53 protein-coding genes (2 of these 53 cut by a window edge) are annotated in these 57,671 nt (G+C 62.5%); 33 read left to right on the forward strand and 20 right to left on the reverse strand.

Annotated features, from left to right (window positions below):
- The 22 genes from trmJ to ACFY68_RS06705 all read left to right on the forward strand — a co-directional run.
- Positions 1-63 carry the final stretch of a tRNA (cytosine(32)/uridine(32)-2'-O)-methyltransferase TrmJ gene (trmJ, locus tag ACFY68_RS06600; RefSeq protein WP_387524752.1) on the forward strand. The gene continues 693 nt to the left of window position 1, outside the view, so 63 of the gene's 756 nt are visible here — the last part of the coding sequence; the start codon falls outside the window, past its left edge; the stop codon is at positions 61-63.
- Between the two features lie 3 nt (positions 64-66).
- On the forward strand, positions 67-852 hold the full coding sequence (gene cysE, locus ACFY68_RS06605) for a serine O-acetyltransferase (protein ID WP_387524754.1): 786 nt from the start codon (positions 67-69) through the stop codon (positions 850-852).
- 180 nt (positions 853-1,032) lie between these two features.
- The gene (gene iscR, locus ACFY68_RS06610; protein WP_387524757.1) at positions 1,033-1,524 is read left to right on the forward strand and encodes a Fe-S cluster assembly transcriptional regulator IscR; all 492 of its coding nucleotides are present in this window, start codon (positions 1,033-1,035) and stop codon (positions 1,522-1,524) included.
- Between the two features lie 49 nt (positions 1,525-1,573).
- Entirely contained in the window at positions 1,574-2,788 is a 1,215-nt protein-coding gene (locus tag ACFY68_RS06615; protein ID WP_346612026.1) for an IscS subfamily cysteine desulfurase, read from the forward strand.
- A 46-nt stretch (positions 2,789-2,834) separates the two neighbouring features.
- Positions 2,835-3,221, forward strand: coding sequence for a Fe-S cluster assembly scaffold IscU (iscU, locus tag ACFY68_RS06620; RefSeq protein WP_003248539.1), 387 nt, complete (start codon positions 2,835-2,837; stop codon positions 3,219-3,221).
- 32 nt (positions 3,222-3,253) lie between these two features.
- Complete coding sequence (gene iscA, locus ACFY68_RS06625) at positions 3,254-3,577, forward strand: iron-sulfur cluster assembly protein IscA (protein ID WP_027595543.1); 324 nt, start codon at positions 3,254-3,256, stop codon at positions 3,575-3,577.
- An 8-nt stretch (positions 3,578-3,585) separates the two neighbouring features.
- Entirely contained in the window at positions 3,586-4,107 is a 522-nt protein-coding gene (gene hscB, locus ACFY68_RS06630) for a co-chaperone HscB (RefSeq protein WP_016501398.1), read from the forward strand.
- 42 nt (positions 4,108-4,149) lie between these two features.
- Entirely contained in the window at positions 4,150-6,012 is a 1,863-nt protein-coding gene (hscA, locus tag ACFY68_RS06635; protein WP_387524771.1) for a Fe-S protein assembly chaperone HscA, read from the forward strand.
- A gap of 3 nt (positions 6,013-6,015) precedes the next feature.
- The gene (gene fdx / locus ACFY68_RS06640; protein WP_387524774.1) at positions 6,016-6,357 is read left to right on the forward strand and encodes an ISC system 2Fe-2S type ferredoxin; all 342 of its coding nucleotides are present in this window, start codon (positions 6,016-6,018) and stop codon (positions 6,355-6,357) included.
- Between the two features lie 10 nt (positions 6,358-6,367).
- Positions 6,368-6,568, forward strand: coding sequence for a Fe-S cluster assembly protein IscX (gene iscX, locus ACFY68_RS06645; RefSeq protein ID WP_016713204.1), 201 nt, complete (start codon positions 6,368-6,370; stop codon positions 6,566-6,568).
- 89 nt (positions 6,569-6,657) lie between these two features.
- A complete protein-coding gene (gene ndk / locus ACFY68_RS06650; RefSeq protein WP_033701183.1) occupies positions 6,658-7,083 on the forward strand; it encodes a nucleoside-diphosphate kinase in 426 nt (141 codons plus the stop codon).
- A 28-nt stretch (positions 7,084-7,111) separates the two neighbouring features.
- A complete protein-coding gene (gene rlmN, locus ACFY68_RS06655; RefSeq protein WP_346612022.1) occupies positions 7,112-8,257 on the forward strand; it encodes a 23S rRNA (adenine(2503)-C(2))-methyltransferase RlmN in 1,146 nt (381 codons plus the stop codon).
- A gap of 13 nt (positions 8,258-8,270) precedes the next feature.
- Positions 8,271-9,032 (forward strand): type IV pilus biogenesis/stability protein PilW, encoded by a 762-nt coding sequence (pilW, locus tag ACFY68_RS06660; RefSeq protein ID WP_387524779.1) that lies wholly within the window; start codon positions 8,271-8,273, stop codon positions 9,030-9,032.
- On the forward strand, positions 9,029-10,045 hold the full coding sequence (locus ACFY68_RS06665) for a RodZ domain-containing protein (RefSeq protein WP_387524782.1): 1,017 nt from the start codon (positions 9,029-9,031) through the stop codon (positions 10,043-10,045). Before pilW ends, ACFY68_RS06665 begins: the two co-directional genes overlap by 4 nt.
- 3 nt (positions 10,046-10,048) lie before the next feature.
- Complete coding sequence (ispG, locus tag ACFY68_RS06670) at positions 10,049-11,158, forward strand: flavodoxin-dependent (E)-4-hydroxy-3-methylbut-2-enyl-diphosphate synthase (RefSeq protein ID WP_012316136.1); 1,110 nt, start codon at positions 10,049-10,051, stop codon at positions 11,156-11,158.
- A 24-nt stretch (positions 11,159-11,182) separates the two neighbouring features.
- Positions 11,183-12,472: a histidine--tRNA ligase gene (gene hisS, locus ACFY68_RS06675; RefSeq protein WP_346612017.1), complete on the forward strand. Its 1,290-nt coding sequence runs from the start codon at positions 11,183-11,185 to the stop codon at positions 12,470-12,472.
- Positions 12,473-12,511: 39 nt separating this feature from the next.
- On the forward strand, positions 12,512-13,153 hold the full coding sequence (locus tag ACFY68_RS06680) for a tetratricopeptide repeat protein (RefSeq protein ID WP_387524786.1): 642 nt from the start codon (positions 12,512-12,514) through the stop codon (positions 13,151-13,153).
- Between the two features lies 1 nt (position 13,154).
- A complete protein-coding gene (gene bamB / locus ACFY68_RS06685; protein WP_387524789.1) occupies positions 13,155-14,297 on the forward strand; it encodes an outer membrane protein assembly factor BamB in 1,143 nt (380 codons plus the stop codon).
- 117 nt (positions 14,298-14,414) lie between these two features.
- Entirely contained in the window at positions 14,415-15,878 is a 1,464-nt protein-coding gene (gene der / locus ACFY68_RS06690; protein ID WP_346612014.1) for a ribosome biogenesis GTPase Der, read from the forward strand.
- A 303-nt stretch (positions 15,879-16,181) separates the two neighbouring features.
- On the forward strand, positions 16,182-16,991 hold the full coding sequence (locus ACFY68_RS06695; RefSeq protein WP_387524792.1) for an RHS repeat-associated core domain-containing protein: 810 nt from the start codon (positions 16,182-16,184) through the stop codon (positions 16,989-16,991).
- A 317-nt stretch (positions 16,992-17,308) separates the two neighbouring features.
- Positions 17,309-18,457, forward strand: a complete 1,149-nt coding sequence (locus tag ACFY68_RS06700; protein WP_387524794.1) for a pyridoxal phosphate-dependent aminotransferase — start codon at positions 17,309-17,311, stop codon at positions 18,455-18,457.
- Positions 18,445-19,236: an amidohydrolase gene (locus ACFY68_RS06705; protein WP_387524797.1), complete on the forward strand. Its 792-nt coding sequence runs from the start codon at positions 18,445-18,447 to the stop codon at positions 19,234-19,236. The genes ACFY68_RS06700 and ACFY68_RS06705 overlap by 13 nt, the downstream gene beginning before the upstream one ends.
- Before the next feature lie 128 nt (positions 19,237-19,364).
- On the opposite strand, the gene ACFY68_RS06710 is transcribed toward ACFY68_RS06705, so the two are convergent.
- Both ACFY68_RS06710 and ACFY68_RS06715 read right to left on the reverse strand, forming a co-directional pair.
- Positions 19,365-21,920 (reverse strand): PepSY domain-containing protein, encoded by a 2,556-nt coding sequence (locus ACFY68_RS06710; protein WP_387524800.1) that lies wholly within the window; start codon positions 21,918-21,920, stop codon positions 19,365-19,367.
- Between the two features lie 102 nt (positions 21,921-22,022).
- On the reverse strand, positions 22,023-24,335 hold the full coding sequence (locus tag ACFY68_RS06715; protein ID WP_387524803.1) for a TonB-dependent receptor: 2,313 nt from the start codon (positions 24,333-24,335) through the stop codon (positions 22,023-22,025).
- A gap of 221 nt (positions 24,336-24,556) precedes the next feature.
- Between ACFY68_RS06715 and ACFY68_RS06720 the strand changes: the two genes are divergently transcribed.
- The gene (locus ACFY68_RS06720) at positions 24,557-25,237 is read left to right on the forward strand and encodes a Fe2+-dependent dioxygenase (RefSeq protein WP_387524805.1); all 681 of its coding nucleotides are present in this window, start codon (positions 24,557-24,559) and stop codon (positions 25,235-25,237) included.
- A 3-nt stretch (positions 25,238-25,240) separates the two neighbouring features.
- Positions 25,241-25,990 carry a tetratricopeptide repeat protein gene (locus ACFY68_RS06725; RefSeq protein ID WP_387524808.1) on the forward strand — a complete coding sequence of 250 codons (750 nt, stop codon included), beginning with the start codon at positions 25,241-25,243 and terminating at the stop codon, positions 25,988-25,990.
- Positions 25,991-26,135: 145 nt separating this feature from the next.
- On the opposite strand, the gene ACFY68_RS06730 is transcribed toward ACFY68_RS06725, so the two are convergent.
- Complete coding sequence (locus ACFY68_RS06730; protein WP_346612006.1) at positions 26,136-27,299, reverse strand: type III PLP-dependent enzyme; 1,164 nt, start codon at positions 27,297-27,299, stop codon at positions 26,136-26,138.
- A 505-nt stretch (positions 27,300-27,804) separates the two neighbouring features.
- Here ACFY68_RS06730 and ACFY68_RS06735 point away from each other — a divergent pair.
- From ACFY68_RS06735 to ACFY68_RS06745, 3 genes are all read left to right on the forward strand, one after another.
- Complete coding sequence (locus tag ACFY68_RS06735) at positions 27,805-28,293, forward strand: RNA polymerase sigma factor (RefSeq protein ID WP_387524812.1); 489 nt, start codon at positions 27,805-27,807, stop codon at positions 28,291-28,293.
- A 17-nt stretch (positions 28,294-28,310) separates the two neighbouring features.
- Positions 28,311-29,273: a FecR family protein gene (locus ACFY68_RS06740; protein WP_387524815.1), complete on the forward strand. Its 963-nt coding sequence runs from the start codon at positions 28,311-28,313 to the stop codon at positions 29,271-29,273.
- A gap of 108 nt (positions 29,274-29,381) precedes the next feature.
- Positions 29,382-31,811: a TonB-dependent siderophore receptor gene (locus ACFY68_RS06745; protein WP_387524818.1), complete on the forward strand. Its 2,430-nt coding sequence runs from the start codon at positions 29,382-29,384 to the stop codon at positions 31,809-31,811.
- Between the two features lie 120 nt (positions 31,812-31,931).
- Here ACFY68_RS06745 and ACFY68_RS06750 read toward each other — a convergent pair whose 3' ends face one another.
- From ACFY68_RS06750 to ACFY68_RS06765, 4 genes are read right to left on the reverse strand one after another with little or no spacing between them, the layout of a single operon-like run.
- Positions 31,932-33,089: an ABC transporter ATP-binding protein gene (locus ACFY68_RS06750; RefSeq protein ID WP_346612002.1), complete on the reverse strand. Its 1,158-nt coding sequence runs from the start codon at positions 33,087-33,089 to the stop codon at positions 31,932-31,934.
- Positions 33,086-33,739: an ABC transporter permease gene (locus ACFY68_RS06755; RefSeq protein ID WP_008090677.1), complete on the reverse strand. Its 654-nt coding sequence runs from the start codon at positions 33,737-33,739 to the stop codon at positions 33,086-33,088. The genes ACFY68_RS06750 and ACFY68_RS06755 overlap by 4 nt, the downstream gene beginning before the upstream one ends.
- Positions 33,736-34,647, reverse strand: coding sequence for a glycine betaine ABC transporter substrate-binding protein (locus ACFY68_RS06760; RefSeq protein ID WP_387524822.1), 912 nt, complete (start codon positions 34,645-34,647; stop codon positions 33,736-33,738). The genes ACFY68_RS06755 and ACFY68_RS06760 overlap by 4 nt, the downstream gene beginning before the upstream one ends.
- A gap of 12 nt (positions 34,648-34,659) precedes the next feature.
- Positions 34,660-35,373, reverse strand: a complete 714-nt coding sequence (locus ACFY68_RS06765; protein ID WP_387524825.1) for an ABC transporter permease — start codon at positions 35,371-35,373, stop codon at positions 34,660-34,662.
- Between the two features lie 476 nt (positions 35,374-35,849).
- Here ACFY68_RS06765 and ACFY68_RS06770 point away from each other — a divergent pair, with 476 nt between their 5' ends.
- Positions 35,850-37,433 carry a peptide chain release factor 3 gene (locus ACFY68_RS06770; protein WP_387524828.1) on the forward strand — a complete coding sequence of 528 codons (1,584 nt, stop codon included), beginning with the start codon at positions 35,850-35,852 and terminating at the stop codon, positions 37,431-37,433.
- Positions 37,434-37,585: 152 nt separating this feature from the next.
- On the opposite strand, the gene ACFY68_RS06775 is transcribed toward ACFY68_RS06770, so the two are convergent.
- The 4 genes from ACFY68_RS06775 to ACFY68_RS06790 all read right to left on the reverse strand — a co-directional run bounded on the left by ACFY68_RS06775 (position 37,586) and on the right by ACFY68_RS06790 (position 41,373).
- Positions 37,586-38,665, reverse strand: a complete 1,080-nt coding sequence (locus ACFY68_RS06775) for a polyamine ABC transporter substrate-binding protein (protein WP_387524831.1) — start codon at positions 38,663-38,665, stop codon at positions 37,586-37,588.
- Between the two features lie 52 nt (positions 38,666-38,717).
- Positions 38,718-39,059: a cupin domain-containing protein gene (locus tag ACFY68_RS06780; protein ID WP_346611997.1), complete on the reverse strand. Its 342-nt coding sequence runs from the start codon at positions 39,057-39,059 to the stop codon at positions 38,718-38,720.
- A 32-nt stretch (positions 39,060-39,091) separates the two neighbouring features.
- Entirely contained in the window at positions 39,092-40,498 is a 1,407-nt protein-coding gene (locus ACFY68_RS06785) for an NAD(P)/FAD-dependent oxidoreductase (RefSeq protein WP_387524834.1), read from the reverse strand.
- A gap of 65 nt (positions 40,499-40,563) precedes the next feature.
- Positions 40,564-41,373, reverse strand: coding sequence for a helix-turn-helix domain-containing protein (locus tag ACFY68_RS06790; protein WP_387524837.1), 810 nt, complete (start codon positions 41,371-41,373; stop codon positions 40,564-40,566).
- A gap of 225 nt (positions 41,374-41,598) precedes the next feature.
- Here ACFY68_RS06790 and ACFY68_RS06795 point away from each other — a divergent pair, with 225 nt between their 5' ends.
- Entirely contained in the window at positions 41,599-42,486 is an 888-nt protein-coding gene (locus tag ACFY68_RS06795) for a hypothetical protein (protein ID WP_387524840.1), read from the forward strand.
- A gap of 190 nt (positions 42,487-42,676) precedes the next feature.
- Here the strand turns inward: ACFY68_RS06795 and ACFY68_RS06800 are convergent, their stop codons facing one another.
- The 9 genes from ACFY68_RS06800 to ACFY68_RS06840 all read right to left on the reverse strand — a co-directional run bounded on the left by ACFY68_RS06800 (position 42,677) and on the right by ACFY68_RS06840 (position 54,210).
- Entirely contained in the window at positions 42,677-43,645 is a 969-nt protein-coding gene (locus ACFY68_RS06800; RefSeq protein WP_387524843.1) for a peptide ABC transporter ATP-binding protein, read from the reverse strand.
- Entirely contained in the window at positions 43,645-44,613 is a 969-nt protein-coding gene (locus ACFY68_RS06805; protein WP_387524846.1) for an ABC transporter ATP-binding protein, read from the reverse strand. The genes ACFY68_RS06800 and ACFY68_RS06805 overlap by 1 nt, the downstream gene beginning before the upstream one ends.
- Positions 44,614-44,623: 10 nt before the next feature.
- Positions 44,624-45,550, reverse strand: a complete 927-nt coding sequence (locus ACFY68_RS06810; RefSeq protein WP_346611990.1) for an ABC transporter permease subunit — start codon at positions 45,548-45,550, stop codon at positions 44,624-44,626.
- A 10-nt stretch (positions 45,551-45,560) separates the two neighbouring features.
- Positions 45,561-46,571, reverse strand: coding sequence for an ABC transporter permease subunit (locus tag ACFY68_RS06815; protein WP_016485006.1), 1,011 nt, complete (start codon positions 46,569-46,571; stop codon positions 45,561-45,563).
- Between the two features lie 76 nt (positions 46,572-46,647).
- A complete protein-coding gene (locus tag ACFY68_RS06820; protein ID WP_387524851.1) occupies positions 46,648-48,243 on the reverse strand; it encodes an ABC transporter substrate-binding protein in 1,596 nt (531 codons plus the stop codon).
- Between the two features lie 73 nt (positions 48,244-48,316).
- A complete protein-coding gene (locus ACFY68_RS06825) occupies positions 48,317-49,696 on the reverse strand; it encodes an OprD family porin (RefSeq protein WP_387524854.1) in 1,380 nt (459 codons plus the stop codon).
- Between the two features lie 150 nt (positions 49,697-49,846).
- Entirely contained in the window at positions 49,847-51,439 is a 1,593-nt protein-coding gene (locus tag ACFY68_RS06830; protein WP_387524857.1) for an ABC transporter substrate-binding protein, read from the reverse strand.
- A gap of 125 nt (positions 51,440-51,564) precedes the next feature.
- Positions 51,565-53,190 carry an ABC transporter substrate-binding protein gene (locus ACFY68_RS06835; protein WP_387524860.1) on the reverse strand — a complete coding sequence of 542 codons (1,626 nt, stop codon included), beginning with the start codon at positions 53,188-53,190 and terminating at the stop codon, positions 51,565-51,567.
- Between the two features lie 303 nt (positions 53,191-53,493).
- Positions 53,494-54,210 (reverse strand): SIMPL domain-containing protein, encoded by a 717-nt coding sequence (locus ACFY68_RS06840; protein ID WP_346611985.1) that lies wholly within the window; start codon positions 54,208-54,210, stop codon positions 53,494-53,496.
- A gap of 202 nt (positions 54,211-54,412) precedes the next feature.
- Here ACFY68_RS06840 and ACFY68_RS06845 point away from each other — a divergent pair, with 202 nt between their 5' ends.
- The 4 genes from ACFY68_RS06845 to ACFY68_RS06860 all read left to right on the forward strand — a co-directional run.
- Positions 54,413-55,669 carry an ATP-binding protein gene (locus ACFY68_RS06845; RefSeq protein ID WP_346611984.1) on the forward strand — a complete coding sequence of 419 codons (1,257 nt, stop codon included), beginning with the start codon at positions 54,413-54,415 and terminating at the stop codon, positions 55,667-55,669.
- Entirely contained in the window at positions 55,669-56,229 is a 561-nt protein-coding gene (locus ACFY68_RS06850) for a response regulator transcription factor (protein WP_346611983.1), read from the forward strand. Before ACFY68_RS06845 ends, ACFY68_RS06850 begins: the two co-directional genes overlap by 1 nt.
- A 216-nt stretch (positions 56,230-56,445) precedes the next feature.
- A complete protein-coding gene (locus tag ACFY68_RS06855; RefSeq protein WP_387524865.1) occupies positions 56,446-57,387 on the forward strand; it encodes an AEC family transporter in 942 nt (313 codons plus the stop codon).
- A 55-nt stretch (positions 57,388-57,442) separates the two neighbouring features.
- Positions 57,443-57,671 carry the start of an amino acid permease gene (locus ACFY68_RS06860; protein ID WP_387524867.1) on the forward strand. 1,127 nt of this gene lie beyond the right edge of the window, so the window shows 229 of its 1,356 coding nt (coding positions 1-229); the start codon lies at positions 57,443-57,445; its stop codon lies beyond the right edge, outside the window.

Raw genomic sequence — 57,671 nt, forward strand, 5'->3', positions numbered from 1 at the left:
CGCGGCATCCTCACCGAGACCCAGAAGGTCGCACGGGGCGAGCCGCATAAAAGGAAGGGCTGACAGATGTTCGAACGTCTGCGTGAAGATATCCAGAGTGTTTTTCATCGTGACCCAGCGGCGCGAAACGCCTTCGAGGTATTGACCTGCTACCCGGGCATGCACGCCATCTGGCTGCACCGCCTGGGCAATGCGCTGTGGAAGCGCGACTTCAAGTGGCTGGCCCGGCTGGTGTCGAACTTCGGCCGCTGGATGACCGGGATCGAGATCCACCCCGGCGCAACCATTGGCCGCCGCTTTTTCATCGACCACGGCATGGGCATCGTGATCGGCGAAACCGCCGAGATTGGTGATGACGTCACCCTGTACCAGGGCGTGACCCTGGGTGGTACCAGCTGGAACAAGGGCAAGCGTCACCCGACCCTGGAAAACGGCGTGGTGGTAGGGGCGGGCGCCAAGGTGCTCGGCCCGTTCACCGTCGGTGCCGGGGCCAAGATTGGCTCCAATGCGGTGGTCACCAAGGCAGTGCCGGCGGGTGCGACTGCGGTCGGCATCCCGGGGCGGATTATCGTCAAGAGCGAAGACAGCGAGCTTGAGGCCAGGCGCAAGGCCATGGCCGAGAAGATCGGTTTCGATGCCTACGGCGTCAGTGGCGACATGCCTGACCCGGTGGCGCGCGCCATCGGCCAGATGCTCGACCATCTGCAGGCAGTGGACGAGCGCCTGGAAGGCATGTGCGGCGCGCTGACCAAGATGGGCAGCGACTACTGCGCCAAGGAACTGCCGGCCCTGCCGGACGATGATTTCAGCGAGGCCGCGCAAGCGCCACAGCGCGACGTTCAGTCGCATTGATCGCGCCGCCGTAAAGGCATCCTGACATAAGGGGCGTGTGCTCACGCCCCTTAGCTGCTACAATCGCGCCCGCCTTCCAGCTGCCAAACCCGACTAAAGCAGTAGGTCTAATAGTTGACTTAAATGCTCGGGAATCGCATACTCGCTCACATCCTGTAACTCCCGTGGTACCCAATAGCCATGCGACTGACTACCAAAGGCCGATACGCCGTGACTGCCATGCTTGACCTGGCGTTGCACGCGCAGCATGGGCCGGTGTCTTTGGCCGACATTTCCGAGCGCCAGGGCATTTCCCTCTCTTATCTGGAGCAGCTGTTCGCCAAGCTGCGCCGCAGCAGTCTGGTTTCCAGCGTGCGCGGTCCGGGTGGTGGCTATCAGCTGTCGCGCGGCATGGAAACCATCCAGGTAGCCCAGGTCATCGACGCGGTCAACGAATCGGTTGATGCCACCCGTTGCCAGGGGCTTGGGGACTGCCATGCCGGTGATACCTGCCTGACCCACCACCTGTGGTGCGACCTCAGCCAGCAGATCCACGAATTTCTCAGCGGCATCAGCCTGGCCGACCTCGTCATGCGCCGTGAAGTGCAGGAAGTCGCCCAGCGCCAGGACCTGCTTCGTGTCGCAGGCCGTTCTGCCCAGCTGGACAAGATTGAGACGTCCGCCGTCGACTGACCTTTAACAGTGACGACGAGCGACGCCACCGCCTGATAGGAGATACTCAATGAAGTTGCCGATCTACCTCGATTACTCCGCGACCACGCCGGTCGATCCCCGTGTCGCCCAGAAAATGGCCGACTGCCTGCTGGTCGACGGTAACTTCGGTAACCCGGCCTCGCGCTCCCACGTGTTCGGCTGGAAAGCCGAAGAAGCGGTCGAGAACGGCCGTCGCCAAGTTGCCGAGCTGATCAACGCCGATCCACGCGAGATCGTCTGGACCAGCGGTGCCACCGAGTCCGACAACCTCGCACTGAAAGGCGTGGCGCACTTCTATCAGACCAAGGGCAAGCACATCATCACCTCCAAGATCGAGCACAAGGCGGTCCTGGATACCGCTCGCCAGCTCGAGCGCGAAGGTTTCGAAGTGACCTACCTCGAGCCAGGCGCAGACGGCATCGTCACCCCGGCCCAGGTCGAGGCAGCATTGCGCGACGACACCATTCTGGTCTCGCTGATGCACGTCAATAACGAAGTCGGCTCGATCAACGACATCGCCGCCATCGGTGAACTGACCCGTTCGCGCGGCGTACTGTTCCATGTCGACGCCGCCCAGTCGGCCGGCAAGGTCGAAATCGATCTGCAAAAGCTCAAGGTCGACCTGATGTCGTTCTCGGCGCACAAAGTCTACGGCCCGAAAGGTATTGGCGCGCTGTACGTCAGCCGCAAGCCGCGTGTGCGTCTGGAAGCCATCATCCACGGCGGTGGTCATGAGCGCGGCATGCGTTCGGGCACCCTGCCGACCCACCAGATCGTCGGCATGGGCGAAGCCTTCGCCATTGCCAAGCAGGAAATGGCTGCCGAAAACGTGCGCATCAAGGCCCTGAGCGACCGCTTCTTCAAGCAGGTCTCGGACCTCGAAGAGCTGTACGTCAACGGCAGCAGCACCGCTCGCGTGCCGCACAACCTGAACCTGAGCTTCAACTACGTCGAAGGCGAGTCGCTGCTGATGTCGCTGAAAGACATCGCCGTATCGTCCGGTTCGGCCTGCACCTCCGCTTCGCTCGAGCCGTCGTATGTACTGCGCGCTTTGGGCCGTAACGACGAGCTGGCGCACAGCTCGATCCGCTTCTCCTTCGGCCGCTTCACCAGCGAAGAAGAAGTCGACTACGCCGCGCAGAAAGTCTGCGAGGCCGTTAACAAACTGCGTGAGCTGTCGCCGCTGTGGGACATGTACAAAGACGGCGTTGACATCTCCAAGATCGAGTGGGCCGCCCACTAAGCAGTCGCCGGCAAGAGCGGCTCCCTGATGAGGAAGGAATTGCACCATGGCATACAGTGAAAAGGTCATCGACCACTACGAAAACCCACGCAACGTCGGCAAGATGAATGCCGAGGACCCGGATGTCGGTACCGGCATGGTCGGAGCCCCAGCGTGCGGTGACGTGATGCGTCTGCAGATCAAGGTCAACGAGCAAGGCGTCATCGAAGACGCCAAGTTCAAGACTTACGGCTGCGGTTCGGCCATCGCTTCCAGCTCCCTCGCCACCGAGTGGATGAAGGGCAAAACGCTGGACGAAGCCGAAACCATCAAGAACACCCAGCTGGCGGAAGAACTGGCGTTGCCGCCAGTGAAGATCCACTGCTCGGTACTCGCCGAAGATGCCATCAAGGCAGCTGTTCGCGATTACAAGCAGAAAAAAGGCTTGATCTAAGTCGCCTGCAAGGTAAGACGTAAGGAGTTCCGATGGCTATCAGCATGACAGAAGCCGCCGCCAACCACGTGCGGCGTTCCCTGGAAGGGCGCGGCAAGGGTGAAGGCATTCGCCTGGCCGTGCGCACCACCGGCTGCTCGGGCCTGGCCTACGTGCTGGAGTTCGTCGACGAAGTGGCGGGCGAAGACCAGGTGTTCGAGAACCACGGCGTGAAGGTCATCATCGACCCCAAGAGCCTGGTGTACCTCGATGGCACCGAGCTCGACTTCGTCAAGGAAGGGTTGAACGAAGGCTTCAAGTTCAACAACCCCAACGTGCGCGGTGAGTGTGGCTGCGGCGAAAGCTTCAACGTTTGAGGCTGGCCGTGGGTACTCCTTGTCATTACGCCCTGTTTGATCTCCAGCCGTGCTTCCGGCTGGACCTCGACAAGCTGGCCACTCGCTACCGCGAGCTGGCCCGCGAGGTCCATCCTGACCGCTTTGCTGACGCTTCCGAGCGTGAGCAGCGGGTAGCGCTGGAGAAGTCCGCGGCCCTCAACGATGCCTATCAGACGCTGCGCAGCGCGCCGCGCCGTGCCCGCTATCTGCTGGCCATCGGTGGCCACGAAGTGCCTCAGGAAGTTACGGTCCACGACCCTGATTTTCTCCTGCAGCAGATGCAGTGGCGCGAAGAGCTCGAAGAGCTGCAGGACGAAGCCGACCTCGATGGTGTTGCCGTGTTCAAGAAGCGCCTCAAAGGTGCCCAGGACACGCTGAACGAGGATTTCGCCGCCTGCTGGGATGTGCCTGCCGAGCGCGACAAGGCCGAACGCCTGATGCGCCGCATGCAGTTCCTCGACAAGCTCGCCCAAGAAGTGCGCCAACTGGAAGAGCGCCTCGACGATTAACCCGGCGTTTCCCGTGATGACGCCTAAGGTATTCAGATAAGCATGGCCCTACTGCAGATCGCCGAACCCGGTCAAAGCCCTCAGCCGCACCAGCGCCGCCTGGCGGTGGGTATCGACCTGGGTACCACCAATTCTCTGGTCGCTGCCGTGCGCAGCGGTCGCAGCGAGCCCCTGCCGGACGTGCAGGGCAACGTCATTCTGCCCTCGGCGGTGCGCTACCTGGCTGGCCACAACGAGGTCGGTCTGGCCGCGCGCGAGGCGGCCGCCAGCGACCCGCTGAACACCATCCTGTCGGTCAAGCGCCTGATGGGGCGCGGCCTGGCTGACGTCAAGCAACTCGGCGAGCAGCTGCCGTACCGCTTCATTGGCGGCGAATCGCATATGCCGTTCATCGATACTGTCCAGGGGCCGAAGAGCCCGGTGGAAGTGTCCGCCGACATTCTCAAGGTGCTGCGCGAGCGCGCCGAAGAAACCCTGGGTGGTGATCTGGTGGGGGCGGTGATCACCGTGCCAGCCTATTTCGATGATGCCCAGCGCCAGGCGACCAAGGATGCTGCCAAGCTGGCCGGCCTGAACGTGCTGCGCCTGCTCAACGAGCCGACTGCCGCTGCCGTTGCCTACGGGCTTGACCAGAATGCCGAAGGCCTGGTGGCCATCTATGACCTGGGTGGCGGTACTTTCGATATTTCGATTCTGCGCCTGACTGCCGGTGTGTTCGAGGTGCTGGCCACCGGTGGCGATACCGCCCTGGGTGGCGATGACTTCGACCACGCCATTGCCGGTTGGATCATCGAACAGGCTGGGCTGTCTTCTGACCTCGACCCGGGTACCCAGCGCCAGCTGCTGCAGGCCGCCTGCGCCGCCAAGGAAGCCCTGACCGACGCCGACGTGGTCAGCGTCAGCCACGGTGCCTGGCAGGGCGAACTCAGCCGAGCCGCCTTCGATGCCATGATCGAGCCGCTGATCGCCCGCAGCCTCAAGGCTTGCCGCCGCGCCGTGCGCGACAGCGGTGTCGAGCTGGAGGAGGTCGGTGCGGTGGTGATGGTGGGTGGTTCGACCCGTGTACCGCGTGTGCGTGAGGCGGTCGGCGCGCTGTTCGGCCGCACCCCGCTGACCTCGATCGACCCTGATCAGGTGGTCGCCATCGGCGCCGCCATCCAGGCCGATACTCTGGCTGGCAACCGCCGCGAAGGTGGCGAATTGCTGCTGCTCGACGTCATCCCGCTGTCCCTGGGGCTTGAGACCATGGGTGGGCTGATGGAGAAGGTGATCCCGCGCAATACCACCATTCCGGTCGCGCGTGCCCAGGAATTCACCACCTACAAAGATGGCCAGTCGGCCATGATGATCCATGTGCTGCAGGGCGAGCGTGAACTGATCAGCGACTGCCGCTCGCTGGCGCGCTTCGAGCTGCGCGGCATTCCGGCGATGGTTGCCGGTGCGGCGAAAATCCGCGTGACCTTCCAGGTCGATGCCGACGGCCTGCTCAGTGTCGCGGCCCGCGAACTGGGTTCGGGCGTAGAGGCCAGCATCCAGGTCAAGCCGTCCTACGGCCTGACCGATGGCGAGATCGCGCGCATGCTCAAGGACTCCTTCGAGCACGCCGGCACCGACAAGCAGGCCCGCCAGTTGCGTGAGCATCAGGTCGACGGTGAGCGCCTGCTCGAAGCCGTACAGGGCGCCCTGGACGCCGACGGCGAGCGCCTGCTCAGCAGTGAAGAGCGCGAAGCCATCGAATTCCAGATGCAAGAACTACGTGATTTGCTGACCGGCACCGATGGCCCCGCCATCGAGCAACAGACCAAGCGTCTGTCGCAGGTGACCGATGCATTTGCCGCCCGTCGCCTTGATTCGACGGTCAAAGCCGCACTGGCCGGGCGCAACCTGAATGAGATCGAGGAGTAATCGATGCCGCTGGTGACATTCCTGCCGCATGAGAAGTTCTGCCCTGAGGGGCTGACCGTGGAGGTCGAGGCCGGGACCAACATCCTGGAGCTGGCGCACGACCATCACATCGAGATGGAAAGCGCCTGCGGTGGCGTCAAGGCCTGCACCACTTGCCACTGTATTGTTCGCAAAGGTTTCGATTCGCTGGAAGAAGCGGACGAGCTGGAAGAAGACATGCTGGACAAGGCCTGGGGCCTGGAGGCCCAGTCGCGCCTCGGCTGCCAGGTGGTCGTGGGTGATGAAGACCTGACCATCGAGATTCCCAAGTATTCGCTCAACCACGCTGCCGAAGCGCCGCACTGAGGTCAGCCCCATGAGCCTGAAATGGATTGATGTACTTGAGATCGCCATCCAGCTTGCGGAAAGCAAGCCGGAAGTCGATCCTCGTTATGTGAATTTCGTCGATCTGCACCGCTGGGTGCTGGCATTGCCAGAGTTCAGCGACGATCCGTCACGCGGCGGTGAGAAAGTGCTCGAGGCCATCCAGGCGGCCTGGATTGATGAAGCCGACTAAGCGCGACGCTGCAGGTTAGGCAATCCCCTGGAACCCGCGTATAATTCGCGGGTTTAATTTTTCGCAACACTCATATTCTGGAGTTTTCCATGGCTGTTCAACGTACTTTCTCGATCATCAAGCCTGACGCCGTAGCCAAAAACGTCATCGGCAAGATCACCACTCGCTTCGAAGACGCCGGCCTGAAAATCGTTGCTTCGAAAATCAAGCAACTGTCCAAAGCCGAAGCCGAAGGCTTCTACGCTGAGCACAGCGAGCGCGGCTTCTTCGGCGACCTGGTTGCCTTCATGACTTCCGGTCCGGTTGTCGTTCAGGTTCTGGAAGGCGAAAACGCCATCGCTCTGAACCGTGAGCTGATGGGCGCTACCAACCCTAAAGAAGCTGCTGCCGGCACCATCCGTGCTGACTTCGCCGAGTCGATCGACGCCAACGCCGTTCACGGTTCGGACTCCGAAGCTGCTGCTGCTCGCGAAATCGCTTACTTCTTCGCTGCTACCGAGGTAACCACTCGCTAAGCGAAAGCTTACGGGTGAGGGTGAATCCATGACGACATCTACTGGCAAAATCAACCTGTTGGGCCTGACCCAGCCGGAAATGGAACAATTCTTCGACTCGATCGGGGAGAAACGCTTCCGTGCCGGCCAGGTGATGAAATGGATTCACCATTTTGGCGTCGATGATTTCGCGGCCATGACGAACGTCGGCAAGGCCTTGCGCGAAAAGCTCGAGGCTGTTGCCGAAATTCGCCCACCGGAAGTGGTCAGTGAAGACATTTCCGCCGACGGCACCCGCAAATGGGTGATCCGCGTTGCCTCCGGCAGCTGCGTCGAGACCGTCTACATTCCCACCGACGATCGCGGCACCCTGTGCGTATCGTCGCAAGCCGGCTGCGCCCTGGATTGCAGTTTCTGCTCCACCGGCAAGCAAGGCTTCAACAGCAACCTCACTGCCGCCGAAGTGATTGGCCAGGTGTGGCTTGCGAACAAATCTTTCGGGACCGTCCCGGCCAAAGTCGACCGCGCGATTACCAACGTAGTCATGATGGGCATGGGCGAGCCTCTGCTGAATTTCGACAATGTCATCGCCGCCATGAAGATCATGATGGATGATCTGGGCTATGGCATTTCCAAGCGTCGCGTCACCCTGTCCACCTCGGGCGTGGTGCCGATGATCGACGAACTGGCCAAGCACATCGATGTGTCGCTGGCCCTGTCGCTGCACGCACCAAACGACGAACTGCGCAACCAGTTGGTACCGATCAACAAGAAGTACCCGCTGAAAGTGCTGCTGGAATCGTGCATGGGCTACATGGCCACCCTGGGTGGCAAGCGCGTGCTGACGGTCGAGTACACCCTGCTCAAGGACGTCAACGACCAGCCCGAACACGCCGCGCAGATGATCGAGCTGCTGCGCGATGTGCCGTGCAAGATCAACCTGATCCCGTTCAACCCGTTCCCGCACTCCGGTTACGAGCGCCCTAGCAACAATGCTATCCGCCGCTTCCAGGACATGCTGCACCACGGCGGCTTCAACGTGACCACGCGCACCACCCGCGGCGAAGACATCGACGCCGCCTGTGGTCAGCTGGTCGGTCAGGTCAACGATCGCACCCGCCGCAGCGAGCGCTACATCGCCGTACGCCAGTTGTCTGCCGACGCCGAGCTGCAAGACAGCGCTGTGCGCCACTGAGCCAGGGCCTGCCATGAGCCTGCGCGCCGCGCTGTCGATCTTCGCACTGTCGCTGCTGGCCGGATGCGTAGCGGGCGGCGCGAACGACCCTCTGGCCAATCGCCAGGGGCGAGTCGAGGCAGGGCGGGCCTATGTGCAGCTGGGGCTTGGCTATTTGCAACAAGGTTTGACCGAGCAGGCCAAGGCCCCGCTGAGCAAGGCACTGGCGCTGGACGCCCGTGATGCCGATGCCCACGCCGCCCTGGCCGTGGTGTTTCAGGCCGAAGGCGAGCCGGCACTGGCCGAGACTCACTTCAAAAAAGCGCTGTCGGCACGCCCCAACGACACGCGAATTCGCAACAACTACGGCAGTTTCCTATATGCTCAGCAGCGTTTTGCCGAAGCCGAGCAGATGTTTCGTCTGGCCAGCGCCGATACCCTGTATCCTGAACGTTCGCGGGTTTACGAGAACCTTGGCCTGACGGCCCTGCAGCTCGACAACCGTGACCAGGCACACACGTATCTGACCAAAGCCCTGCAACTCAATCAGCGGCAACCCAGGGCGTTGCTGGAAATGGCTGAGTTGTCCTACGAAAACAGGCATTATGTGCCGGCCCGGGACTACTACGATCGTTTCAGCCAGTTGAGCGATCACAGTGCCCGCAGCCTCCTGCTGGGCAGCCGTCTTGCCCGGGTGTTCGACGAGCAGGGCACACTGGCCGACCTGGGCCAGCAATTACAACGACTTTATCCCGGTACGCCGGAATATCAGCAATACCTGTCGGAGCAACGATGAAAGCCGCGCATCCCGAAGTAGCAGCAGCGACTGGCCAGAACCCCGGTGAGCTGTTGCGCCAGGCCCGCGAAAAACGGGAGTGGTCGCAAGCCGAGGTCGCCCGCAAGCTGAACCTCACCGTAAGTTCGCTGAACCACGTGGAATCCGGCGCCTTCGACAAGCTGCCAGGGCATACCTTCGCCCGTGGTTATATCCGTGCCTACGCCAAACTCATGGACCTCGACCAGGCGCCACTGGTCGAGGCGTTCGACCAGTACACCGGCACCCATGCCAAGGGCAGTGAAGTGCATTCGCTGGGCCGCATTGAAGAGCCGGTGCGCCTGTCGCACAACATCCTGCGCGGTGTGAGCCTGTTGCTGCTGGTCGCCGTGGTCGGCGGCAGCTTCATCTGGTGGCAGGACCAGGGCAGCCTGCGCGGCAAGGACCTGGCCAAGATCGCCCTGGAACATGTTGAAGTCGAAAGCGCCGACGGTACCACCCAGATTCACCCGCTGGACGAGCCTGAAGACCAGGCCGTTAGCGTAGGCCAGCAGGGCGATAGCGCGCCGCTGCCGCTGGAGCAGGCCCCTGCCGAGCCCGTTGCCGGCGCCGGCAGCGAGGCCGCCCCGGCTGCCACAACGCCTGCGCCTGTACAGCAAGCACCTGCACAAACCGCAGCACCGGCTGCAGCACCCGTTGCACCTGCCGCCCCTGTAGCCCAGGCCGCCCCTGTGGCACCTGTCGCCAGCGTGCCGGCGGTCGCCGCCGCCGAGCCTGCCGCCGTACCGGCAGGCAGTGCCAAGGTCGCGATCCAGTTCGTCGCCGATTGCTGGACCCAGGTCTCCGACGGCAACGGCAAGGTGCTGTTCAGCGCCATCAAGCGCAAGGGTGACAACCTGGAACTGACTGGTAAGCCGCCGTTCGCGGTGCGCCTGGGCTTTGCCCGCGGCGCCCAGGTCAGCTACAACGGCCAGCCCGTCGATGTTGCCCCGTTCACCAGTGGCGAGACTGCTCGCCTGAAGTTGGGACAGTAAGTCATGCACGGCGAATCTCCGATCAAACGTCGCGAATCCCGCAAAATCTGGGTCGGCAATGTACCGGTGGGTGGTGATGCGCCCATCGCTGTACAGAGCATGACCAACACCGACACCAACGATGTCGCCGCCACCGTAGGGCAGATCCAGCGCCTGGTCGATGCCGGCGTCGACATCGTTCGCGTCTCGGTACCGGACATGGACGCTGCCGAGGCCTTCGGCAAGATCAAGCAACTGGTCAGCGTGCCGCTGGTCGCCGACATCCACTTCGACTACAAGATCGCACTGCGCGTGGCCGAACTGGGCGTTGATTGCCTGCGGATCAACCCGGGCAACATCGGCCGTGAAGACCGTGTGCGCGCCGTGGTCGATGCCGCACGCGACCGGGGCATTCCGATCCGTATCGGTGTCAACGCAGGCTCGCTGGAGAAGGACCTGCAGAAGAAATACGGCGAGCCTACCCCGGCTGCGCTGGTGGAGTCGGCCCTGCGCCACGTCGAGCACCTCGACCGTCTGGACTTCCAGGACTTCAAGGTCAGCGTCAAGGCCTCCGACGTGTTCATGGCCGTCGAAGCCTACCGCTTGCTGGCCAAGCAGATCATCCAGCCGCTGCACCTAGGCATCACCGAAGCCGGTGGCCTGCGCTCGGGGACGGTGAAATCCGCCGTTGGCCTCGGTATGCTGCTGGCCGAAGGCATCGGCGATACCATTCGTATCTCGCTGGCTGCCGACCCGGTTGAAGAGGTGAAGGTCGGCTACGACATCCTCAAGTCGCTGCACCTGCGCTCGCGTGGCATCAACTTCATCGCCTGCCCGAGCTGCTCGCGGCAGAACTTCGATGTGGTCAAGACCATGAACGAGCTGGAAGGGCGCCTGGAAGACCTGCTGGTACCGCTGGACGTGGCGGTGATCGGTTGCGTGGTCAACGGCCCTGGCGAAGCCAAGGAAGCCCACGTCGGCCTTACCGGCGGTACGCCGAACCTGATCTACATCGACGGCAAGCCGGCGCAGAAGCTGACCAATGACAACCTGGTCGATGAGCTGGAAAAGCTTATCCGCCAGAAAGCGGCCGAAAAGGTCGAAGCCGACGCGGCGCTGATCGCCCGCGGCTGACACACAGATTCGTAAGGACTTTTCGTGAGCAAATCGCTGCAAGCCATCCGTGGCATGAACGACATCCTGCCAGAGCAGTCGCCGCTGTGGCGCTACTTCGAGAGCACCGTTGCCGGCCTGCTGGACACCTATGGGTACAGCCAGATCCGCACGCCGATCGTCGAGTTCACCGAGCTGTTCAAGCGCTCCATCGGTGAAGTCACCGATATCGTCGAAAAAGAGATGTATACCTTCGAGGACCGCAACGGCGATTCGCTGACCCTGCGCCCTGAGGGTACCGCCGCCTGCGTGCGTGCCGTGCTGGAGCATGGCATCACCGGCAACGGTCAGGTGCAGAAGCTGTGGTACATCGGCCAGATGTTCCGCCACGAGCGCCCGCAAAAAGGCCGTTACCGCCAGTTCCATCAGATCGGCGTGGAAGTGTTCAACCTTGACGGCCCGGACATCGATGCCGAGCTGATCATGCTGACCTGGCGCCTGTGGGGCCTGCTGGGCATTCAGGACGCGGTCAAGCTCGAACTGAACAGCCTGGGCACCAGTGAAGCCCGTGCCCGCTACCGCGATGCGCTGGTCGAGTTTCTCTCGGCGCGCCTGGAGCAGCTCGACGAAGACAGCCAGCGCCGCCTCAAGAGCAACCCGCTGCGCATCCTCGACAGCAAGGACCAGGGCACCCAGGCGGTGCTGGTCGGCGCGCCGAAGCTTGAAGACTACCTCGACGAAGATTCCCGCGTGCACTTCGAGGGCCTCAAGGCCCGCCTCGACGCCGCCGGTATCCCTTTCGTGATCAACACCAAGCTGGTGCGTGGCCTGGACTACTACAGCAAGACCGTGTTCGAGTGGGTAACCGACAAGCTCGGCGCCCAGGGCACTGTCTGCGCCGGTGGCCGCTATGACGGCCTGGTGGAGCAGATGGGCGGCAAGCCGACCCCGGGTGTTGGCTTCGCCATGGGTATCGAGCGCCTGATCCTGCTGCTGGAAACCCTCGGCAAGGTGCCGGAGTCCATCAACCGCCAGATCGACGTCTACCTGTGCGCCTTCGGCGAGCAGGCCGAACTGGCCGGCCTGCGCCTGTCCGAACGCCTGCGTGATCACCTGCCTGGCCTGCGCCTGGCGGTCAACGCCGGCGGCGGCAGCTTCAAGAGCCAGTTCAAGAAAGCCGACAAGAGCGGCGCGCTGTTCGCGCTGATTCTGGGCGACGACGAACTGGCCAAGCAAGAGATCGGCCTGAAGCCTCTGCGTGGTCAGGGCGAACAACAGAACATTGCCTGGGATGCTCTGGCTGAGCACCTGGAAACCGCGATCGCTCAGGCGTAACGCGGTTCAACAAGCGAATAGGCGAAAAGGAGTATTGGGGTGTCGAGTACTGATGATGATGACCTGGCAGGGGTCAAGGACTGGTGGAACCGCAACGGCAAGCCGCTACTGACCGGCGCGCTGCTGGCCGGTGTGGTGGTGCTGGGCTGGAATACCTGGCACAAGTACCAGAACAACCAGTCGCAAGGCGCCTCGCAGCTGTATCAGGCCCTGCTGGAAACCAGCCTGACGCCGAGCGGCCAGCCAGATGCGACCAAAGTCGCTGAACTGTCCGGCAAGCTCAAGAGCGAGTTCGGCGGTACCGCCTATGCCCAGTACGGCAGCCTGTTCGTGGCCAAGGTCGCGGTAGAAAGCGGCAAGCTCGACGATGCCGCTGCCGAACTCAAGGCCGTGCTGGACAAGCCGGCCGACGTGACCCTGGGCGAAATCTCGCGCCAGCGCCTGGCACGCGTACTCGCAGCCCAGGACAAGGCCGAAGATGCGCTCAAGCTGCTTGACGGCGACGCTGACAAGGCGTTTCTGGCCAGCCGTGAAGAATTGAAGGGTGACTTGCTGGTGCAGCTGGGCCGCGCCGACGATGCCCACAGCGCTTATGAAAAAGCCAAGGCTGCGCTGTCTGATGAAGCGGCGGTCGGTGGCCTGCAACTGAAGCTGGATGACTTGGCCAAAGGGGACGCGTGACGTGATCGGTTGGAAACAAGCAGCAGTGCTGACCCTGGCCGTACTGGCCGCAGGTTGCAGCAGCAATAGCAAGAAGGAACTGCCTCCGGCCGAGCTGACCAAGTTCACCGAAGAAGTGGTGCTGAAGAAGCAGTGGAGCCGTTCGATCGGTGACGGCCAGGGTGAGACATACAACACCCTGGTACCGGCCATCGAGAACGACCGCATCTACGCCTCCGACGTCAACGGCGAAGTCTTCGCCCTCGACCGCAATACCGGTGACGTGGTGTGGAAGAAGGACCTGGAGCTGCCTGTTTCCGGCGCAGTCGGCGTAGGCTATGGCCTGGTCATGCTCGGCACCCTCAAGGGTGAAGTGATTGCCCTGGACTCCACCACCGGCGAAGAGCGCTGGCGTTCACGCGTTACCAGTGAAGTCCTGGCGCCACCTGCCAACAACGGTGACGTCGTGGTGGTGCAAACCCAGGACGACCGCCTGATCGGCCTCGATGCCGCAACTGGCGACCGCCGCTGGATCTACGAAAACACCCCGGCCGTACTGACCCTGCGTGGTACCGGTGCGCCGATCGCCACCAACCGACTGGCCGTTGCTGGCCTGTCCACCGGCAAGGTGGTGGCGGTGGATATCAACAATGGCGTACCCGTGTGGGAAAGCCGTGTGGCTATCCCGCAGGGCCGTTCCGAATTGGACCGCGTGGTCGATATCGACGGCGGCCTGCTGCTGTCGGGTGGTACCCTGTACGTCAGCACCTACCAGGGCCGTGTAGCGGGCCTGGACCTGGAAAGCGGCCGTGTGGTGTGGCAGCGTGATGCTTCCAGCTACGTGGGTGTCGCCCAGGGTTACGGTAACGTCTATGTCAGCGAAGCTTCTGGCACTGTCGAGAGCGTCGACGAGCGCTCTTCCAGCGCCTTGTGGACCAACGACTCGATGGCACGCCGTCAGTTGTCGGCACCTGAAGTGTTCTCCAGCTACGTGGCTGTAGGTGACTTCGAAGGTTACCTGCACCTGCTCAGCCAGGTTGACGGCCGTTTCGTCGGCCGTGAGCGTATCGACAGTGATGGCCTGCGCGCCCGGCCCCTGGTGGTCGGCGACACCATCTATGTCTTTGGCAACAGCGGCAAGCTCGAGGCACTGACCATCCGCTGAAGCTATGCTCAAGGCCGCTACAGGCCTTGAGTTGCGGCGTAGGACACGCCGCCCGAACTCCGGCCGCTGCCTTGCAGCGGCCTTTGCATTTTCAAGAATTCAAGAGTGGAGAGCCGCATGGTTCCCGTAATCGCCCTGGTGGGACGGCCGAACGTCGGCAAATCCACCATGTTCAACCGCCTGACCAAAACCCGCGATGCCATCGTCGGTGACCTGTCGGGTTTGACCCGTGACCGCCAGTATGGTGATGCCAGCTGGCAGGGTCGCTCCTTCATCCTGATCGACACCGGTGGTATCACCGGTGACGAAGTGGGCATGGACGAGAAAATGGCCGAGCAGTCGCTCATGGCCATCGAAGAAGCTGACTATGTGCTGTTCCTGGTCGATGCCCGCGCCGGCATGACTGCGGCAGACCAGATGATTGCCGAGCACCTGCGCAAGCGCAACAAGGCGGCAATCCTGGTCGCCAACAAGATCGACAACATCGACCCCGATGTTGCCCGCGCCGAGTTCTCGCCGATGGGCATGGGCAACGCCATTCCAGTGGCGGGCTCCCAGGGCCGTGGTATCAACGCTCTGATGGAAGCCGTGCTCGGTCACCTGCCGCGTGATGCCGAGGAAGAAGCCCTCGACCAGAACGTCGCCGAAGGCGAGGAAGCCGTACGCATTCCTGGCCCAAGCGAAAAAGATGGTATCAAGATCGCCATCATCGGCCGCCCGAACGTGGGCAAGTCGACCCTGGTCAACCGCATGCTCGGTGAAGAGCGTGTGGTGGTCTACGACGAGCCGGGTACTACCCGCGACAGTATCTACATCCCGTTCGAGCGCGATGGTGACAAGTACACCTTCATCGACACCGCCGGGGTGCGCAAGCGCGGCAAGATCCACGAGGAAGTCGAAAAGTTCTCGGTGGTGAAGACGCTGCAGGCGATCAAGGACGCCAACGTGGTGATCTTCGTCATGGACGCCCGCGAAGGTGTGGTCGACCACGACCTCAACCTGCTGGGCTTTGCCCTCGAAGCCGGCCGCGCCATCGTCATCGCCCTGAACAAGTGGGATGGCATGGAGCCAGGTGAACGCGCCTACGTGAAGACCGAGCTGGAGCGCCGGCTGTTCTTCGTCGACTTCGCCGACATTCACTTCATTTCCGCGCTGCACGGCACTGGCGTTGGCAACCTGTACAAGTCGGTGCAGGCCGCGTTCAAGTCGGCGGTCACCCGCTGGCCGACCAGCCGCCTGACGCAGATTCTCGAAGATGCCGTCAGCGAGCACCAACCGCCGCTGGTCAACGGCCGCCGCATCAAGCTGCGTTATGCCCACCTGGGTGGTGCCAACCCGCCGCTGATCGTGATCCACGGCAACCAGACCGAGAGCATTCCCAAGTCGTACTCGCGTTACCTGGAAAACACCTACCGCCGCGTGCTCAAGCTGGTCGGTACGCCGATCCGCATCGAGTACAAGGGCGGTGAAAACCCGTACGAAGGCAAGAAGAACACCCTCACCGACCGCCAGGTCAACAAGAAACGCCGCTTGATGTCGCACCACAAGAAGGCCGAGAAGAAGCGCCGCGACAAGCGCTGATCGACAAAGTCTATCCCGCGGGCCGTCTAAAGGCCCGCTTCCAAATCCAACTGGACTGGTATTTCTATCAGTACCATCTTATGGGTTTTTCTGTATTCTTAAGCCATTGATCGCTGGCGGAGTGGAGCAAGATGGCTCTCGTGCAGTGAAAAACCTCTACCATGGTAATTAACTTGCGGGTGGGGTCGCGCGGGAGAATGTCGTGGGCAGGTTGCTGCTATTGGTGTGGTGAAATTGGCCTTTAATCGGAGAAGGCAAGTTCTCCACGATTGCTAGTGGTTGTGCAAATAAGGGGCTGTGATCATGAAGCGTTCACTCATCAGTTACACACCTTACGGTCATAGGCATGATTTAGCGGGTGCCGCTCAGTGCGGATTCAATGGGGAATATTTTTCCTCATTAGTTTCCAGGTATTTTTTGGGGAATGGATATCGCACATTCAGTCCAGAGCTTATGCGATTTTGCTCGCCTGATAGCTTTAGCCCTTTTATTGTATTAAATGCCTATGGATATTGCGGCGGCGATCCGGTCAATCATGTTGACCCCACCGGTCACGGTCCTGACCCTACTGCTCTTCTGGCTAAAGCGTCGGATCGTAAAGCAAAAGTTAAAGACGCTGGGCGCACGCTCAAGATCGCAAAGAGTGATTTGAATACCCAGGTGAAGCGACTGGGACTACTAGAGCGTTACGTTACCTTTGAAAGAGGTTTGGCTGAAATCGACATTACCAGGACCAAGTTGCTGAAGGTTTATGACGCTCAAGAAGGGGTGCTGAGTTGGATCGAAAGGAAGTTGCAGGGTTCGAAATATACCATCCATCAAGCTGATCTTAGGGATATGCAGACGATGTTCGAATCTGCCTATCAGGATTCGCGCCAACAAGTTGATAACTTCCATATCAATAACCGCGCACAATGGCAAGCTAATACCGCGAACCTTAATATTGATGGCCATATTGCCCAGTGGACCGCCAGGCTTGAAGAGCCTGGCTTGCCAGCAGCGAAGGCGATCGAGATCAGAACCGAAATTGAGCGCCTGTACAAAACAAGGGTTGCAGCAGTATCCCTGCCACCTGTTCCAGGAAATCAAGCATATTCAACAATGTACTCCTGATGAGATCCATTAAAAGCTGACTGTTTTAATGGGAGGTATCATTTGCCTTCTAGGTCCTGTACGAATAATTGTGTGTCACGATCACTGTAGGAGCTGGCTTGCCTGCGATCGGCTGCGTAGCAGTCGTGAATTCTGTATCCGCACTCTGTCTGGCACTGCGCAGATACCGGTTTTACGACTGCTTCGCAGCCGATCGCAGGCAAGCCAGCTCCTACAGTACTTTTCGGCACTATTGTTTCAACCTTTTTCCTGACTGCTTGATCCGCTATGCTCGGACTCCACCCCCGTGCCGGATAAACGCCAGGAAAGAGGGCTCCATGATCCGCAGCAAACTGCCGAATGTCGGCACGACCATCTTCACCACCATGTCCCAGCTCGCCGTGCAGACTGGCGCGCTCAATCTCTCCCAAGGCTTCCCCGACTTCAATGGCCCGCAGGCACTGCTCGATGCAGTCGGCCGCCATGTGTCGGCCGGGCATAACCAGTACGCGCCGATGACGGGCTTGCCGGCCCTGCGCCAGCAGGTGGCCGCCAAAGTCGAGCGCCTGTACGGGGCCAAGGTCGATGCCGACCAGGAAGTGACCATCACCCCCGGCGCCACCGAGGCGATCTTCTGCGCGATTCAGGCGGTGATTCACCCCGGTGACGAGGTCATCGTCTTCGACCCCTGCTACGACAGCTATGAGCCATCCGTGGAGCTGGCTGGGGGCCGTTGCGTGCATGTGCAGCTGAGTGACGGGGACTTTCGCATCGACTGGCAGAAGTTCAGCGATGCCTTGAGCCCGCGCACGCGCATGGTCATCCTCAATTCGCCGCACAATCCCAGTGGCGCCCTGATCACCCGTGAAGACCTCGACCAGCTGGCCCGGCTGATCGCGGAACGCGAGATCTACCTGATCAGCGACGAAGTCTACGAGCACCTGGTCTACGACGGCGTACGCCACGCCAGCGTATTGGCCCATGCCGAGCTGTACAGCCGTGCCTTCGTGGTCAGTTCGTTCGGCAAGACCTACCATGTGACCGGCTGGAAGACCGGCTACGTGATCGCTCCGCCGGCCTTGAGCGCCGAAATGCGCAAGGTGCACCAGTACGTCAACTTCTGCGGCGTGACGCCCCTGCAATGCGCATTGGCCGACTTCATGGCCGAGCACCCCGAGCACATCGATGAGCTGCCGGCTTTCTACCAGGCCAAGCGCGACCTGTTCTGCGACCTGCTCGAAGGCTCACGCTTCAGCTTCACCCGCACAGCGGGCACCTATTTCCAGCTGGTGGACTATTCGCAGATCCGCCCCGACCTGAACGACGTCGACATGGCCCTGTGGCTGACCCGTGAACACGGCGTGGCGACCATCCCGGTGTCGGTGTTCTACCAGCAACCCATCCCCGAGCAACGCCTGGTGCGCCTGTGCTTTGCCAAACGTGAGGAGACGCTGCGTCAGGCAGCGGAGAAACTATGCGCGATCTGAGTGCACTGCCCAACCTGAAAATCGCCTTGGTGCAAACCACGCTGGCCTGGCACGACCGCGAAGCCAACTATGCGCATTTCGAGGTATTGCTCGACCAGGCAGGCGATGCCGACCTGGTGATCCTGCCCGAAATGTTCACCACCGGTTTTTCCATGGAGTCGCAACGCCTGGCCGAGCCTGAGAACGGCCCAACCTACAAGTGGATCAAGGCTCAGGCCAAGCGGATCAACGCCGTGGTCACCGGCAGCGTGATCATTCAGGCCGCCGACGGCAGCCACCGCAACCGCTTGCTCTGGGCGCGCCCGGACGGTGAGATCCTGCATTACGACAAGCGCCACCTGTTCCGCATGGCGGGCGAGCACAAGCACTACACCCCCGGCGAGCGCCAGGTGCAGTTCGAAATCAAGGGATGGCGCGTGCGCCCGCTGATCTGCTACGACCTGCGCTTCCCGGTATGGAGCCGCGATTCGCAAGACACCGACCTGCTGCTGTACACCGCCAACTGGCCGGCGGCCCGCCGCCAGCACTGGAACCGCCTGCTGCCGGCGCGGGGTATCGAGAACCTGTGCTTCGTAGCGGCGGTGAACCGCGTGGGTACCGATGGCAAGGGCTTTGCCTATTCAGGCGACAGCCAGGTGCTGGACTTCCAGGGCGAGAGCCTGTTGAGTGCCGGTGAGGCGGATGGGGTGTTTACCGTGGTGCTGCGGGCTGCTGAACTGGCGGCTTACCGAACCCGCTTCCCGGCCAATCTGGATGCCGATACCTTCGAGCTGCATTGAGCCAGTACCGGCTTCTTTGCGGGGCAAGCCCGCTCCCCCAGATTTACCGCTAAAGCTGAGTGCTGCGGTGAACCTGTGGGAGCGGGCTTGCCCCGCGAAGAGGCCGGTACTAACCCATCAGTTCGTGTTCAGTAAACATCCCGCCGATAACGCCCATCCTCGATCAACTGCTCGACCACGTCTTCGCCAAGGATGCCCTTGAGCGCCGCATCGACGCCGGCGGCCATGCCCTGCAGGCTGCCACAGACATACACGCAAGCGCCATCGGCCACCCAGCGCTTGAATGCCTCGGCCTGCTGCAGCAGCACGTCCTGCACATACACCTTCTCGGCCTGGTCGCGCGAAAACGCCAGGTCTAGCCGGGCGAGGTCGCCGTTGTCGAGCCAGGCTTGCAGCTCATCGCCACACAGCAGGTCATGGGCGCGGTTACGTTCACCGAACAGCAGCCAGTTGCGCTGTTCACCGGCATTGACCCGCGCGCGCAACAGGCTGCGCAGGCCCGCCAGGCCAGTGCCGTTGCCGATCAAAATCATCGGCGCAGCGGCCTCAGGCAGATGGAAGCCACTGTTACGCCGCAGGCGCAGGCTCAGGGTACCGTTTACAGGTAGATATTCGGTCAGCCAGCCAGAGCCCAGACCAAGGTTGCCGTCGGGGTGGCGTTCCTGGCGCACGATCAGCTCCAGCACACCGTCGCTGGCGATCGAAGCGATGGAGTATTCACGGCTGCCGATCGGTACCAGCGCATCGACCAGTGCCTGCGGCTGCAAGCCGATCAGGTGGTCGCGGCGCGTCGGTAACTGGCGGCCAGCCAAGGCCTGGCCGAGCGTCTCGTTCAGGCCGTCGAGCTGCACCCTCGCGTTGGCATCCAGTGCCATGCCATTGAGGAAAGCCTCGACCCGTGGCTGACCATTGAGCGGCAGGATCTCCACCAGGTCCCCGGCCTCCCAGCTGGCGGGCGCGTCCGGGCGCAGGCCGAGCAGGTAGACCGGTTGGCCCTGGCTGCCCGGGTTGAGCAAGGTGCGCTTGACCAGGCTCCAGCTGCCGAACGTTGGCGGCTGCCACGCGGCAACGGGTTGTGCACCCGTGAGCTGCGCCAGTTCCTGCTGCCACTGCTGCAAGGCGGCCTGGTCGGCGTTGTCGACTTCCACTGGGCTGAACGCACTGCTGGCGCCACGCTCGCCGAGCCAGGCCTGCAGGCGACGGGCAAAGCCGCAAAAGTGCGGGTACTGGCGGTCACCGAGGGCCAGCACGGCATAGCTCAGGCCGTTCAGCGACCAGGGCTGGCCCAGCACCTTTCGCTCGAAGGCACGGGCGCTGTCCGGCGCTTCGCCATCACCAAAGGTGCTGACCACGAACAGCGCGCGGCGCGCCTGGCGCAGGTCCTCTTCGCCCAGCTCAGCCAACGCCCGCACCTGCACCGGCAAGCCGGCAGCTTGCAGTTGGCCGGCGCTCTGCCAGGCCAATTGCTCGGCGAAACCGCTCTGGCTGGCGAAACCGATCAACCAGCTGTCGCCGCTGCCGGTGCTGCTGGCGACGTTGCCCCGGGCGGCGCGCACCTGGCGCTTCTTGCGACGGCGGTCGAGGTACAGCAACCAACCTGTCACGAAGAACAGCGGCATGGTCAGGCTGGCGATGGTGACGATGATGCGCCCCGGCAAGCCGAAGTATTCGCCCACGTGCAAGGCGTAAACACTCTGCAGCAGCTGCGCCTTGAAGGATTTGTCGGTGTAGCGGTCGTGGTTTTTCACCTGGCCGGTGGCCGGGTCGAGGACCAGGGTGTTGAAGGCCCGTGGGTGCGCAGCATTGTCGAGCAGGTAGAAGAGATTGGCCGGCTGACCGCCAGCAGGTGGCAGGCGCAGGTTGTACATGGCCAGGCCTGGGCCCGCAGCATCCTTGAGGTTGGCCCAGATGGCGTCGTAATCGACCACCAGCGGCGGTGCATTCTTGTCGACTTCCTGCGGCCCGTGCCGGCCACGGCCTTCACCCCGTTTTTGCTGCTGGCCCGCAGCGGGCGCGTCGGCCAGCAGCTTGTTCAGGCCTTCGCGGTACCACTCATAGGACCAGAACAGGCCGGTCAGCGCGAACAGGAGGTAAAACAGCAGGCACCAGGTTCCTGCCACGGCGTGCAGGTCCCAGTTGAAGGCACGGCCTTTCTTGGCCCAGTCGAAGGTCAGCCAGGTGCGCCAGTTCAGCGCCTTGCGCGGCCAGCGCAGGTACAGGCCGGACAAGCAGAAGAACACCAGCATGAGGGTGCAGGCGCCGGTGATCTGCCGGCCAGTGTCGCCCATCGCCAGGAAGCGGTGCAGGGTGAGCATCAGGTTGAAGAAACCCTGCCCGGCGACTTCACCCTTGAGTTCGCCGGTGTACGGGTCGGCATAGCGCAGCTCGCCACGGCGTTCGCCGGGGGCAGGGGTGAAGAAGATGCGTGCGGCATTGCCTTCGCGCACATCGACCCACAGCATCGACACCTTGTCGCCTTGCGCGGCTTCGACCCGCTGCACCAACTCAGCCGGCGGCAGCACGCCCTGTGGACGCACCTCGACCTTGAGCACATCGCCATTGAACGCACGCAGCAGTTCTTCCTGGAACGAGTACAGCGCACCGGTAATGCCCATCAAGGCCAGCACCAGGCCGGCGGTGATGCCAAAGAACCAGTGCAATTGGAACAGTGTCTTCTTCACCACATCGATCACCTTGTCTTGCTGCCGCAACCTGTGCGGCGTGCATTATGCCTTGATACGCAAAAGCCCCGCTCACTGGAATGAACGGGGCTTGGGGGTGCTGCTTCAGAAGTGGACGCTGGTGGTCAGCAATGCGGTCCGGCCCGCCGCCTGGTTGGCGAAGTGGGTGGAGAACGCCTTGTCGTAGTACACCTCGTTGGTCAGGTTCTGCACGTTCAGCTGCAGGTCGACGTTCTTGGTCAGCTTGTAGGCTGCCATGGCGTCGTAGCGTACGTAGCTGTCGACCATGGTGGTGTTGGCCACGCTGCCATAGACGTCATCCACGTAGAAGGCGCCGCCACCGACGGTCAGCTTCGGCGTGATCGAGTAAGTGGTCCACAGGCTTGCACTGTTATTCGGCGTGTTCGGCAGCTGGTTGCCGTCGTTGGCCTTGCCCAGCGGGCCGCCGTCGATCTGGCGAGCCTGCATGTAGGTGTAGCCGGCGAACACCTGCCACTTGTCGGTCAGCTTGCCGCTGGCCGACAGCTCGATGCCCTGCACGCGGGTTTCGCCAACGTTTTCGTAGCTGGTGGTGTCCACCTGGACGCGGGCGTTTTCCTTCTCGGTGCGGAACAGCGCAGCGGCCAGGGACAGGCGCTGGTCAAGCAGGTCCCACTTGGTGCCGATTTCGTAGTTGGTGGTTTCTTCTGGCTCCATGTCGCTTGACAGCAGGTTGCCAGCGCGGTCGCTGGTGTTGCCCAGCGGGTTGCCTTCGGTGCCTTCACCCAGCATTGCACCTGGTGGTGTCGCGGAGGTGGCGTAGGAAACGTAGATGCTACCGTTGTCGGCTGGTTTCCACACCAGGCCCAGCTGGCCGGTGACGAATTCGCTGGTGTCGCGGCCCTTGGAGGCAATGTCCTTGGCGTTTACCACAGTGGCGCCAGCAGCGTCATAGGTACGGTACTGGGTGTCGAAGTGGTCGTAGCGCAGGCCCATGTTCAGCAGCCACTCAGGCGTCAGCTCGAGGGTGTCGAAGACGTAGATAGCGCGGGTGTTGCTCTTGGTATCGGTGCCGGCGTAGTTGCGCGCAATGTTGCCGTTCCACGGATCGTCCGGGTTCGGATTGCTCAACGAGGTGCAGTTGTAGCCGCTGCTGGCGCCGATCATGCTCGGGGTGCAGTTGGTGTTTGCAGTGCCGCCTGGAATAGTGTCGGTGTCTACCGTGTACGACGAGCGCTTGCTTTCCTCACGGCTCAGCTCGATACCGGTGGAGAAGCTGTTCTTCATCCCGCCCAGGTAGAACTCGCCGAACAGGTCGGTCTGGTTGGTGGTGGTGGCGGTGTTGCCAACACGGGTGTTGGCGCGACGCCAGAGGCTGCCGTTGTTGACGTTGCCCTTGCTGTCGTCAGGCTGCGTCAGGATGTAGTCCTGCATGCTGTTGCCGTGACGCAGGGTGTTCTTGACGGTCAGCGAGTCGGTCAGGTCGTGTTCGATGGCGAAGGTCGCGATGTCGACGCGGCTCTTGCGGAAGTCGCGACCGGTCAGGCCGTAGAAGTTGTCGCTGTCGCCGCCGTCGTACGGCTTGCTTGGGTGCGCGGAGGTGCGTGCGGCGCTGCCACCGGTCGGGATGGTGTACGGGATGCCGGAGTCCGGCAGGTCGTCGCTTTCCAGGTGGTAGTAGTCGAGGTTGACGCGGGTCGGCGTGCCCAGGCCAAAGGCCAGGGACGGGGCAATGCCCCAACGGTCGTAGTTGACCTTGTCACGGCCGGCAACGTTGCTTTCGTGGGTCATCAGGTTGAGACGGCCGGCAACGGTGTCGCTGAACTGGTAGTTGCCATCGAAGGTGTAACGCTGGGTCTGGTCGCTGCCCCAGGTCCAGGCGCCGTCCAGGGAGTTGCCCAGGTGCGCGCGCTTGCTCACCAGGTTGATGGTGCCGCCCGCCGCACCGCGGCCGCCAATGGCCGAGTTCGGGCCTTTGGCCACTTCGACCGATTCGATGGCGAAGATTTCACGGGTTTGCGCGCCGGTATCACGCACGCCGTCCAGGTAGGTGTCGCCCTGGGCGTCGAAGCCACGGATGAACGGGCGGTCGCCTTGCGGGTTGCCGCCTTCGCCAGCGCCAAAGGTGATGCCGGGTACGGTGCGCAGGGCATCCTGCAGGCTCAGGGCGTTGGTGTCCTTGATCACCTGCTGTGGGATCACGGTAACCGAGCGTGGGGTGTCCACCAACGGTGCGGTGTACTTCTGCGAGGAGGCTTTCTCGACCTTGTAATCGGTGCTGGCCTGTTCAGCCTTGCCGTTGACGCTGGTGGCGTCGAGGGTGACGGCGTTACTGGTGGCTGAGTCGGCGGCGTAGGCCGACGATGCGCTGAGGGCGACGCCGATGGCGGTTACGATCAGGCGAGGTGAAGACACTGCAGCTGGTACATATGGACGCATTATTATGGACCTTCCCCAAGGTGTGAAGGCCGCGGATCATAGTGTAAGCGATTGTAACTAACAATTGAGATTCGTTACCATTCACTAGGAATTTACAATCTTTACAAATTCTCTTTACGGTTTACACGCGCTGAAACGTCTAACGCGTCGAAAGGGCTTGTGCGGCGCAAAAGGGAATCAATATCATTGGCGCCTTTACATTCCTTGACGGTGCCGCCGCCATGCTGCTTCACATCCCCAGCTTGTTCGACGCCGACGAGCTCGCCCGCATTCGCGAGGCCCTGGAGCAAGCCGACTGGGCCGATGGCAAGGTCACGGCCGGGTACCAGTCGGCCAAGGCCAAGCACAATCTGCAGCTGCCAGAGGGCCATGCGCTGGCGAAGGAGATCGGCAGCGCGCTGATCGAGCGCCTGTGGAAGACGCCGCGATTCATGTCGGCGGCGCTGCCACACAAGGTGTTCCCGCCGTTGATCAATTGCTACCGCGAGGGTGGCAATTTCGGCTTTCACATCGATAACGCCCTGCGTCAGCCCAAGGGCAGCCCGGAGCGGGTGCGTACCGACCTCTCTTCGACACTGTTCCTCAGCGACCCGGACAGCTATGACGGCGGTGAGCTGGTGATCCAGGACACCTACGGCGTGCAGCAGATCAAACTGGCCGCTGGCGACCTGGTGCTGTACCCCGGCACCAGCCTGCACAAGGTCAACCCGGTGACCCGTGGCGTGCGCTATGCCGCCTTCTTCTGGACCCAGAGCCTGGTCCGCGAGGACAGCCAGCGGGTATTGCTGTTCGAGATGGACAATGCCATCCAGCAACTGACTGCCGATGTACCCGAGCACCCCTCGCTGCTGCAGCTGACCGGCACCTACCACAACCTGCTACGCCGCTGGGCCGAGGTCTGAACCGTGTCTTACCAGTTGCGTCGCGAAGAAGTGATGGATGTCGCAGGTCTCAAGGCCATGCTCGAAGAAAGCCCCGGCAAGGCCGCCCAGGCGATTCTCGCGGCGGCAGGGCAGGGGGTGATCGAGGCGCAGTTGCTGCTCGGGCAGATCCTCCTCGACGGCCGGGGCATCGAAGCGGATGCCGGCGTCGCCCGGCGCTGGTTCGGTATTGCTGCACAAGGTGGCAGTGCCATGGCGCACAACATGCTCGGGCGTTGCCTGGAGCATGGTTGGGGCGGCGAGGTGAGTTTGCCGCAGGCCGCGGTTCACTATGCCCGCGCGGCTGATGCCGGGTTGGATTGGGGCCTCTATAACCTTGGCAACCTGCTGGCCACTGGGCGTGGGGTGCCGGCCAATCAGGCGCAGGCACTGCTGTGCTACGAGAAGGCTGCGCAGCAGGGGCATGCCAAATCGATGAACCTGTACGGTCGATACCTTGAGCAGGGTATCGCGACGGCGCCCAGCCCGGCGCGCGCCGTGCGCTGGTATCGGCGCTCGGCCGAAGCGGGGGATTTCCGTGGGATGTTCAGCCTGGCGTTGGTGCTGGTCGAGCGTGGCCAGCTAGCCGAGGCAGGGCAGTGGCTGGAGCAGGCGCGGGTTGAGGGGAACATGAATTTCCTGCGCAGTGCGTTGGTGACCTTGCAGGGGGCGGGGCCAGTGATGATGGCCTTTGCGGCGCGGTATGCCGAAGAGATAGCACAGCGCGAAGTGTGATGGTGTCGGTACTGGCGCTATCGCCGGCAAGCCGGCTCCCACTGGTACCGCACAAGGCTTGAGACCTGTGCACATCCCTGTGGGAGCCGGCTTGCCGGGCCCGGTAGAGGCATAACGAAACGGGGCCTTACGGCCCCGTTCTGCGTTACAGGTAGTACGCCTTCAGCGGCGGGAAGCCGTTGAATTCCACCGCGCTGTAGCTGGTGGTGTAGGCACCGGTCGACAGCCAGTACAGGCGGTCACCGATCGCCAGGTTCAGGGGCAGGCCGTACTTGTAGTGCTCGTACATGATGTCGGCGCTGTCGCAGGTAGGGCCTGCGATCACCACTTCTTCCATCTCGCCTTTCTTCTCGGTCCAGATCGGGAACTTGATGGACTCGTCCATGGTTTCGATCAGGCCGGAGAATTTGCCCACGTCGGTGTACACCCAGCGCTCGACCGCGGTGCGCGACTTGCGTGCGACCAGCACCACTTCGCTGACCAGGATGCCGGCGTTGGCGATCAGCGAACGGCCTGGCTCGAGGATGATTTCCGGCAGGTCGTCACCGAAGTCTTCCTTCAGGAAGCGGATGATCTCTTCAGCGTAAGTCTCGAGGCTATTGGTACGGGTGATGTAGTTGGCCGGGAAGCCGCCACCCATGTTGATCAGCTTGAGCTCGATGCCGTCCTCTTCCTTCAGGCGCTCGAAGATCACCTTGACCTTGGCGATGGCAGCATCCCACACGCTGATGTCACGCTGCTGCGAACCCACGTGGAAGGAAATACCGTACGGCACCAGGCCCAGGTCGCGGGCGAGGATCAGCAGGTCCATGGCCATGTCGGTCTGGCAGCCGAACTTGCGGGACAGCGGCCAGTCGGCCGTGGTGGAGCCTTCGGTGAGGATACGCACGTAAACCTTGGAGCCCGGTGCGGCCTTGGCGATGTTGCGCAGGTCGGCTTCCGAGTCGGTGGCATACAGGCGCACGCCCTTCTCGTAGAAGTAGCGGATGTCCTTGGACTTCTTGATGGTGTTGCCGTAGCTGATACGGTCGGCGCTGACGCCGCGGCCCATTACCTTGTCCAGCTCGTAGATCGAGGCGATGTCGAAGCTCGAACCTTTGTCTTTCAGCAGGTCGATGATCTCGACCGCCGGGTTGGCCTTGACCGCGTAGTAGACCTTGGCAAATTCGAAACCGGCGCGCAGGTCGTCATAGGCCTGGCTGATCATCTGGGTATCGATGAGTACGAACGGGGTTTCTTGCTTGTCGGCGAACGCCTTCATTTTCTGGAAGGTGTCGCGTGCGAAATAGTCTTCGACCTGGATCGACATGCTCAGGGACTCCATGGGCAAACTGAAAAGATAAGTGGCTGCAAACTGAACGTCCTCCGTATCCCCACTTTGGTTCGCCTACTCAGTACTTGAGCCGGATGGATCGTTTCCAGCATGGACGTTCGGCGCGCACTTTAGGGCGTGAAGAAAGCAAGATCAACAGGCAATCCGGCGGTGTTCGTCGTGGATTGCGGCCCTATCGTTTGAATAAACGACTCGTGTGACCGGCAGATGTTCCCCCAGAGTTCGCAAGCGTAAAAAATTGTGGAATAGACCCTGTCGACCCTATCGCGGGCAAGCCCGCTCCTACAGGGACTGCGCTATTGCTGTAGGAGCGGGCTTGCCCGCGATGGGGCCAGTGGTGTTCATATTTATGGCCACATTTTTCTGGCACGTCGGTGCAGGAAGTCAGCAAATTTTTTTTGCTACCGACTGGCGGATTTGCCGATTTTGATGAGAAACATTACTATTCGCACCCTTCTCTGCCTCCCTGACGAACCCGACCGTGTCTGGACACAAAGGCTTCCTCGACCATTACCATGAGCTGATCGGCACCTGGACGCGCAAGCTGCGCAGTCGTCAGCAGGCCGAGGACCTCACCCACGATGCCTTTGTCAGGGTGCTGGAAAACCCGCGCGAGCAGGTAGAGCAGCCACGCGCCTACCTTCACCAGACCGCACGCAACATTGCAGTGGACGGTTTTCGCCGTGAGGACCGGCGCCAGGCGCTGGAGCTGGAAGCTTTCGATGAAGGCGCCACCAGCGGCGGCGACCCGGAGGCCTATGTGCACGCCCTGGAACTGGCCGACAGTGTCGAACGGGCGCTGGCCGAGTTGCCTCTGAACTGCCGCCGGGTGTTCATCTGGCAGAAGCTCGAAGGTTTGACCCAGGCCGAGATCGCCGAGCGCATGGGTTTGACCAAGAACATGGTCGAAAAGTATATGATCCGCACGCTCCGACATCTGCGAGAGCACCTGGATGTGTCGGCACCATGAGTCAGGAGACCTTCCCCATGAAACAGCACGGTCCCCATACCGTCCGCGAGCAGGCGGCCGAATGGTTCGCCCGCATGCAGGACGCTCCGGGGGATGCCGGGCTGCAGGCACAGCTGCGCGCCTGGCAGGAGGCTGACCCGCAACACCGTGAGGAATACCAGCAGCTCGCCAACCTGTGGCGCGCCGCTGGCTTAATTCCACGCCAGCGCCTGGATGCGTTGTGCCAGCCCGAGCCCGTGCAGCAATTGCCACGGCGGCGCTTGGTGCGCCAGGCCTTGGCGGCCGGTATCGCAGTGCTTGCCCTGGGGCTGGGCTGGGCTGGCTGGCAACACCAGCAGCTTAACCACCAAGACCACCTGCAGACAGCCTTTGCCGAGCGCCGCCAGGTCGAATTACCGGACGGCTCGCGGTTGGAGCTCAACGGCGGTAGCCAGCTGCAGGTCGATTTCAGTAGGGGCCGCCGGCATATTCAGCTGGATGCCGGCGAAGTGATGTTCACCGTCGCCCACGACAGCGGGCGGCCATTCGTGGTCGATACCGCTCAGGGCAGCGTGACCGTCACGGGCACCCGCTTCGATGTGCGGTTGGACCCGGCCGCCACCCGTGTAGCGGTGGAGCAGGGTTCGGTTCGTGTGCAGGGCAAGGACGCTTCGCTGGCGCAACTGACCGCAGGCCTGGGTGCGCATATAGATGCACAAGGCAACGTGGCAGCGCCTCATGCGGTGGATACCGCTGCGCTGACCGCCTGGCGCCAGGGCAAGCTCGTGTTCGACAACGCCACCCTGGCCGACGTGGTGGCCGAAGTTTCGCGCTACCGCACCCAGCCGCTGCGTGTAGCCCCCGGCAAGGTAGCGCAGCTGCGCCTGTCCAGTACCTTCAGCACCGACGACACCGATGCCCTGTTACGCGCCCTGCCGAGCATCCTGCCGGTAGCCGTTAAAAGCCATGAAGACGGTTCTCGCGAAATAATCGCGAAATAGATTCAGGTTTTTTTCAGCTCGTTCGTCTTCCTCGCCAGCTGCAACTGCCAAGCATTTCCATTTGCATGCGGTTGGCGTTTATCCCGAACTTCAGGATGCCTTGACGACGTGAACAACAACAAACCTCTGCCACGCTTGCGCGCCCTGGCGCTGGCCCTTGCGGTCGCTGCCGTGGCCGTCAACAGCCACGCCGAACAGGCTGGCAGCGCAATCCACATCCAGGCCCAACCATTGGCCTCGGCGCTGAGCCAACTGGGCCAGCAGACCAACCTGCAGCTGTTCTACAGCCCTGAACTGGTGGCCGGCAAACAGGCCCCGGCGGTGTCCGGCACGCTGGCGCCGGTGCAGGCGCTACAACAGTTGCTGCAAGGCAGTGGGCTGACGTTCGAGATGTCCCAGGACACCGTGGTGGTAAAGCCGTTGCCGACCACCCTGGACCTGGGCAGCGGTAGCCTGGAGCTGGCGCCCACCGACATCAAAGTGGTCGGCGACTGGCTGGGCGACGCCGACCAGGCGGTGGTGCAGAACCACCCCGGCGCGCGCACCGTGGTGCGTCGGGAAGCCATGGTGGAGCAGGGCGCGATGAACGTGCGCGATGTACTGCGCGGCATCCCGGGCGTGCAGGTGCAGGACTCCAACGGTACCGGTGGCAGCGACCTGTCGCTGAACGTTGGCGTGCGCGGCCTGACGTCGCGCCTGTCGCCGCGCTCGACGGTGCTGATCGATGGCATCCCGGCCGCCTTCGCCCCTTATGGCCAGCCGCAGTTGTCGATGGCGCCGATCTCCTCGGGCAACCTCGACAGCATCGATGTGGTACGGGGGGCAGGCTCCGTGCGCTATGGCCCGCAAAACGTCGGCGGGGTGATCAACTTCGTCACCCGGGCGATCCCGGAGAAAGCCTCGGCAGAGCTGTCCACCACCCTGGAAACCTCGCAGCGTGGGGGCTGGAAGCACACCGAATCTGCCTTCGTCGGCGGTACTGCCGACAACGGCATGGGCGTGGCGCTGCTGTACACCGGCGTGAACGGCAACGGCTACCGTGAGAGCAACAATGGTAACGACATCGACGACGTCATCCTCAAGACCCACTGGGCACCCACCGACGTCGACGAGTTCTGGCTCAACTTCCATTACTACGATGGCCGTGCCGACATGCCGGGCGGCCTGACCCAGGCGCAATACGACAGCAACCCATACCAGTCGCTGCGCGACTACGACTACTTCGCTGGCCGGCGCAAGGACGTGTCGTTCAAGTGGCAGCGCCAGCTCGACGACGCCACCCAGTTCGAAGTGCTGACCTATTACACCGACAGTTTCCGCGGCAGCGCCATCGCCTCGCGTGACATGAGGACCCTGTCGTCGTACCCGCGCAACTACCACACCTTCGCCATCGAGCCGCGGCTGTCGCGGATCTTCTTCGCCGGCCCGACCACCCAGGAAGTCAGCGTCGGCTACCGCTACCTCAAAGAAGCCATGCGCGAGCAGTCGACCCGCCTGGCGCTGATCGACAACGTGCCGACCGTCACCCCCACCTCCGACGGCCACGTGTTCCAGGACCGCAGCGGCGGTACCGAGGCAAGCGCCTACTACATCGATGACAAGATCGATGTCGGCAACTGGACCATCACCCCGGGCATCCGCTTCGAGCACATCAACACCGACTGGCGCGACCGCCCGGTACTGGACGCCAACAACCGCCCGGTGGCCGAGAAGAAACGCAGCATCACCAGCAACGAGCCGTTGCCGGCGTTGAGCGTGATGTACCACATCTCCGATGCCTGGAAGGTATTCGCCAACTACGAGACCTCGTTCGGCAGCCTGCAGTACTTCCAACTGGGCCAGGGTGGCACCGGCAACAGCACCGCCAATGGCCTGGAGCCGGAAAAGGCCAAGACCTACGAGGTCGGTACGCGGTACGACAATGGCGGGTTCGCCGGGGAGCTGACGGCGTTCTACATCGACTTCGATGACGAACTGCAGTACATCAGCAACGATGTGGGCTGGACCAACCTGGGCGCCACCAAGCACCAGGGCATCGAGGCCTCGGTGCGTTATGACCTGGCTGGCCTGGACGCGCGTCTGGAGGGCCTGTCGGTGAACGGTGGCTACACCTATACCCGCGCCACGTATGAAGGCGAGATTCCTGGCTTCAAAGGCCGCGACCTGCCGTTCTATTCACGTCAGGTGGCCACCGCCGGCGTGCGTTACGAGGTCAACCGCTGGACCTGGAACCTGGATGCCTTCGCCCAATCCAAGCAGCGCGCACCGGGTACCGGGATCAATGCCGATGGCAGCTTCAATGGCGACTACATCACCGAGCCGAGCGCCGATGGGCAGTATGGCGACATCCCGGGTTACGTGACCTGGCATGCCCGGGGTGGCTATGACTTCGGGTCGAAGCTGTCCAACCTGAAGCTGGCGGCGGGGGTGAAGAACCTGTTCGACAAGCAGTACTTCACCCGCTCCAGCGACAACAATGCTGGCCTTTATGTAGGTGAGCCGCGGACCTTCTATGTGCAGGCCAGTGTAGGGTTCTGATACCGCGGCGCCCCAATCGCCGGCAAGCCGGCTCCCACAGGTACTGCGCAGGGCTTGAGCCTGTGGAGGTCCCTGTGGGAGCCGGCTTGCCGGCGAATGGGGCGCAAAGCGCCCCAAAGGTCAGGAAACCACCGCCTCAGCCGGTGAAACGATACTGGTCTTCGCCCCCCGCGATCTCCCCGAGCTCAGGTAAGCAGCAATCGATTCCTGCGTCACCTCGCCCAGGAACACCTGTTCGGCATCCAGCACCGGCAACCACGAACGGTTGAACTCGTACATCCGCGACAACAGGATGCGCAGATGCTCATCATGGGAAGCGGTGGCATTGAACTGGCGCAGGAAGTCCCCGCACGTGCCTTGCTGGCGGTGCATGTCGCGCCGGCGTACATAGCCCAGTGCCTTGTTCTGCGCATCGGTCACCACTACATAACGGCGGTCGTGCTCGTCCAGCAACTCCAGCGCATCGCTCACCGGCGTCTCCGGGCTCACCGACGGCGCGTTGTCCGCGGCATCCTCGGCACGCACCAACAGCAAGCGTTTCAAGGTGCTGTCCTGGCCGACGAAGTTGCTCACGAAGTCATCCACCGGGTGCGCCAGCAGGGTGTCCGGGTGGTCCAGCTGCAGCAGCTTGCCGGCGCGGAAGATGGCGATCTTGTCGCCAAGCTTGATCGCTTCGTCGATGTCGTGGCTGACCATGATCACGGTCTTGTTCAGCGCCCGCTGCATCTCGAAGAACTCGTTCTGGATCATCTCGCGGTTGATCGGGTCGACCGCACCGAAAGGTTCGTCCATCAACAACACCGGAGCATCGGCCGCCAGCGCGCGGATCACGCCGATGCGCTGTTGCTGGCCACCGGACAGCTCACGTGGGTAGCGCTGCAGGTATTGTTTGGGCTCAAGCTTGATCATGCTCATCAGCTCGCGGGCGCGCTCGTGGCAACGCTGCTTGTCCCAGCCGAGCAGGCGCGGGACCACGGTGATGTTCTCTTCGATGGTCATGTTGGGGAACAGGCCGATCTGCTGGATCACGTAACCGATGCGGCGGCGCAGGGTCACTTCATCCAGCCCGCTGGTGTCTTCACCGTTGATGAAGACCTGGCCGGAGGTCGGCGTGATCAGGCGGTTGATCATCTTCAGCGTGGTGCTCTTGCCGCAGCCAGAAGGGCCGAGGAATACGCAGATTTCGCCTTCGTTGACGGTCAGGCTGACCGAGTCGACGGCTTTTACGTCCTTGCCGTTGACGTTGAAGGTCTTGCTGAGGTTCTTGAGTTCGATCATGAGCGCAGTCCTTCTGGAGTCAGGGCACGTTGCAGGGTTTGCAGGAGCAGGTCGGCGATGATCGCCAGCAGGCTGACCAGCACGGCGCCGACCAGCAGCATCGACATGTCGCTGCGGCTGATGGAAGTGAGGATGAGTACGCCCAGGCCACCGGCACCGATGGTCGCGGCAATGGTCATGACGCCGATGTTCATCACCACGGCGGTGCGCACGCCAGCGAGGATCACCGGCACCGCAATGGGCAGCTCGACCATGCGCAGGCGCTGGCCGAAGGTCATGCCGATGCCGCGTGCGGCTTCACGGATGCCGGGCTCGACGTTGGTCAGGGCCAGGTACGTGTTGCGCAGGATCGGCAGCAGCGAATAAAGGAACACCGCCGTGATTGCAGGCAATGGCCCCAGCCCCTGGCCGAACTTGGAGTAGAACGGCAGCAGCAGGCCGAACAGGGCGATCGACGGGATGGTCAGCAGCACCGTGGCGCTGGCCTGCAGCGGCCCGGCCACGGCCGGGAAGCGGGTCATCAGAATGCCCAGCGGTACGCCAACGAGGATCGCCAGGCTGACGGCGATGCCGACCAGCATGATGTGCTGCCAGGTCAGTTGCAGCACCTGGGCCCAGTCGAGGTGGGCGAACGTGTCGAGCAGGCTCATGGCTGTACCTCCTTGAGGGGATGCTCTTTCAGGAACGCGGCGGCCACCGCAGTTGGGCTCTGGTGTTCCACATCGACCTTGGCATTGAGCTGGCGCATGGTCTCGTCATCGAGCTGCTCGGCCAGTGGCTTTAGCAGTGCGACCAGTTGCGGGTTGGCGTCGAGCACTGCCTTGCGCACCACCGGGGCGGCGGTGTAGTCGGGGAAGTAGTGCTTGTCGTCCTCGAGCAGCTTGAGGTTGAACGCGCTCAGGCGGCCATCAGTGGTGTAGACCAGGCCAGCGAACACCTGGTTGTTGTGCATGGCCGTGTAGACCAGGCCCGCGTCCATCTGGCGGATGTTGGCGCGTCCGACTTGCAGGTCGTACATCTCCTTCAGCCCGACCAAGCCGTCGGGGCGGTTGGCGAACTCGGTGTCCAGGGCCACCAGGTGATTACGCTTGCTCTCGTCGCGCAGCACTTGGTTGAGGTCGCTGATCGAATTGATCTGCGGGTAGGCCTCGGCGACCTGTTTCGGCAGGCCGAGGGCATAGGTGTTGCTGAATTTTGACGGGGTCAGCCAGATCAGGTCTTTTTTTGCATCCAGCTCCTTGACCTTGGCGTAGGTGGCCTCGGCACTGGGCATACGCTCGTCGATGTGGTTATAGGACACCAGCGACACCCCGGTGTATTCCCACATCAGGTCGAGTTGGCCGGTTTCCTGGGCCTGGCGGGCGATGCTGCTGCCAAGGCCGGTGGTCACGCGCACGTCGAAGCCATTAGCGCGCAGGTATTGAGCGGTGATTTCGGCGAGCACGGTCTGTTCGGTGAACACCCGCGCGCCGATGCGTACCAGCGGTTTGTCCGCGGCCTGGGCAAATCCTGCGAACAGCAGGGCCGCGCCCAGCAGCAAGGCGATTCTCTTCTTCATACGTTCCCTCTTTTATTGGGCCAGGCCACGTTCCAGCCAGCGCTTGCTGGAGAAACTCACCGCGGCATCCAGCACCAGTGCCAGCAGCGCGGTACAGGCCGCGCCCAGCAACAGCTGTGGCTGGTTGTTCAAGGCAATGCCGGGGAAGATCAGGCTGCCCAGGCTGTTGGCGCCGATCAGGAACGCCAGCGGCGCGGTACCCACATTCAGCGCCAGGGCCACGCGCACACCGCCGACGATGATCGGCACGGCATTGGGCAACTCCACTTGCCACAGTTGCTGGCGCGGGGTCATGCCAATGCCGGTTGCGGCTTCCTTGAGCGAGGCGGGGACGTTTTTCAGGCCCTCGTAGGTGTTGCGCACGATGGGCAGGAGGGAGGCGAGAAACAGCGCGAAGATCGCAGGCCCGGCGCCGATGCCCAGGATACTCAGGGCGATGGCCAGAACGGCCAAGGGGGGGATGGTGTTGCCAACGTTGAAGAACTGCATGAAGCGCTCGGCTTTGTCGACCCGGTGCGGTCGACTCAACGCAATGCCGGCGGGGATGCCCACGGCCAACGCCGCCGCCATCGAAGCCAGCACCAGGACCAGGTGCGCTTGCAGGTAGAACCCAAGATCGTCGCGGTAGCGCGCGATCGTGTCGATGCCGATCCAGTGGATCAGCAGGGCCAGGATGACGAGCACGGTGGCGCATCCCAACAGCCCTTTTCCGTAGCGTGTAGCCACAGGCGGACTCCTTGTGTTGTCGGCGAGCACACTCTTTTTTTGGCCGGCCATACCTGGCAGCGAGTGGTGTGTTCGCGAGTAGCAGCGTGAAGCAACCGAGGGCTGCGATCAGGCCATGAGCCGAACCCCGTCGGGCCCGAAAAAGCTGATGAAACCAGTCCCTAACCGAAGCGGGTTGCAGGGGAGTGGACGTCTCCGAGGGCGTAAAGGTTCCCATCTGGGGCGGCATTTGGCCAGTGTTAATCACTGGTTGGGTAGAAATTTGGCGAGAGAAAACAGCGACTTAATGCGCTGAAGGCGTTGAAATAACTGGCCTGTGGCCATTTGTCCTGAAATAACGAGTTATTGAGGATTAGTGGAGCCAATCCAGGTCTCTTCGCGGACCAGTGAGGTGCCGATGACTTGGGCTTTGGTCGAGTGCCTCACTTCAGGTATGATATCGCCCCTTTTTGAATCCCCCAGTCAGGCGATTTCCCATGACCAAACAGGCCGCCGAAGTCGCGAAGCGCCGCACTTTCGCAATTATTTCCCACCCCGACGCCGGTAAGACCACCATCACCGAGAAGCTCCTGCTGATGGGCAAGGCCATTGCCGTCGCCGGTACCGTGAAGTCGCGCAAGTCCGACCGCCACGCCACTTCCGACTGGATGGAAATGGAGAAGCAGCGCGGCATCTCCATCACCACCTCGGTGATGCAGTTCCCGTACCGCGAGCACATGATCAACCTGCTCGACACCCCCGGCCACGAAGACTTCTCGGAAGACACCTACCGCACCCTGACCGCAGTGGACTCGGCGCTTATGGTGCTCGACGGCGGTAAAGGTGTAGAGCCGCGGACCATCGCCCTGATGGATGTCTGCCGCCTGCGCGACACGCCCATCGTCAGCTTCATCAACAAACTCGACCGTGACATCCGCGACCCGATCGAACTGCTCGACGAAATCGAGGCGGTACTGAAGATCAAGGCCGCGCCGATCACCTGGCCGATCGGTTGCTACCGCGACTTCAAGGGCGTGTACCACCTGGCCGGTGACTACATCATCGTCTACACCCCGGGCCACGGCCACGAGCGTACCGAGGTCAAGATCATCGAGAAGCTCGACTCCGATGAAGCCCGTGCGCACCTGGGTGATGAATACGATCGCTTCATCGAGCAGCTCGAGCTGGTACAGGGTGCCTGCCATGAGTTCGACCAGGACGAGTTCATCAACGGCCAGCTGACGCCGGTATTCTTCGGTACCGCCCTGGGCAACTTCGGTGTCGACCATGTGCTCGACGCTGTTGTCGACTGGTCCCCGCGCCCGCTGGCCCGCGTTGCCCATGAGCGTACCGTGGAGCCGGTGGAAGAGAAGTTCTCGGGCTTCGTGTTCAAGATCCAGGCGAACATGGACCCGAAACACCGCGACCGCATCGCCTTCATGCGCATCTGCTCGGGCAAGTACGAGAAGGGCATGAAGATGCGCCACGTGCGTACGGGCAAGGACCTGCGCATCGGTGACGCCCTGACGTTCTTCTCGTCCGAGCGTGAGCAGCTCGAAGAAGCCTACGCCGGCGACATCATCGGCCTGCACAACCACGGCACCATCCAGATCGGCGACACCTTCACCGAAGGCGAAGCGCTGGGCTTCACCGGTATTCCGCACTTCGCTCCGGAACTGTTCCGCCGCGTGCGCCTGAAAGACCCGCTCAAGTCCAAGCAACTGCGCCAGGGCCTGCAGCAACTGGCCGAGGAAGGCGCCACCCAGGTGTTCTTCCCGGAGCGCAGCAACGACATCATCCTGGGTGCGGTCGGTGTGCTGCAGTTCGACGTGGTCGCCAGCCGCCTGAAGGAAGAGTACAAGGTGGAGTGTGCCTACGAGCCAATCACCGTCTGGTCGGCGCGCTGGATCAGCTGCGATGACAAGAAGAAGCTTGAGGAATTCCAGGTCAAGGCCATGGAAAACCTGGCCATCGACGGTGGCGGGCACCTGACCTACCTGGCCCCGACCCGGGTCAACCTGTCGCTGATGGAAGAGCGCTGGCCGGACGTCAAGTTCCGCGCGACCCGCGAGCACCACTGATCCTCAGAAGCCAGATCAGGCAGTTGTGTTGTCTGATCTGGCCTCATCGCCGGCAAGCCAGCTCCCACAGGAACTGCACAAGCCTGCAGGGCTGTGCATATCCTTGTGGGGCTGGCTTGCCGGCGATGAGGCCAGTGAAAACTACACGGGGCTCAGTTCCCGGCTTTGATACTGGTCCAGATCCGGGTGCGAATGCGGTCGATCTTCGCCGGCATCGCCTCCAGCGCATACAACTTGCCCATCACCTCGTCACTGGGGTAGATCATCGTATTGCCCTTCATCGCCGGGTCCACCAGGCTGTCAGCCTTGAGGTTGCCGTTGGCGTACTGCACATGGTTGCTGATGTTGGCCATCACCTCCGGCTGCAGCAGGTAGTTCATGTAGGCATACCCCGCCTTCTCATCCGGCGCATCGGCCGGCATGGCGACCATGTCGAACCACATCGGCGCGCCTTCCTTGGGAATCGAGTACCCCACCTTCACGCCGTTCTTCGCTTCATCGGCGCGGTTTTTCGCCTGCAGCACGTCACCCGAGAAACCGACCACCACGCAGATATCGCCATTGGCCAGGTCACCCGTGTACTTGGATGAATGGAAGTAGCTGATGTACGGCCGCACCTTCATCAGCAAATCCTTGGCCTTCTGATAATCCTTCGGGTCCTGGCTATGATGCGGCAAGCCCAGGTAATGCAGGGCGATCGGCAGCAGCTCGGGGCCGTTGTCCAGCACCGCTACCCCACAGCTTTTCAGCTTGCTCATGTACTCGGGCTTGAAGATCAGGTCCCACGAGCCCACCGGCGCGTTGTCGCCCAGCACCGCCTTGACCTTGTCGATGTTGTAGCCGATGCCGGTGCTGCCCCACAGGTAAGGGAAACCGTACTGGTTGCCCGGGTCGTTAACTTCCAGCGCCTTGAGCAGCACCGGGTTGAGGTTGTGCCAGTTGGGCAGCTGCGATTTGTCCAGCCGCTTCAGCGCCTTGCCTTGGACCTGCCGGGCCATGAAGTGGTTGGAGGGGAACACCACGTCGTAGCCGGAGTTGCCGGTCATCAGCTTGCCGTCGAGGGTTTCGTTGCTGTCGTACACGTCGTAGGTCGGCACGATGCCGGTGGCTTGCTGGAAGTTCTTCAGGGTGTCGGGGGCGACGTAGCTGGACCAGTTGTAGATTTTTACCGTATCAGCGGCGCTGGCCACGCTGGCAGCCAGCATCAGGGGTGCGAGAAGGAGGGTGCGCATGTCGGGTTTACCTTGCTTTGTCTGTTGTTATCGAAGGCAGGCGATCAGCGGATCAGAAAATCAGCACGTAAGTCTTGCGCACGGTCTCCTGGATGTCCCAGATACCCATGCTGTTGGCCGGTAGCATCAATGCGTCTCCGGCTTCTATGTAGAGGGGCTCGCCGCCGTCGGGGGTGAAGGTGCAACGGCCCTTGATGATGTGGCAGAACTCCTGTTGCACGATCTGCCGCCGCCAGCGCCCGGGTGTGCATTCCCAGATGCCGGTTTCGACGCCATCGCTGCGCTCCACGCAGGTGACCGACGCCACTGCAACAGGCTCGCCGAGGGGGACTGCGACTGGGTTGGAGCTTTCCAGCACGGCGCTGTCGGTGTGTTTGAACTGGGTGATGCTCATGACCGGTGGATCCTGTGTAGGTGAAAGGGAAGTCAGTGCATGAAGCCTTCCATGAAGTCTGCGAGGGAACTGGCCAGGCGCCGCCTCCACGGCGCGCTGGCGGGGTTGGCGAGGGTCCGGTCCTCGTGGACGAAGCTCTGGATGATCGCGTTGTAGCCGAGCCAGCGGCAGGGTTCGGGTGGCCAGGCGGCCAGGCTCGACACGGGGCGGTTGTCGAGCACCCAGGGTTGTGCAGTCAGTTCGTTGTGCTGGCCCAGAATCAGCGCGGCCAGGGTGCGCCCGCCGAGGTTGGTGGCGCCGACCCCTTCGCCGCCGTAGCCGCCGGCCAGGGCAATGCCGCGCTGGCGGTCGCACAGCATGTGCGGGCGGAAGCGCCGCGCCATGCCCAGGTTGCCGCCCCAGGAATGGGTGATGCGCACGTGCTTGAGCTGCGGGAACAGCTCGCCGAACAAGTAGCGGCGCAGTTCGACTTCGGCCTCGGTGAGGGTGAAGTCCTCGCGCAGGCGGCCACCGAAGCGGTAGCCGCCGCGGGCGCCGAACACCAGGCGGTTGTCGGCGGTGCGCTGGCCGTAGGTGACCTGGCGGCTGCTTTCACTGAAGGCCTGGCCCTGAGCAAGGCCAATCTGCTCCCAGGCCGATTCGGGTAGCGGTTCGGTCGCCACCAACAAGCTCTGTACCGGCAGCTGATGCTTGCCCAGGGGCGGCAGGCTGGCGGCGTAGCCCTCGACGGCAGGCACCATCCACTGGCAGCGCACGCGCGCCAGTGGCGCACGTACCTCACCGGGCTGCCAGTCGACGGCGGGGGTGTTCTCGTAGATCGGCACGCCCAGCGCCTCCACCGCTCGGGCCAGGCCACGCACCAGCTTGGCCGGCTGGATGGTCGCGGTGTGCGGGCTGTAGATCGCGCCGTAGGCGTTACTCACGCGCAACTGCCCGTCCAGCTGTTCGGGGCGCAGCCAGCGGTAGTCATCCTCGGTCATGCCTTGGCGGTAGAGGTCGTCGAGGTAGGCGCGCAGGCTGCGCTCCTGTTCCGGGTAGCGGGCGGCGCAGTACAGCACGCCGCCTTTGCGGTAGTCGCAGTCGATGGCTTCACGTTGCAGCACGGCATGCACTTCATCGGGGATGCCGTGCAGCAGGTCGATACTGGCGCGGCGTTGCTGCGGCGACAGGGTGGCGAGCAGGCGGTCCTCGCCGAGCAGGTTGCCCATCAGCCAACCGCCGTTGCGCCCAGAAGCACCGAAGCCTGCGATGTTGGCCTCGATCACCGCAATGTTCAGGTGAGGGGCCTGGCGCTTGAGGTAATACGCCGTCCACAGGCCGGTGTAGCCCGCGCCGATGATGCAGACGTCGACCTCCAGGTCTTCGCGCAGCGCCGGGCGGGCACACAGCGGCTCGTCGAGCTGGTCCATCCACAGGCTGAGTGTGCGCAGGGGTTGCATCGGGTTCGGCTCCACATTCCGTCAAGGTCTGTGGGCGATGCTAGTGGCGTTGGGGGAGGGCTGTCCTACGTGCGTGCACGCAGGGAAATTTGCTTGAGGTAGGCCTTGGGCGTGAGCCCTGTGTGTTGGCGAAAGCACTTGTAGAACGCCGACAGGGAATTGAAGCCGGCGCTGAAGGCCAGGTCGTCGATCGTCGCTTCCACGCTGTCATCATTCAGGCTGGCCATCAGGTGCTGCAGACGGGCCTGGTTGACGTAGCGGTAGAAGCTTTGCCCGAGCACCTGGTTGAGCAGGTAGGAGATCTGGTTGCGGCTGTAGCCACTGGCGTCGGCGACCTGCTGCAGGTCCAGCTCCGGGTCCAGGTAGGGCCGCTGGCGCTGAAAGTAGTGCTCCAGGTCCTGGGCCATGGTCGACAGCTGCCGCGGCGACAGGCCCAGGCGGCTGGTTGCCGGGCGTGGGCCGCTGCTGGCCAGGCCTTGGCTGTTCTGGCGGACCAGCGTGGCGTATTCGTTGACCCGCCAGATCAGCCCGTCCTTGACCGTGATCGCCTCGCTCGACTGGAACGCCACCAAGCCGTCACCACCCTGCACCGTGACCTGGTACTGAATGAACGCCGTGCAGCCGTCGACCCGGATGCGGTCGCTGTGGACGATATCCTCGCCGGCCTCGTGCGGCAGGCAGGCGCGCACATAGTCGCGCAGCGCTTGGTAGCCGAGCACGCGATTCTGGAAAAAATCGTGGTACTGGACGTCGGGGTGATAGAGCGCGATCACGCCGTCGAGGTCGCGGTGCTTCCAGCACAAGTGGTAGCGCAGCACCGTTTCGGCGGTGATCGGTGTCTGCTCGGGGCCGTCGGGGAGTGTGATCGGGATCATGGGCAGATAGTGCCGGGGGCAGGTGGAGCAGGCAAGCCTCCTGCAGTGCATTGCATAAACCCTGAACCGCAAGCCTCAAAACGGGTGTTTTGCACGATGCTGGAATGCTGTTATCACCTAACCCATTGATTAATCAGCAAGTCATTTTTTGACACAGCTGGCACAGCCTCTGCACCGGTTACAGGGCGACTAGGACCTGTTGCTCACAACAAAGGCGAACACATCATGATCCCCTCTGCCGATTATCCGTATGCCGATACCCAGTCACGCTCAGGCGTGTCATGGGCAGCGATCTTTGCTGGTGCCGCTGCTGCGGCGTCCCTTTCACTCATCCTCGTGGTGCTCGGTGCGGGTCTGGGCTTTGCCGCCACCTCGCCTTGGGCCGATGAAGGCGCGAGCGCCAAGGCGTTGGGCATCTCAACGATCATCTGGCTGTTGCTGACTCAGATTCTCGCTTCCGGCCTTGGTGGCTACATTGCCGGTCGGTTGCGGGTTAAATGGGCCAACCTGCATGGTGACGAAGTGTATTTCCGCGATACAGCCCATGGCTTCCTGTCGTGGGCAGTGGCCACCTTGGTAGCCGCGATGTTGATCGTGGGTACAGTCGGTGGCCTGGCCGGTGCAGGCGTGCAGGCGGGTGCAACCGCCGTGGGGGCAGCGGCAAGCGTGGCACCCAAGCCTGACCCGAACGGGTATTTCGTCGATAGCCTGTTCCGCAGTGACGGCCCGGCCCCGGTCAGCGATGACGCCGCCAACGGCGTTGCGGCGCGGATCATCGCCAGGTCGATCACCGAAGGCACCCTTGCCGAAGGCGATCGCACTTACCTCGCGCAACTGGTGGCGCAACGTACACGGCTGAGCCAGGCCGAGGCCGAGGCGCGCGTCGACCAGGTGTTCGCTCAGGTTGAACAAGCCAAAGTGCAGGCGAAACAAGCTGCGGATACCGCTGCCAAGGTAGCGGCATGGACCGCGCTGTGGACCTTCGTTGCGCTGTTGTGTGGTGCGTTCTTTGCCAGCCTTGCGGCGCTGTACGGTGGCCGTCAGCGTGATCATGTGCAATGGCTGGAAGGGGATGAAATGGGTTACACCGCGCGTCGAACCGTTCAACGTTAAGTAAGGAGAAACAACATGCGCTCATTACTGCTGTGGATGCTTGGGGTACCGATTCCGGTGATCATCCTGATTGCGATATTCATGCATTGAGATTGCTTGGGGCCGCTATGCGGCCCATCGCGGGCAAGCCCGCTCCTACAGGCGCTGAACTTGTAGGAGCGGGCTTGCCCGCGATGAATTTCACACCGGTCTAGAGAAACTGCTCTGCGTAGTGGCAGGCAACTTGCCGGGTGCCGACCGGCCTGAACGCTGGCACTTCAACGCCACACCGCTCCGTCGCATACGGGCACCGCTTGTGGAACGCACACCCATCCGGAGGGTTCAGCGGGTTGGGCAATTCCCCTGCAATGCGGATCTTCGGCTTCAACGGGTCCGGGTGAATGGCCGGTGTCGCCGACAGCAATGCCTGCGTATAAGGATGCAGCGGCTTCTCGTAGATATCCGCCTTCGGCCCCATCTCCGCTGGCCGGCCCAGGTACATCACCAGCACCTGATCTGCCACATGTCGCACCACCGCCAGGTTGTGCGAAATGAACACATACGCCGTGTTGAATTCCTTTTGCAGGTCCATGAACAGGTTCAGTACCTGCGCCTGGATCGACACGTCCAGCGCAGAAGTAGGCTCGTCCGCTACCAGCACCTTCGGTTGCAGCATCATCGCCCGGGCCAAGGCGATACGCTGGCGCTGGCCGCCCGAGAACATGTGCGGGTAGCGCTGGTAGTGCTCCGGGCGCAGGCCGACTTGTTCCATCATCTTCTGCACTTTCTCGCGCCGCTCGGCCTTGCTCAGCGACGTGTTGATCAGCAGCGGCTCAGCCAGCTGGTCGCCGATTTTCTGCCGCGGGTTGAGCGAGGCATAGGGGCTCTGGAACACCATCTGCACGTCGCGGCGCAACTGCTTGCGCTCGCTTTTGCTGGCGCCTGTCACCTCGGTGCCGTCGATCTGCAACGAGCCTGAGGACGGCTCTTCGATCAAGGTCAGGGCGCGTGCCAGTGTCGATTTGCCACAGCCGGATTCGCCTACGACAGCCAGGGTCTTGCCGGCCTCCAGTTCGAACGAAACACCATTGAGCGCGCGCACCAGGGCGTGGCCCTTGAACAGCCCGCGGGAGACTTCGTAATGCCGGGTCAGCTCCCGTGCGGTAAGTACGACGGCCATCACGCCACCTCCTGGTTCAGCGGGTAGAAGCAACGCACCAGGCTATGAGCCTGAGGGGCGAGCGGTGGGCGCTGGCGCCGGCAGTTGTCCTGCACATAGGGGCAGCGTGGCGACAGCAGGCAGCCGGCGGGGCGGTCGTAGCGGCCGGGCACGATGCCGGGCAGGGTCGCCAGGCGTTCGGCGCCGATGCTGTGTTCGGGGATCGCTGCCAGCAGCGCCTCGCTGTAGGGGTGTGCCGGTACGTCGAACAGCTCTGGCACCTGGCCCACCTCCACCGCTTGGCCGGCGTACATCACGCACACCCGCTTGGCGGTTTCGGCGACCACGGCAAGGTCGTGGGTGATGAGGATGAGCGCCATGTTGCGCTCCTTCTGCAGGTTGACCAGCAGCTCCATGATCTGCGCCTGGATGGTCACGTCGAGGGCCGTGGTGGGTTCGTCGGCGATCAGCAGCTTAGGCTCGCCGGCAATTGCCATGGCGATCGCCACGCGCTGGCTCATGCCGCCGGACAACTGGTGCGGGTAGGCGTCCAGGCGGCTTTCGGCAGCTGGGATCTCGACTTTTTTCAGCAGCTCCAGCGCCCGCTGGCGCGCCGCCTTGCCTTTGAGGCCCAGGTGCTGGCGCAGCACTTCCTCTATCTGGAAGCCCACGGTGTAGCTGGGGTTCAGCGCGGTCATCGGGTCCTGGAAGACCATGGCGATGTCCTTGCCCACCACCTTGCGGCGCTGGCGGCCGCTGAGCTTGAGCATGTCGGTGCCGTCGAAGGTGAGCGAATCGGCGGTGATGCGCCCAGGCGCATCGATCAGGCCCATCAGGGCCATCATGGTTACCGATTTGCCGGAGCCGGACTCGCCGACGATGGCCAGGATCTCGCCGGCGTCTACCGCCAGGTCCAGGCCGTCCACCACCGGTACTGCGTTGGCGTCGCCGAAGCGCACGTTCAGGTTGTTGATTTGCAACAGTGACATGGCGCTCTCCTCAGGCGGCGTTCTTGAGTTTCGGGTCCAGCGCATCGCGCAGGCCGTCGCCCATCAGGTTGATGGCCAGCACACTGAGCAGAATGGTCAGGCCGGGCAGGCTCACCACCCACCAGGCGCGCTCGATGTAGTCACGGGCCGAGGCCAGCATGGTCCCCCATTCAGGCGTCGGCGGTTGCACGCCCAAGCCCAGGAAGCCCAGTGCAGCAGCGTCGAGGATGGCCGAGGAGAAGCTCAGGGTCGCCTGCACGATCAGCGGCGCCATGCAGTTGGGCAGCACGGTGACGAACATCAGCCGTGGCAGCCCGGCACCGGCCAGGCGTGCGGCGGTGACGTAGTCGCGGTTGAGTTCGCCCATCACCGCGGCGCGGGTCAGGCGCACATACGAGGGCAAGGAGACGATGGCGATGGCGATCACCGTGTTGATCAGGCCTGGGCCGAGAATGGCGACGATCGCCACGGCCAGCAGCAGCGAGGGCAGCGCCAGCATCACGTCCATCAGGCGCATGATCGATGGGCCGATGAAGTTCGGGAAGAAGCCGGCCAAAAGGCCCAGCAGAATGCCCGGGATCAGCGACATCACCACCGACGACAGGCCGATCAGCAGCGACAGCCGCGCACCCTGGATCAGCCGCGAGAGCAGGTCACGGCCGAGCTCGTCGGTGCCGAGGATGAATTGCCAGGTACCGCCTTCGAGCCACACCGGCGGCGTCAGCAGGAAGTCGCGGTACTGCTCGCTCGGGTTGTGCGGTGCGACCCATGGCGCGAACAGCGCGCAGAACACCACCAGGCACATGAACGCCAGGCCCATCACGGCACCCTTGTTTTGCGCGAAGGCGTGCCAGAATTCTTTGTACGGCGAGGGGTAGAGCAAGCTTTGGTCCACCGGGCTGGCCGGTGTGACGGGTTTCGGAATCGGGCTAGTCATGGCGAAGGCCTCAGCGCTGATGACGGATGCGTGGGTTGGCCAGGCCGTAGAGGATGTCCACGACGAAGTTGACCAGAATCACCAGGCAGGCGATCAACAGGATGCCGTTCTGGACCACGGGATAGTCACGGGCACCGATGGCTTCGATCAGCCACTTGCCGATGCCCGGCCAGGAAAAGATGGTTTCGGTGAGCACCGCACCGGCCAGCAGCGTGCCGACCTGCAGGCCGAATACAGTCAGCACCGGGATCAGCGCATTGCGCAGGCCGTGCACGAACACCACGCGGGCCGGCGACAGGCCCTTGGCGCGGGCGGTGCGGATGTAGTCTTCGCGCAGCACTTCGAGCATCGACGAGCGGGTCATGCGGGCGATCACCGCCAGCGGGATGGTGCCGAGCACGATGGCCGGCAGGATCAGGTGCATCACGGCATCCTTGAACGCGCCTTCCTCGTCGCTGAGCAGGGTGTCGATCAGCATGAAGCCGGTTTTCGGCTCGATGTCATACAGCAGGTCGATACGCCCGGAGACCGGCGTCCAGCCCAGGCTTACCGAGAAGAACATGATCAGGATCAGGCCCCACCAGAAGATCGGCATCGAGTAGCCGGCCAGGGATATGCCCATGACCCCGTGGTCGAACAGCGAACCGCGCTTGAGCGCCGCGATCACCCCGGCCAGCAGGCCGACGATGCCGGCGAACAACAGCGCGGCGAAGGCCAGTTCCAGCGTGGCAGGGAACAGGGTGAGGAACTCGGTCCACACGCTTTCGCGGGTGCGCAGCGACTCGCCCAGGTCACCCTGGGCAAGCTTGCCGACGTAGTCCAGGTACTGGACCGGCAGCGGCTTGTTCAGGCCCAGGCGCTCCATGGCCTGGGCGTGCATTTCGGGGTCGACCCTGCGCTCGCCCATCATCACTTCCACCGGGTCGCCGGGGATCAGGCGTATGAGCGCGAAGGTCAGCAAGGTGATGCCGAAAAAAGTCGGAATCAGCAGGCCCAGGCGCCGGGCAATAAAACTCAACATTGTCGGGGTTACCTCATCAGCCGTTGTACGGCGGTGCCGCCGGTGCCCGTGTGGGGTGCCGGCGATCGTTGTTGTTCTACTTCACCTTGGTGGTGGCGAAGTTGTTGTTGGTCAGAGGGTTGATCACGTAACCCTCCACGTTGTCACGCATGGCAGTGAACATCTTCGGATGCGCCATGCTGATCCAGGGCTGGTCGTCATCGTACACCTTCAATGCCTCGGCATAGAGCCTGGCACGCTCGTCGTTGTCGATCACTTCGCGGGCGCGGGTAATCAGTTCCTGGAATTTCGAGTTACACCAGCGCGCGTAGTTCTCGCCGGTTTTTGCAGCGTCGCAGCTGAGCAGGGGGCTGAGGAAATTGTCCGGGTCGCCGTTGTCGCCGGCCCAGCCCGTGGACACCAGGTCTGCCTCGCCTTTTTTGGCGCGGCGCAGCATCTCGGCCCATTCCATCACCCGGATATCCAGCTTGAGGCCGATCTTGGCGAGATCCGCCTGCAGCATCTCGGCAGACAACCGCGGGTTGGGGTTGGTCGGGCCGCCGCCGTTGCGGGTGAACAGGGTAATCACCGTGCCTTCCGGCACACCGGCCTGCTTGAGCAGTTCACGGGCTTTGGCCAGGTCGCGTGGCGGGTTCTGGTTCTCGTTGTTGTAGCCGATCATGGTCGGCGGGTAGGGGTTGACCCCGACCAGCGCGTTGCCCTTGCCGAACAGCTGATCGACGTGGGTCTGGCGGTCGAAAGCCATGTTGATGGCTTTGCGCACGCGCACGTCGCTGAGGTACTTGTGTTCCGTGTTCATGGCGATATAGCCGGTGACCAGGGCTTCGATCTCGGCGACCTTCAGCCTGGAGTCGGCCTTGATCGAGGGTACGTCATCCGGCTTGGGGTACAACGCGACCTGGCACTCGTTGGCGCGCAGCTTCTGCAGACGTACGTTGCTGTCGGTGGCGATGGCGAACACCAGGGTGTCGGCCGGTGGCTTGCCACGGAAGTACTCCGGGTTGGCCTTGAAGCGCACCTGGGCGTCCTTGTTGTAACGCTGGAAGATGAACGCGCCAGTGCCAATCGGCTTGCTGTTGAGGTCGCCGGTTTTGCCGGCCTTGAGCAACTGGTCGCCGTACTCGGCGGAGTAGATCGACGTGAACGCCATGGCCATGTCACGCAGGAACGGCGCTTCCGGGCGGGCAAGGGTGATGACCACGGTGTGGTCGTCGGTTTTTTCCACCGACTTGAGCAGGTCCTTGAAGGCCATGCTCTCGAAATACGGGTAGCCGACGCTGGTCTTGTCGTGCCACGGGTGGTTCGGGTCGAGCTGGCGGCGCAGGCTCCACAGCACGTCGTCGGCGTTGAAGTCGCGGGTCGGCGTGAAGTAGTCGGTGGTGTGGAACTTCACCCCTTGGCGCAGGTGGAAGGTGTAGGTCAGCCCATCGGCGGAGATGTCCCAGCGCTCGGCCAGGGCGGGCTCGATGTCGGTAGTGCCGGGCTTGAAATCGACCAGGCGGTTGAACACCGTTTCGGCCGAGGCGTCGGCGGTGACCGCCGTGGTGTACTGGACGATGTCGAAGCCTTCCGGGCTGGCTTCGGTGCACACCACCAGCGGCTTGGCCGCCAGGTTGCCGGCGGCGCCGAGGATGACCGCTGCCAGGGCAGCGCGCAGTGGTAGCAATGTCATGTGAACTCCTTGCTCGCATTGATTCCAGCGTAGCCGCCACGGCCCATGCGTAGATGAACCGTGGCGTCAGCGGTCAGAGAATGTTGAATGGAATGGTGGTGACAATGCGCAGCTCGTCCAGGCTGCCATCGGCCTGCGCCTTGCTGGCACGGTGCGCGGTGTAGGTGGCGCGGATGCTGGTGTCTTTCAGCGCGCCGCTCTGCACTGCGTAGCTGGTGCCGATGCCCCACTCGTAGTGGGTTTCGCCGTCCATGCCAGCAACGTCATAGGCAGTGCCCCGGTAATGGGTGCCGTCGATGCCCCAGCCGCGTGCGTTGTACAGGTTGAACTTGAGGCCCGGCACACCGTACGGGGCCATGTTCAGCACGTAGGAAATCTGCAGGGATTTCTCGTTCGGGCCGTTGAAGTCGGAGAGCAGCGAGTTGGCCAGGTAGATGCCGTTGGTTTCGTGCAGGTAATCAAAGTACTCGTTGCCGTTGACCTGCTGCCAGGACGCGCTGAGGGTATGGGCCTGGTGGGTGAGGCCGAGCGACAGGCTGTAGGTGTCGTTGTCGATCTCGCCCATCTTCTTGCTGCCTTCGTCCACGGTCTTGTAGTAGTTCAGGCCAGTGGTCAGGCTCAGCACCGCGCTGTCGCCCAGCACGTGGTTGGCGCCGAAGTAGTACTGGTTCCAGAAGTCGTCGACCTTGGTGGCGTAAAGGCTGGTGGTCAGGCTCTTGAGCGGCTGATAGTTGACCCCGGTAGTGCTGGCGCGGTCGGTCTCGACGCCGGCGGCGCCGTACTCGCTGCGGAACTTGCTGAGGCTCTGTTCGGTACGTGGTGACACACGGTCGAAGGTGCCCAGGTCGAACGACAGGTTGTCGAATTCGGCGCTGTGCAGGAATGCGCCCTGGAAGCTCGAAGGCAACGCGCGGTTGCCGATGTAGGCGATCATCGGTGTGTCCACCGACTGGCGGCCGACGGTCAAGGTGGTGTTGGACACGCGCGCCTTGACGTTGGCCAGGCCCATCTTGCTCCACTGGCCAATGGGGTCGCCGTCACTGTGGGTCAGGGTGCGGTTGTTGGGGCCGGCGATGGCAGCGCGGCCCTGCTCCAGGGCAATGGCGTTGTAGCCGGCAGCTTCGACCGCAAAGCCCACGGTGCCCTGGGTGAAGCCCGAGCTGTAGTTGAGGATGGTGCCTTGCAACCAGTTGTCGCGGCTGTGGGTGTCGTGGCGGCTACCGTCGCTTTTGTAGTACTTCCATAGCGGGGCGCGGGTGGCGCGTTCGCGGGCGTACCAATTGCGGGTGCTGCCGGACAGGCTCTGGCCGTCGATGAAGCCTTTTGCTTCGTCTTGTTCGCTGGTGCCTTTGACGCTGAACGGCACGTAGTCCTGGCTTTGGGTTTCGGCCTGGGCCATGGCGCAGAATGCGCCCATGGATAAGGCCAGCGCGGTGAGGGTGAATGGTCTCAAGGTTAAAGCTCCCTTTCTGTTCTTTTAGTTATTACCTGGCCTTGTGGGCCGGGTTTTCTCGCGGTGTTGCCAGGGTTGCCCGGGGTTGCCGGGCAAAATCGGGGGAGTTGTGTTGGCTGTGCCGGCGCCAGGGCCAGCACCGGCTAGTGCTCAATCAACACTCACACCAGAAAAGTCATTGCGGCCAAAAGGGCTTACCTTGAAATCGGCCACCTTGATGCTGATCGGCTGGTTCACGGTTGAATGCGCCACCGGCGTGATCGGCACCTGCTGCTTGAGGCGCTGCTGGGCCTGCTGGTACAGCACGGTGCGCTGCTCGCGGTCGGTGACCTGTTTGGCCTGCTTGACCAGGCTGTCGTACTGCGGGTCGCACCACTGCGAGTAGTTGTTGCTGCCAATGGCATCGCAGTTGTAGAGGGTGCCAAGCCAGTTGTCCGGGTCACCGTTGTCACCGGTCCAGCCGATCAGTGCGATATCGTGCTCGCCACTTTTCATGCGCTTGAGGTACTCGCCCCATTCGTAACTGACGATGCGCACCTTGAAGCCGAGCTTGTTCCAGTCGGCCTGGAGCATCTCGGCCATGAGCTTGGCGTTGGGGTTGTACGGGCGCTGCACGGGCATGGCCCACAGCGTGACCTCGGTGCCTTCCTTGACGCCGGCCTGCTTGAGCAGCTGCCTGGCTTTTTCCGGGTCGAAGGGCGCGTCCTTGAGGCTGTTGTCGTAGGACCACTGGGTCGGCGGCATGGCGTTCACGGCCAACTGGCCGGATTCCTGATACACCGCCTGCAGAATCGCCTGTTTATTCACCGCCATGTCCATGGCCTGGCGCACCTCCAGGCGGTCGAACGGAGGGTGCTGGGTGTTGTAGGCGATGTAGCCGAGGTTGAAGCCCGGCTGCTGCAGCACCTGCAATTTGCTGTCGGCCGTGAGCGCCGGCAGGTCGGCCGGGCGCGGGTGCAAGGTCACCTGGCATTCGTTGCGGCGCAGCTTCTGGATGCGCACCGAAGGGTCGGTGTTGATCGAGAACACCAGGTTGTCGATCTTCACTTCATCCGGCGCCCAATACTCCTTGTTGCCCTTGAAGCGGATCTGCGAATCCTTCTGGTAACGCTGGAACACGAACGGGCCAGTGCCGATGGGTTGCTGGTTGATGTCGCTGGGGCGGCCGCTGGCCATCAATTGCTCGGCATATTCCGCCGACAGTATCGATGCAAAGCTCATCGCCAGGTTCTGAATGAACGCGGCATCGACTGTGTTCAGGGTGAACACGACGGTTAGCGGGCCGGTCTTTTCGACCCGGGCGATGTTCTTGTCCAGGCCCATGCTGACGAAGTATGGGAACTCGGTGGGGTAGGCCTGGCGGAACGGGTGGCCCTTGTCGAGCATGCGGTTGAAGGTGAACAGCACGTCGTCGGCGTTGAAGTTACGGGTGGGGGTGAAGGCCTTGTTGGCGTGAAATTTTACGCCCTCGCGCAAGTGGAAGGTGTAACGCAGGCCGTCGTCGGAAACCTCCCATTTGCTCGCCAGTGCGGGGTGCACCGCTGTGCCGCCGCGTTCGAACTCCACCAGGCGGTTGTAGAGAGGTTCCGCCGCATCATTGTCGGTGGCGCTGGTGTATTGGGCGGTGTCGAACCCGGCCGGGCTGCCCTCGGAGCAGAACACCAGGTTCTTGGCGTGGGCGGCGCCGGCTGGGGCCAGCAGGCCCAGGGCGAGCACGGTGCAAAACAGTTTTGTATGGCGCATGGCAAATCCTTTTCCATCTGTTGCACTGCTTCGGGGTACGAATTGCGGCAACAGGCACCCCAACCCCGGCGCGGTAGCGTCGGGGGCGGGTTTGGTTTACGGGAGTGGCGGAGGGTGGCCCGGGGTTATTTTTCCACGCTGACACCGTAGAAGGCGTTCAGCGCAAACGGGCTGATCTTGAAGTCCTTCACCTTGGCGCTCATCGGCTGGTAGACCGTGGAGTGGGCGATCGGGGTAATCGGCACCTGCTCCTTGAGGATGTGCTGCGCCTTTTGGTAAAGCTCGGTGCGCTTGGCCTGGTCCGAGGTGGCCTTGGCCTGCTTGATCAGGTCGTCGTAGGGCTTGTAGCACCATTTGGAGAAGTTGTTGCCGTCGATGGCGTCGCAGCCATACAGAGTGCCCAGCCAGTTGTCCGGGTCACCGTTGTCACCGCTCCAGCCGATCAGCATGGCGCCCTGTTCGCCGCCTTTGGAGCGTTTGATGTACTCGCCCCATTCGTAACTGACGATCTTCGCCTTGATGCCGATCTTGGCCCAGTCGGATTGCAGCATCTCTGCCATCAGCTTGGCATTGGGGTTATACGGGCGTTGCACCGGCATGGCCCACAGGGTGATCTCGGTGCCTTCCTTGACGCCCGCTTGCTTGAGCAGTTGCTTGGCCTTTTCCGGGTCGTACGGCACGTCCTTGATGCTGGTGTCGTAGGACCACTGGGTCGGGGGCATGCCATTGACGGCGAGCTGGCCGGCACCCTGGTAGACCGATTCGATGATCTTCTGCTTGTCCACGGCCATGTCCAGTGCCTGGCGCACTTCGAGTTTGGCCATGGGGTTGGGCTCGTTGCTGCCCTTGATCTTGTCCATCACGTTGTAGGCGATGTAGCCGAGGTTGAAACCGGCCTGTTGCGGCATCTGCAGGTTCTTGTCGGCCTTGAGCGGCTCGATGTCGGCCGGGCGCGGGAACAGGGTGACTTGGCATTCGTTCTTCTTCAGCTTCTGCATGCGCACCGAGGCGTCGGTGGTGATGGCGAAGATCAGGTTATTGATCTTCACGTCCTCGGGTTTCCAGTAGTCCTTGTTGCCCTTGAAGCGGATCTGCGCGTCCTTCTGGTATTTGCTGAACACGAATGGGCCAGTGCCGATCGGCTTCTGGTTGATGTCGGCGGCCTTGCCATCCTTGAGCAACTGGTCGGCGTACTCGGCCGACTGCACGGAGGCAAAGCTCATTGCCAGGTTCTGGATGAACGCGGCGTCTACTTCGTTGAGGGAGAACTTGACGGTGTGTGCGTCTACTTTTTCCACCTTGGCGATGTTCTTGTCCATGCCCATGTCGGTGAAGTAAGGGAATTCGGTGGGGTAGGCCTTACGGAACGGGTGGTTCTTGTCGAGCATGCGGTTGAAGGTAAACAGCACGTCGTCGGCGTTGAATTCGCGGCTTGGCTTGAAGTAGTCGGTGGTGTGGAACTTGACGCCTTCACGCAGGTGGAAGGTGTAGGTTTTGCCGTCGTCGGACACATCCCATTGGGTCGCCAGGCCCGGGATGACGGCGGTACCGCCCCGTTCGAACTGGGTCAGGCGGTTGAACACGGTCTCGGCCGAGGCGTCGAAGTCGGTTCCGGTGGTGTATTGCCCCGGGTCGAAACCGGCCGGGCTGCCTTCGGAGCAGAACACCAGGTTGGACGCGGCGTGGGCAAGCGGGGCGCCGCTCAGCAAGCCTGCGCCGAGCAGAAACGGAATGACTGCGTGTTTGAGCATGGTGGCCTCATTGTTGTCATTTTTCTGGTTTGAGGTGGCCTCGTGAGCCGACCTGCGGATACTTATGCAGGGGATGTACCCAATGCAACACTCCGAAGGATAGTTGGCGTCAGAAAAGTAGTACGGCCGTACATGGATGTCGCATCCATGTAACTTTCTCGGAAGTTGAACGTTTGCGAGGGCAAAATGATGGCTTTTTGCAGAATATTTCGGGGAGGGATATACGTAGGATGCGCGTTGTTGGTGCGTAGGAAATGTCTGAAATGTGCTGAAAGGGGCGCTTAGCGCCCCTGATGAACAGGCTTAGGGCATCTGGACTTCGATCAGCCCATCGGCATTCATGCTGACCTCGCTGGTGCCAGCTTCGATGTCCGGAGCCGGTGCGGCTTCATCCGCGCCCATGGCCTTCATCGCCATGGGGGCGCTGCGCAGGTAAGGGCGTGGGTAGCCGCTGCTGTTGAGGTTCAGGCTGACCACCTTGTAGCCCTTGCCACCCAGCGCTTCGGTAGCCAGCTGGGCACGTGCCTTGAAGGCGTTGACTGCATCCTTGAGCAGCTCGTCCTCGCTGGTTTTGCGAGTAGCCGGCGCGATGGAGAAGTCCATGCCGCCCATTTTCAGGTCCTGCAGCAGGTCGGCGCTGAGCTGCGACAGGGCCGGGAAGTCGGCGCTTTCCAGGCGCAGTTCGGCACGTTCGCGCCAACCGGTGATCTTCTGGCCCTTGCTGTCGTATACCGGGTAGCTGTTACGGCTGCCCTGGCTGATCTTCACGTCCTTGACCTGGCGGGCCTGTTGCACCGCCTTGTTCATGGTTTCGGTGATCTGTTTGGCGAGCTTGCCCGGGTCGGTGTTCTGCGCTTCGCTATACAGGGTCACGACCATGAGGTCGCGCGGCACTTCCTTGCTGACTTCGGCACGCAGCGATACCTGGTTGTAGCGCGGCTCATCAGCCGCCAGCGCTGGCAGGCTGGCGAGCAGGCCGCAGGAGAGGATCAGGGCAGCGCCGCGACGAGGGATATGCATGTGGTACTCCTTGGCAATAAAAGGCGTGGGTTCAGGGCGTCCATCCCACGCATGGCCCATCAGACCGGGATCAGTGTAGTGGGTTCAAAAGTGCCATCATGAACCTGTGACAAAGTGTGGCGCTTTGCCGCATCGCTGCAGCTGGCCGCCCGGCTTCGGTATACTCCAGCCGATTTTCCTGGAGCACTCATCAGGAGAGCTCATGCTCGCCGCCGCACAACCGCTGTCCGCTACACGCCAGAACCTCTGGCGCCTGACTGTCATTCGGGTTCTGGTCCTGGCCGCCCAGGCCGGCTCCGTGGGCGTTGCCTACTGGACCGAACTGCTGCCGCTGCCATGGTTTTCGCTGGCCGCGACCCTGGCTCTGTCATCCTTGCTGTGCGCGTTCACCGCCTTGCGCTTGCGCCTGTCGCTGCCGGTCACCGAGCTTGAATATGCGCTGCAGCTGGCCTGTGACCTGCTGATCCACAGCGCCCTGCTTTATTACTCGGGCGGCTCGACCAACCCATTCGTTTCCTACTACCTGGTGCCGCTGGCCATCGCCGCAGTGACCTTGCCCTGGCTCTACTCGCTGATCCTGTCGGGTATCGCGCTGACCGCCTATAGCATGCTGCTGGTGCAGTTCTACCCGCTCGAAGGGTTGCCGATGGCGCGGGACAAGATGCAGGTCTATGGCATGTGGCTGAGCATCGCACTGGCCGCTGCGGTCATTACCTTCTTCGCCGCGCGCATGGCCGAAGAGCTGCGCCGCCAGGAGCAACTGCGCTCCGAACGCCGTGAAGAGAGCCTGCGCGATGAACAGCTGCTGGCCGTCGCCACCCAGGCGGCAGGTGCTGCACACGAGCTGGGCACGCCGCTGGCGACCATGAGCGTGCTGCTTAACGAGATGCGCCAGGACCACAAGGATCCGCTGTTGCAGGAAGACCTGCAGATCCTTCAGGATCAGGTCAAACTGTGCAAAGAGACGCTGCAGCAACTGGTCCGCGCCGCCGAAGCCAACCGCCGGCTGGCCGTGGTCGAGCAGGACGTCACCGAATGGCTCGATGAAGCCCTCAACCGTTGGCACCTGATGCGCCCGGAAGCCAGCTACCGCTTCCAGCGCTTGCGCGACGGCCAGGTGCCGCGCCTGACGCCGCCCCCAGACCTGACCCAGGCGCTGCTGAATCTGCTGAACAATGCCGCCGATGCCTGCCCCGATGACCTGGAAGTGCACCTGGACTGGGACGCCCAGGACATCGTCATCAGCATCCGCGACCATGGCCCCGGCGTGCCGCCGGCCATTGCCGAAGCCATCGGCAAACCCTTCATTACCACCAAGGGCAAAGGCTTCGGCCTGGGCCTGTTCCTGAGCAAAGCCAGCGTGACCCGTGCGGGCGGCTCGGTGAAACTCTATAGTCATGAGCAGGGTGGCACCCTCACCGAACTGCGCCTGCCCCATGGCACGCGAGGAGATGAATGATGAGCGAAGAAAACCAGGTCGAAAGCGAAGAGCTGCCGCACCTGCTGCTGGTGGATGACGATGCCACCTTCACCCGGGTCATGGCCCGCGCCATGAGCCGTCGGGGCTTTCGCGTAAGCACTGCGAGCTCCGCTGAAGAAGGCTTGGTCCTGGCCCAGAACGACCTGCCGGACTACGCCACGCTGGACCTTAAGATGGAAGGCGACTCCGGCCTGGTGCTTTTGCCCAAGCTGCTGGAGCTGGACCCAGAGATGCGCGTGGTGATCCTGACCGGTTACTCGAGCATTGCCACCGCAGTAGAGGCGGTCAAACGCGGTGCCTGCAACTACCTGTGCAAGCCTGCCGATGCCGACGATGTGCTGGCGGCGCTGCTCTCGGAGCACACCGACCTGGACACCCTGGTGCCGGAAAACCCGATGTCGGTGGACCGCCTGCAGTGGGAGCACATCCAGCGCGTGCTGGGTGAGCACGAAGGCAATATCTCCGCCACTGCGCGGGCGCTGGGCATGCACCGGCGCACGTTGCAGCGCAAGCTGCAGAAACGGCCCGTCCGGCGCTGAGCTTATCCTGGCAGTACCGGCCCTCTCGCCGGCAAGCCGGCTCCCACAGGTGCTCCACAGTAATCAGGTTTAGTGGGGTGCCTGTGTGAGCCGGCTTGCCGGCGATAGGGCCAGTACTGACAGAAATTTCTTTATATTGAAGCTGATCCCCGCAAATCCTGGCCTGTTGACGTATCATTAGCCCCCTAACGGCAACCCTTTCAGGATCGCTTGCGCATGCTCGCCCTTCTCATCCAGACGCTGAACATCACGGCCCCGGTCTTCGCCATGCTGTTCATGGGCGTGCTGCTAAAACGCATCCACCTGATCGACGACAATTTCAACCGGGTCGCCTCGCAGCTGGTGTTCAACGTCTGCATGCCCGCGCTGCTGTTCCTTGGCATCTACCACGCCGACCTGGCGTCGGCCGTCAAACCCGGTGTCATCCTCTACTTCGTCGTCGCCACGCTGGTGGGCTTTGCCGTGGCCTGGGGCATGGCCATCTGGCGCTGCCCGCGGGCCGACCGTGGCATCTACACCCAAGGCGCATTTCGCGGCAACAACGGGGTCATTGGCCTGGCGCTGGCCGCCAGCCTTTACGGCGACTACGGCATCTCCCTGGGCGCGGTGCTCGCCGGGCTTGTGATCCTCATGTACAACTCGCTGTCCGCTGTGGTGCTGGCCGTGTACAGCCCGGACCTCAAATCCGACCCGTGGAGCATCTGCAAGAGCATCTTCAGCAACCCGCTGATCATCAGCGTGCTGGTGGCCACGCCGATGGCCTACGGGCAGGTGCCACTGCCCAACTGGCTGCTTACCTCCGGCGACTACCTGGCGCAGATGACCCTGCCGCTGGCGCTGATCTGCATTGGCGGCACCCTGTCGCTGGCGGCGCTGCGCGACAGTGGCAAGCTGGCCATCGATGTCAGCCTGGTGAAGATGGTCTGGTTGCCGCTGATCGGCACCCTCGGCGCTTGGCTCTGTGGTTTTCGCGGGGCCGAACTCGGCATCCTGTTCCTGTACATTGGCAGCCCGACGGCGGCGGCCAGTTACGTCATGGCGCGAGCGGCCAACGGCAACCATGAGTTGGCGGCCTCGATCATCGTGATTACCACGCTAATGGCGGCGATCACCACCAACATTGGAATTTTCATCTTGCAGTGGGGCGGGTGGATCTAGATCCTTCGCTGCCAACAACACAAAAACACTGCCTCACTGAGCTAAAGGACACTTCATGCAAGACCAGAGCACGCCCGAGCGCTTGCAGCGCGGGCTGAAGAATCGCCATATCCAGTTGATCGCGCTGGGCGGTGCCATTGGTACCGGGTTGTTCCTGGGTATCGCCCAGACCATCCAGCTGGCAGGCCCGTCGGTTTTGCTGGGCTATGCCATTGCTGGCCTGATGGCCTTCTTCATCATGCGCCAGCTCGGTGAAATGGTGGTCGAAGAGCCGGTCGCCGGCA

This window comes from Pseudomonas sp. NPDC012596, from assembly GCF_042902325.1.
Lineage (GTDB): Bacteria > Pseudomonadota > Gammaproteobacteria > Pseudomonadales > Pseudomonadaceae > Aquipseudomonas.

Bases quoted from the DNA above. Each gene is read 5' to 3' on its own strand.
- ACFY68_RS06755 (WP_008090677.1), bottom strand. From the start codon at position 33,739: ATGAGCCTGCTCGACACGTTCGCCCACCTCGACTGGGCCCAGGTGCTG.
- ispG (WP_012316136.1), top strand. From the start codon at position 10,049: ATGCACGGCGAATCTCCGATCAAACGTCGCGAATCCCGCAAAATCTGG.
- ACFY68_RS06740 (WP_387524815.1), top strand. From the start codon at position 28,311: ATGAAACAGCACGGTCCCCATACCGTCCGCGAGCAGGCGGCCGAATGG.
- ACFY68_RS06830 (WP_387524857.1), bottom strand. From the start codon at position 51,439: ATGCGCCATACAAAACTGTTTTGCACCGTGCTCGCCCTGGGCCTGCTG.
- ACFY68_RS06720 (WP_387524805.1), top strand. From the start codon at position 24,557: ATGCTGCTTCACATCCCCAGCTTGTTCGACGCCGACGAGCTCGCCCGC.
- ACFY68_RS06750 (WP_346612002.1), bottom strand. From the start codon at position 33,089: ATGATCGAACTCAAGAACCTCAGCAAGACCTTCAACGTCAACGGCAAG.
- iscR (WP_387524757.1), top strand. From the start codon at position 1,033: ATGCGACTGACTACCAAAGGCCGATACGCCGTGACTGCCATGCTTGAC.
- ACFY68_RS06780 (WP_346611997.1), bottom strand. From the start codon at position 39,059: ATGAGCATCACCCAGTTCAAACACACCGACAGCGCCGTGCTGGAAAGC.
- cysE (WP_387524754.1), top strand. From the start codon at position 67: ATGTTCGAACGTCTGCGTGAAGATATCCAGAGTGTTTTTCATCGTGAC.
- iscA (WP_027595543.1), top strand. From the start codon at position 3,254: ATGGCTATCAGCATGACAGAAGCCGCCGCCAACCACGTGCGGCGTTCC.
- ACFY68_RS06705 (WP_387524797.1), top strand. From the start codon at position 18,445: ATGCGCGATCTGAGTGCACTGCCCAACCTGAAAATCGCCTTGGTGCAA.
- ACFY68_RS06695 (WP_387524792.1), top strand. From the start codon at position 16,182: ATGAAGCGTTCACTCATCAGTTACACACCTTACGGTCATAGGCATGAT.
- ACFY68_RS06770 (WP_387524828.1), top strand. From the start codon at position 35,850: ATGACCAAACAGGCCGCCGAAGTCGCGAAGCGCCGCACTTTCGCAATT.
- ACFY68_RS06855 (WP_387524865.1), top strand. From the start codon at position 56,446: ATGCTCGCCCTTCTCATCCAGACGCTGAACATCACGGCCCCGGTCTTC.
- ACFY68_RS06845 (WP_346611984.1), top strand. From the start codon at position 54,413: ATGCTCGCCGCCGCACAACCGCTGTCCGCTACACGCCAGAACCTCTGG.
- ndk (WP_033701183.1), top strand. From the start codon at position 6,658: ATGGCTGTTCAACGTACTTTCTCGATCATCAAGCCTGACGCCGTAGCC.
- ACFY68_RS06820 (WP_387524851.1), bottom strand. From the start codon at position 48,243: ATGACATTGCTACCACTGCGCGCTGCCCTGGCAGCGGTCATCCTCGGC.
- ACFY68_RS06760 (WP_387524822.1), bottom strand. From the start codon at position 34,647: ATGAAGAAGAGAATCGCCTTGCTGCTGGGCGCGGCCCTGCTGTTCGCA.
- rlmN (WP_346612022.1), top strand. From the start codon at position 7,112: ATGACGACATCTACTGGCAAAATCAACCTGTTGGGCCTGACCCAGCCG.
- ACFY68_RS06715 (WP_387524803.1), bottom strand. From the start codon at position 24,335: ATGCGTCCATATGTACCAGCTGCAGTGTCTTCACCTCGCCTGATCGTA.
- iscU (WP_003248539.1), top strand. From the start codon at position 2,835: ATGGCATACAGTGAAAAGGTCATCGACCACTACGAAAACCCACGCAAC.
- ACFY68_RS06800 (WP_387524843.1), bottom strand. From the start codon at position 43,645: ATGGCCGTCGTACTTACCGCACGGGAGCTGACCCGGCATTACGAAGTC.
- ACFY68_RS06805 (WP_387524846.1), bottom strand. From the start codon at position 44,613: ATGTCACTGTTGCAAATCAACAACCTGAACGTGCGCTTCGGCGACGCC.
- ACFY68_RS06815 (WP_016485006.1), bottom strand. From the start codon at position 46,571: ATGTTGAGTTTTATTGCCCGGCGCCTGGGCCTGCTGATTCCGACTTTT.
- ACFY68_RS06850 (WP_346611983.1), top strand. From the start codon at position 55,669: ATGAGCGAAGAAAACCAGGTCGAAAGCGAAGAGCTGCCGCACCTGCTG.
- ACFY68_RS06615 (WP_346612026.1), top strand. From the start codon at position 1,574: ATGAAGTTGCCGATCTACCTCGATTACTCCGCGACCACGCCGGTCGAT.
- ACFY68_RS06730 (WP_346612006.1), bottom strand. From the start codon at position 27,299: ATGTCGATCCAGGTCGAAGACTATTTCGCACGCGACACCTTCCAGAAA.
- ACFY68_RS06795 (WP_387524840.1), top strand. From the start codon at position 41,599: ATGATCCCCTCTGCCGATTATCCGTATGCCGATACCCAGTCACGCTCA.
- der (WP_346612014.1), top strand. From the start codon at position 14,415: ATGGTTCCCGTAATCGCCCTGGTGGGACGGCCGAACGTCGGCAAATCC.
- ACFY68_RS06665 (WP_387524782.1), top strand. From the start codon at position 9,029: ATGAAAGCCGCGCATCCCGAAGTAGCAGCAGCGACTGGCCAGAACCCC.
- ACFY68_RS06785 (WP_387524834.1), bottom strand. From the start codon at position 40,498: ATGCAACCCCTGCGCACACTCAGCCTGTGGATGGACCAGCTCGACGAG.
- ACFY68_RS06810 (WP_346611990.1), bottom strand. From the start codon at position 45,550: ATGACTAGCCCGATTCCGAAACCCGTCACACCGGCCAGCCCGGTGGAC.
- ACFY68_RS06790 (WP_387524837.1), bottom strand. From the start codon at position 41,373: ATGATCCCGATCACACTCCCCGACGGCCCCGAGCAGACACCGATCACC.
- ACFY68_RS06775 (WP_387524831.1), bottom strand. From the start codon at position 38,665: ATGCGCACCCTCCTTCTCGCACCCCTGATGCTGGCTGCCAGCGTGGCC.
- ACFY68_RS06840 (WP_346611985.1), bottom strand. From the start codon at position 54,210: ATGCATATCCCTCGTCGCGGCGCTGCCCTGATCCTCTCCTGCGGCCTG.
- ACFY68_RS06700 (WP_387524794.1), top strand. From the start codon at position 17,309: ATGATCCGCAGCAAACTGCCGAATGTCGGCACGACCATCTTCACCACC.
- hscA (WP_387524771.1), top strand. From the start codon at position 4,150: ATGGCCCTACTGCAGATCGCCGAACCCGGTCAAAGCCCTCAGCCGCAC.
- iscX (WP_016713204.1), top strand. From the start codon at position 6,368: ATGAGCCTGAAATGGATTGATGTACTTGAGATCGCCATCCAGCTTGCG.
- fdx (WP_387524774.1), top strand. From the start codon at position 6,016: ATGCCGCTGGTGACATTCCTGCCGCATGAGAAGTTCTGCCCTGAGGGG.
- ACFY68_RS06835 (WP_387524860.1), bottom strand. From the start codon at position 53,190: ATGCTCAAACACGCAGTCATTCCGTTTCTGCTCGGCGCAGGCTTGCTG.
- pilW (WP_387524779.1), top strand. From the start codon at position 8,271: ATGAGCCTGCGCGCCGCGCTGTCGATCTTCGCACTGTCGCTGCTGGCC.